The following is a 57004-nucleotide window of genomic DNA, read 5'->3' on the forward strand; positions in this document are numbered from 1 at the left end:
CGGCGCAGGCGGGTGAGGTCGATCTCCGCCTCGGCATCCCGGGGACCGACGAAGAATCTGGGCGTGTAGTCGTCGACGACGGTGGGATCGGCGCCGTCGTCAGTCGCCGTCCATTCGAGCACCCGGCCGTCGTCGCAAAAGTCGAAAGCGAACGGCATTGCGGTCAGCAGTCGCTCCTACCGGTGGGATCGTCGGGGACCGACTCGACAGTCGCTTCGAGCGTGTCGACTCGCGACTGGAGTCGCTCGATCGCGCGTTGCTGTTCGAGCGCGATACTCACCAGCACCGGATCCATGGGGTTCTGGTGGTTCAGCAGGCCGCTCGCGTCGGCGTGCTCGCGAGCGTGGGTGAACAGCCGGTCGAAGTGTGGCTGGTCGCGCCGGCGCAGCGCACGCCGATAGTCGTCCCACCGACGTTCGAGCGCCGTGAGCGTGTCGCGAAAGGTGGGGTTGGTACGGCCCATCGTCAGGGCCCCCGGCCGGGCTGGCCGGCCCACGTTGCCAGGAGCGGGGTATCGGGCTGGCGAGCGGGTGCAGTCGTGACCTGTCCCTCGGAGTCGTCGGTATCCATCGAGGGACTCGACGGGGTGGCGGGCTGGTGCCCGGTCCCCTCGGCGCGGGCGGCCAGCAGGTCCGCCCAGTAGGCGAGTGTCGTCTGGTAGGCGTCGCCACCGGCGACGGGGTACCACTGGGGTTCGAACTCCTCGCCGGTAATCCGCGGGCCCATCCGCGTCGACTCGCAGGTGTAGTGGTGAGTTGCGGCCGCTTCGATGGGGTCGGTGAGGGCGTCCCCTTCGGTTCGGGTGCAGAGGACGGGCACGTCGTAGGCGTCGGCGTATTGGCGGAGACGGGCGAGGCTACGTGCCAGGAGTCGGCGCACCTGTGCGTCACCGAGTGTGTCGTCGGCCCGATAGAGCGCGTCGACGGCGGGCGCGACGATCAGTGCCGGCGTCGGCTGGGTGTCCGTGTCGTCGGTCGCGTCGCGCTGGCCGAACGCGTCGGTCGTCGTCGCCGCTTTGACGTGGGCGTTGACGGCTCCGGACAAATCCGCGAGCGCGCTGAAATGCTGGTAGGCGGTGAATCCGCGGGCGACGTGGATACGGTCGAGCAGGCGCTGGCTGGGCGCGATCTGGGTCAGCGTCGCCGTCGTCGCGTAGCCTTGGGCGTCGATCCAGAAGGCGGGACCACTGGCGTCGAGCAGGTGGTCACAGACTACGGCGTGGACGACCGGCACCGACCGGTCGGTATCGGTGTCGAGCAGCGTCAGGCCGGGGTCGAGCGACGGGAGCAATCCGTCGACGTGTTGGTCCGGGTCGCCGGCGACGTGCGAGCGGTTGTGGTGTTGTTATTGATTATAACTCCTCCCACATCTGTCGAATTCTTTGCCCAGGATTTTTAATCAAGTTTCTAACTCTTCTTTTTACGAATGTTCTTGGCTCTCGTCGAAACTTCACAAAAACAGGTACGATATCATATTTCAATGTTTGCAAGGACGTGATAAGGAACCATCCCAATATGCATAAAACGAAGGCGGATCCGAGCAGTGCCTCCAGATAATTAAAAATTTCCATGTTAATATCCGCAACATAAGCATCGTAATATGCAAAGAGTGGAAAAGGAAGAAAGAAAGCTACTGCTAGTTTGCCCAACCTGCTTGCACGTTTGTCCCATTGGTTCTCTTCAAACTGCTCCTCTACTTCGGCTTTTGTCTGGCGGCGAATTTCCGCTGCCGTCTGAAGATCAATTTGCTCGAGGGTCGGAGCTGTCGTTGTGTCGGTGTAGTCTTCAGTCTGACCACGGATCTCTTTGATCAATTCATCTCGATCAATACCATTGAGTTCGCAGAGTCGTTCGACGACAATGGTTGTAGACGCGAGTGTCGTCCGGAGTTCGTCATCCGACAGGTCGTCGAACGCCATCTCAAACTGCCGGTCTGGATAGTCAGCGAGAAGCTGAAAGTCTAGCAGACCAGATCGAAACCGTTCTCGAATTCGTTGTTGATCTCGCCGTTTTTTCTCCTGATCAAGACCATCAAAATCATCCTTTATTCGGGTTCGCTGTGTTTTCGTGAGGAGTGATGCCGACTGGCCCGCCATATTGCGTGGATATAGGCCGTAGAGGATTATCCTTTACGATTGAGTGGTGTATTTGGAAAATCGGTGTATGCCTATATCGTCCGTAGAGCACGCTGCCACCATGGCCTCTGTGGTTTTAGTTCTGCAAACTAATTCTGCAGAATTTGGGCCTGTATGGTGATATAGCGACGATATCCGATACAACGGTCTGTCTCCTTTATCACCACCTACTAGAAAGGGATATCCGAATGAGCGTAAACGAACGCACGAATCAGGCAGCAGTCGCGGTTCAGGATGTCCGGAAAACATACCAGGTGGGAGAACCCGTCCATGCTCTCGACGGAGTGTCTCTCAAGTTGAAGCGTGGTTCATATACTGCCGTCATGGGTCCGAGCGGTTCAGGGAAGAGCACGCTGATGAATCTCATCGGGTGTTTGGACACTCCGACGGAGGGGCGAGTTATCGTCAACGGGAAGGACGTAACTCAACTCTCCAGTAGAGAACGAACACGGCTACGGGGTAGCGAGATTGGGTTTGTCTTTCAGACCTTCAACCTAATGCCTCGACTGACCGCCCAGGAGAACATCGTGCAGCCAATGGTCGCCCAGAAAGTTTCACGAAGTGAGCGAAATGAACGCGCGAAGCAACTCTTAGAACGTGTTGGACTCGGAGACCGCGCAGGTCATCGTCCAAACGAACTATCAGGGGGTCAGCGCCAGCGGGTCTCCATCGCTCGCGCCCTGGCCAACGACCCAGCACTGATTCTCACCGATGAACCGACGGGGAATCTGGACTCGAAAACTGGAGCCAATATCATGGAACTGTTCAGTGAACTCCACGAGGGTGGCAACACGATTCTTATGGTGACACATGATCGCGATATCGCCGAGCACGCCGATAAGATCATCCACCTACTGGACGGTGTCATCGAACGCGAAGAGACCGTTGACTCGCCTGTACGGCCAACAGTTGGGGGTGGTGAGTAATGGACCTCTTTGAGAGTCTACGGATGGCATGGCGGACGATTCGCGGGCACCGTCTCCGTTCGACGCTGACCACACTCGGCGTCGTCATCGGCATTGGAGCGGTTATCACGTTTGTCACATTAGGTGCGAGCCTTCAAGGCGCGATAATTAGCGACGTGGCTGCAGGTTCTTCGAATGACGCGGGGGAAGGTTCTTCGGAGATGACAGTTGTGAGTCAACTGCAAAGCGCCGATGGCGGACCGGGAGAGGGTGGCGGCGGTCCGGCCGTCTTCACCGAGCACGACATCCAACAACTCCAGGAGACAAAAGGCGTTGAAACGGTCGTTCCAGAGGGGAGCGTATCACTCTCAGGCGTCACATATAGCGGACAGTCGGTTGCACAATCAGCAATGACGGCGACGACGCCTGCCTACTTCAGCCAGACAGCGGGAAATTTCTCCGCTGGTGACCCCTTCTCACCCGGTGAACGGGAAGTCGTCCTGAACGAAGGTGCGGCGACTATCTTTGAGCAGAACGTCTCTGTTGGTGACTCCATCACAGTCATTCGGAGCGGTGGTGAGACGATTAACGCAACAGTCGTCGGCATTCTCGAAGGCTCCAGCAGTAGCAGTGAATTCGGTTCTTCGGATGATAGTCCACCAGCCGAGATCTACGGTCCGACGGACCCGTTCCACGACACCCGACTTGTAAGTCCAGCAACGGGAGAAAATCAGCGCGTCTACTCGCAACTGACTGTCGTAGCAGGTAATCACGACCAAGTTGACCCGGTCGCTAACCGTGTCACAGATTACTTCACTGCTGACTCGGATGCGCAGGGGCTTCTCCCATCGTCGTACGAGGTGAGTGTTCAGACAATCGACGAGTCCGTCAAGCAGATGCAGAGCCTGGTGAGCACCTTCACCAGCTTCGTCACGGGCATTGCGGTCATCTCGCTCATTGTCGGCGCGATCGGTATCGCTAACATCATGCTCGTGAGCGTCACCGAACGGACACGCGAGATAGGAATCATGAAAGCCGTTGGGTTCCAGAACCGTGATATCCTTCAGTTGTTCCTCGTTGAGGCAGTTATCCTGGGGCTGTTCGGATCCATGTTCGGAATCATCCTCGGAGTACTTGGTGGGTACGGTGCGACGACGTTCCTCGCTCTTCCGTTCACCTTCCCGATAGAATGGGCAGGGATTGCCGTCGCCGTCGGGGTGCTCGTCGGTGTCATCGCTGGCCTGTATCCCGCTTGGAACGGCGCTCGAATCGACCCTATCGAGGCTCTTCGTTACGAATAATATTCAAAAGCACCGTGTATTCAGAGTTTCTTACACCTGCAAGAACGCCTTACGGCCGTCACGGAAATATGCCGAAGTCTAGCCGAGCTGACGCGGTATCGAAGCTTTGCAACCACCGCACGGTCAGGTATCGGCATCGGTTAGGTGTATAGATGTTCGGACTCGATCTCAGAAAGGGAATTATCGCTTTTCTCATCATCATTGGAGTGTACGGAATATTATTTTCTTTCGCTGGGGTTGACCAGCTTAGTGCAGCGATCAAGAGTGCGGATCTGACACTCTTGTGTTCAGTGATCGGTGCCATCTTCGGTTGGTTGATCGCCTGTTCAATGGCGCTGCGAACGATTCTCAACGCACTTGATGTCGATATTTCACGAATGAGAGGATTCTTTGTGCTCGTTGGAGCGATATTTTTCAACAATATCACGCCATTCGGTCAGGCAGGTGGCGAGCCAGTCACTGCTCGTCTGATCTCTCAGTCAACCGATTCAGAGTACGAAACCGGCCTTGCAGCCATAACCAGTTTCGACACGTTGAATTTTATCCCATCAACATTTTTCGCGGTGTCTGGTGTCGGTTACCTCTTTTTGACATCTACGATACATGGGATACTGAGAATCGCAGCAATAGCGGTGGTTATACTTGCCGTTGCTGTGCCGTCATTCCTCTTCGTAGGGTGGCAAAGACGCGACAGATTTACGCAAATAATCGTCTACAGGCTCACTCCCGTGCTCAAGATTGCCTCCCGGAAACTACCATGGGTTTCGCCTATATCTGAATCAGGGATGAAAGGTCGGATTGAAAGGTTCGTCAAATCAATTGAGCGAGTTGCGACGGATCGCTATAGCTTGGGACTGTCATTGAGTTATTCTACTTTAGGATGGCTGCTTCTGATACTTGGGCTGTGGATTACATTTCGCGCCATTGGCCATGCTATCCCGATCTCTGTGGTCTTGTTCGCCGTTCCAATTGCGTCCATTGCTGGTGTGACACCGCTCCCAGGTGGCGCTGGGGCTATCGAAGGAGTGCTAATAGCATTATTGACAGTCCTATTGCCAACCCTCGGCGTTCAACTCATTACCACAGCCGTGATAATATTTCGTGGTCTCAGTTATTGGATTCCCGTCCTTCTGGGCGGTGCGGTGACGAGTCTCTACCTTCGATAGCTGGTCAAAATATCTCCTTCCCGCAGAAGCGTTGCGGAGTTCGGGGCTCGAAATCCACGGAAGCGGCGGCGAAAGCGTCTCGGTGGACGTGATGCATGACGCCTTCAAATAGGTCATGGACTACTCGTTGACTGGGACCTCGACATCGATGCCGAGGAAGTTTCCCTCGGTGATGTCAAGGAAGCGTGGATGCGGGAGATGAGTCCCTGCTTGGTCTTCGTTAAAGAGCTGAAAGTCTAGCAGATCAGAGCGAAACCGTTCTCGGCTTCGTTGTTGATCCCGGCGTTTTTTCACCTCTTCAGGCTCGTCGAATTTACCCCTAATTCTATTTCGCTAACTTTTCGTGAGTAGTGAAGATGATTTTCCCGCTATACTACGGAGATACCACACGTAGAGGGTTCTCCTTTCGATTGATGACCGTCTCTGAAATTTGGTGTATCTCCATATCAGACGTAGAAAGCATGCCTTGCCTAAAATCAGTGGCCTGGGAAGCAAGATCGTATTGTCCAGAATTCGGCGTTGTATAGCCATATCAAGCCTGTATTCGATACAACTGTCTCTATGGTTTATCTGCACCTGGGAGAAAGCGGCGACAAGATGATTGTGAGCGAAACGGGTGCCTTGACGAAGCAATATGGGAATAGCGTCACATCCCAAGAAGAGCTATCTCGATTGTATCGAACTCCTGCTGAGAAGAGCATATTGATTTCGGAGAGAAAATGAAACTAATCGGCCACCGCGGATTCGCAGATATCTTTCCTGGGAACTCAGAAATTGCATTCCAAAACATCCCCAAACACGCTAACATGGCTGAACTGGACCTCCGGCGATGTCAAAGCGGGGAGGTCGTAGTTCTCCATGATGGAATTGTAGATGCAACCGACTCCAGTGGTAGATTAGATGAATTTTCGGCCGATGAGTTGGCGAATCTTAACGTCCACGAATCCGGACAGGGAGTTCCGACACTCTCCCGCGTTCTTGAGATCATTCCATCGAATGTCGGTCTCAACCTTGATGTCAAGGAAGTTGGGTTAGCGGAGGATGTGGCAGAAGCTGTTCAGGATTGGGACGCTCAAGTTGTAATTTCGTCGGCCTACAAGGAGGTACTTCAAGAGGTAAGGAGCGTTGACCCGGACATCCCTACTGCGCTCATCTTCGCAATAAATCCAGAGAAAAACCTCAAAGAGGCTGAAAAATTGGGATGTACGCACGTTCAACCCCATTGGGTCATCAGTCTCTCCACGAACCTCATTGAGAAAGCACACGAGGATGATATGGGCGTCTTCATATGGACGGTGAATACGGATGTTGGTGCGCAAATTTGTCGAAAGTTGGGCGCAGATGGGATGATCTCTGATAGACCGATTTCTGTTGACCAACTCCCCTCACCATCTACACAAAGAGGGGAGATATTTGAGCAGGCCATATTCCGGAAGTTCGGAGTTTTACTCCTTCCAATTGCGCTCAGAAGCGTTATGTATCCGTTTGTCCGGATCGGCGCTTGTATCCCTACCTCCGTGGAAAAATTTGGAACGATACTAATCAATGACTTCGGTAGTCGGCGTACCGGTTATATTCTGACAAAGGGCATTTCAGCGGCAATTTTCAATCCAACGACTCTTCTGCGGACCGGGAAATCATGGACAATAGCGAATAACGGTCGGTGGAGGGAAGCATCGATTTTGAGACCTGTTCGACGGTTCCAATCCTGGATGCGAAAGCGAGGAACGCCTCCTGTCCAATATACAGACACTGAACTAGCTACCAAAGGGAACAAGATCTGGAATAGGATTCAGAATACTGTTTTATTAGCATATGAATCAGTGACCGATCGGCTCCACAATGATTCCCTGAGCAGGTCAACCACTACTGGTTGGTGGGAGCAATGAAGCTATTTTCTTCCACAGTAAGCCGAACGCAGAAGGTTGTAATTCTCAGTATAGCCGTTGCCGGTACTATCGCCCTATATCTGCTCTCGCATCAATTTCTCCCTAATTTATTAGATGTAACAACACTCCGTCAATGGATCGATAGTTTTGGCATCTTTGCCCCGGCCATTTTCGTTCTGCTCCAAACTACTCAAGTGATATTTGCACCAATCCCTGGCCAGTTGCTAGCTTTGTCTGGTGGGTACGTCTTCGGGCCGTTTTATGGCACGATTTATAGCTTACTCGGTGTGGCAATTGGGAGCGGTATCGCGTTCCTCCTCACAAAGCGACATGGTCGCCCCGTCGTCGAACGGGTCTTTCACGAGGATATGATAGCTCGCTTTGACGGGTTTGTTGATCGAGTTGGACTCGTTGGATTTACTGCCTTCATAATGCTCCCTGGACTACCAGACGATGCTGTTTGTTTCATTGCTGGACTCACCGAGTGGCGTCTCCGAACATTCATGGTAGCGATCATTATCGGTCGTTTCCCCGCATACGTTCTCACCGTCTACGCCGGGGGCGAATTTGCAAGTGGCAGATTTGTCGTAGGGGGAGCCCTTATCGGAGTATTGGTAGTGTTTTCAATTGTCGGGTATTTAAAACAAGATGCCATTCTAGATTGGATATCCCGCATAGAGAGGCGAATCCGACCCTGAAATGGAAATGAATGGGCCTTGTTTAGACGCGTGATTTCACGGTCATGAGTGGCTGACGCTGAGTTCGATGTTTCTGACAGCGCATCTCAGGACGAGTTCGCGGAACTGACCGAACCACGTTCGAGCCCGAACGATCTCGCCGTATTTGCGGCGCAGCGCGAAAATGTGGATTCGGCGTTCGAGCGTTGATGGTAGATCGTATCATCTTGCAACGAGTTGTTAGCGATGCCGTGCCAGCCGAATTCGCGGTGCTTGATCACGGGTTTAACGCCCTCTAAACGTAGTCTTTGGCGAAGGAGCCACCAATCGTAGCCTTTGTCAGCGGTGAGAATGTTCAGTTTGTCGAGATTGCGTTTGACCATCTGCCAGCCGATCTTCCAATTGTGCGATTATTTCATCGATAAATGTATAAAGAGTATCGAACCATTCTTGCAGTTCCTCAGAAGGGTCGTTTTCACCGCCTCGAACGTATAGTTCGTCCGTTTTGCGTAGTGTTGGCTGGCAGCTATCCGATCTATGCCAGTTGCGTCGATCGCTTGAACATCGCCGAATCGTGCAACTCCACCGACAACCGCAGTAGGACGCGCCAGATACGCATTTCGAGATCCTGCTTGCGCGTACACACGGTCGTGAAATCAGGCAGATCAGTCACCACTAGGTCGAGTTTGGCGACAATGCCGTGCATCTCGTGGAGCACGTCCAGCAACCGCCGATACGTATGATCAAGATACTCGTGGAGGCCATGAATCGCCACAATCACCCAATCTGCGTAGCCAGTTTCACCCTCTTCGAACGCTGGACCCGGTTCGCCGACGGCGGCTTTTTGAGCAAGCGACACAACCCGTTCGGTGAAGCGGCTGAGTTTGGTGGACACAAACTCGTCTTGCCGCTTCACTTCCTAGTAAGTTAGACATTTAGCCGCTCTTACTAGCGTCTAAACACGCCCGAATTCGAGTATTATCCATCAGAGAATGAAGGGCTGTACTGTTCAGACTGTGTCGAGTCCGGCGAGTGGCGCTCCACACCGTCGCTCAGTCGCGAAGAGAATCCACAGTGGAAGGGCGGGAAGCGAGTGCTCCCCTGTGACGTCTGCGGTGAGACGGTAGAGCGCTACCCGGGCAACGTGAACGATGTCGTCGTCCGCGGCGAAGCCTGTCGTCGTGAGTTTCTATCGGAATCAAATAATAAATAGACCGATCTGAGAACCCGCAATTTCGACTACCGCTTTGGGCGTAACTGTCCTCTTGGGAAGGCGCTGAGACAGCGAGATTTTTTCTCGCCCCCGGAGGGGTGCGGGCCCGCTTGAACTGTCCAATATCGACAATGAATCTCAATAATTCGAATGGTAGACGGCACAGAGTAGTATCGCAAACTCAGCGTTGGGCAGCTCGTTGTACCGAACGTCACGCTCGAAATCACTCCACGGGTGACAGCGGTGAGTGAAGCGACCTGCCCGACCTGTGACCGAGACTTCTCCTCAGAGCGAGGGATGTGGGTTCACCACAGTCAGGTCCATGACGAACCGCTCCCGAATCGAGAATGTAGTCACTGCGGAACCGAGTTCCACTCGGAGTACGAGAAGGTCTACTGTAGCGCCGACTGCAGAGATGCTGCAGTCTCGTTCGTCGGTGCTGACAATCCCAACTACGAGGGGAAACTGGAGACCACGACGTGTCGACGGTGCTCAACCGAGTTCGAATACTATCCGTCGGAGAAGGAAGGGACGTACTGTCCCGAATGCGTTGAGTCGGCCCAGTGGCAATCGACACCTGATGTCACTGCGGAGGCGAATGGACAGTGGGGCGGCGGCAAAGAACGCGTTCACTGTGCCGTCTGTGAGACGACGGTCGAACGGTGGCCGAGTGAAATTAGCGAGACGACGCTCTGTAGTGAAGCGTGCCGAAGAGAGTGGCTCTCTGAGGCGTTTCGCGGATCCGGTCATCCGAACTGGAAAGGCGGCGGCAACGTCAAGTACGGGCCGGGCTGGCGTTCGGTGCGCGAGGCGGCACTCGAACGCGACGAGTACACGTGCCAGGTCTGTGGCGCCACTCGCGATGAACTCGGCCGCAATCCTGATGTCCACCATATCACGCCGGTCCGGTGGTTCGAGAATTCCGACGACCACGAACTTACCGACGCTCACCAGCTCTCGAACGTGATTGCGCTCTGTAGTAGTTGCCACCGGAAGGCCGAGTTCAGCTCGATCGAGAAGGACGTACTTCGAGCTAAGCTCGCTGGTTCCGCCACCGAGTAGACTATGTCAGAAATATTTTGATCAAGGAGTGGTTTTGGGTTTCAACACCCATGCGGATGATTCTGGGCGTTTTAGAAGTGTGAAATTTTTAAAAGTCCGGGTGCGAGAATCGAACCCGCGTCTCAGCCTCCACAAGGCTGAAGGATAACCACTACCCCAACCCGGACACGCTTTCGCTGAGGCGTATCGGGATAACCGGGTAGAATTGAAATACGTTACGACTCCCGGGTCCGACTGGGAACGGTGGTCACGGTCGCGAGTCAGACCCCGGATTCGCGTGGAGGGGTGGCTGCCGGGCGTCGGCCGAACCTACCGAGTGGCTTCGACCGCGTGGTCCGACTGGATCCAGGCCTGCTCGTTCTCGGTGTCGTGGACGAGCGTCATCTGCTCGCCGCCGTCGCCGTACTGGGTCGTGATATAGCGCTGTTCGGTGTCGTCCGCCTGCGTTCGGCTGGCGTCGGTCTCGTACATCTTTCGACTGTAGGGACGACCTAGAGCGGCCTAAGGGTCGTCGCTATGTCTGTTGCATCCCCCCGTCGACCGACGCTATGAGTGTAGCCCCCCGGGCGGATCACGAGCGGCGCGGGTCCGGGCTTACCGAGCACGGATTCCCGCCCGCGAGCCCGGAGGGCGACGGCTCTCGACGTAACTGGGCCTTACCACACAGGCTTACCCGGTCGGGCGCTGTACTCGGCGATAGAAGTCGAATGTCTCCAGACGACCCCGGTCGGACGGGCGCCGAGAACGACGACCACTCGGGGAGCGACGCGGCCGCTGCCGACGAGCAGGTCGACGCCCTACGCGCACTGGGCAACGAGCACCGCCTTGCGATCCTGCTGGCGCTGGGCGACCGCGAGTCGGCGACGCGGACGAACGCTCTCGAACTCGCGTTCTCGGAGCTGTACGACGCCGTCCCCGTCGAGAGCACCTCGCAGTTCTTCTATCACCTCTCGCAGCTGGTCGGGCCGTTCGTCGCCGAGACCGACGAGGGGTATCACCTCACCTACGCCGGCGACAAGATCGTCCGTGCCGTCCGGTCGGGGCTGTACGAGACGACACCGTCGTTCGACCCGGTCGCGATGGCGGGCGCTTGCGTCGTCTGCGGCGCGAGCGACCTGGAGGGCGTACTCCGCGACGAGCGGTTCGTCGTCCGCTGTCGGGCCTGCGACCGCACCCTCCTCTCGGACTCGTTCCCCCGAAGTCAGGCGGCCGACCGCTCGCCCGCCGAGGTGATCGAAAGCTTCGGCTATCGGATCTGGAGCACGTACGTCCTGATCCGCGGCGACGTGTGCCCGGAGTGTTACGGTCGGGTCGACCGCCGCGTCGACGCCCACGACGGCCACGAGACCCCTGGCGACGCCGGGCAGTACACCTTCGCCGCGGTCTGTCGGACCTGCGATTTCACGATCCACCTCCCGGTCGAGGTCCCCGCGGTCTTTCACCCGCGTGCGATCGCCCTGCTGCACGAGCACGGCCTCGCGCCGCTCGACGCGCCCCTCTGGGAACTGTTCGAACTGTTCGTCTCCGAGGCGTGGACGACCGACGTGCGCTCGACCGACCCGCTCGACGCCCGCTTCGAACTCGACCTGGACGGCGATTCCCTCACGCTCGCGCTGGACGAATCGTTCGCCGTCACACCGGTCGTGGATCCGGAGCCGCCCTGACCGCCTCCACGATAATCCCAGCGTACGGCGTCGTCACGGGCCGATACCGCTCAAATATCCTTGAGTAAGCGATCCGTTATATGTAAATAATTCAATAATACTTATCGTACCCGGTCGTGCAGTAGTGGTGTGAACGGGACAACGAACGCGGGCGGCGCGGAGGGCGGTGGCTGATGGCGGCGATCGAACTGGACGGGCTGAGCAAGCGCTACGGCGACGTGCTGGCGGTCGACGGGCTCGACCTCGAAGTCGAGGAGGGCGAGATATTCGGCTTCCTCGGGCCGAACGGCGCAGGGAAATCGACGACGATCGATATCCTGCTGGATTTCGTCCGGCCGACCTCGGGGTCGGCGACGGTGCTGGGACTGGACGCCCAGGTCGACAGCCTGAGAGTTCGGGAACGGATCGGCGTCCTCCCGGACGCCTTCCACGTCTACGACCGCCTGACCGGGCGCCAACACCTCCAGTTCGTCGTCGACTCGAAGGGGCTCGGTACCGAGAGTGACATCGACGAGGTCATGGAACGAGTGTCGATCGCCGAGGCGGCCGACCGGAAGGCCGGCGGCTACTCGAAGGGGATGCGCCAGCGGCTCGTCCTCGCGATGGCGCTACTGGGCGACCCCGACCTGCTGATCCTCGACGAACCGTCGACCGGACTCGACCCCAACGGCGCCCGACAGATGCGGGAGATCATCCGGGCGGAGAACGACCGCGGGACGACGGTCTTTTTCTCCAGTCACATCATGGAGCAGGTCGAGGCCATCTGCGACCGCGTGGCGATCATCAACCGGGGCAGACTGGTCGCCGTCGACTCCATCGACGGCCTCCGCGGCCAGACCGAGACGGTCACCACGCTCGCCATCGACGTGGACGGCGCCGACGCCGCGGACGCCGCGGACGCCGAGGCGATCCGCAACCGCATCTACGTCACGAGCGCGACCCTGGAGGGCGACCGTCTGGAGGTGACGCTGACCCGCGACGGCTCGAAGTTCGCGGTCCTGAAGGCCCTCGACGAGCGCGGCGTCGAGATCCGCGACTTCTCGATCGACGAGTCCTCGCTGGAGGATCTGTTCGCCGAGTACACGACCGAGAAACAGGAGGTGCCACAGTGAGCGCCGCCCCGCGCTCGCGGGCGCTGGCAGTCGAGGGCCGGGCGGTGGGCCGATGAGCACGCTGGCCGTCGCGAAGAAGGACTTTCGCGACGCCGTCCAGTCACGGGCGCTCTGGGCGCTGCTGGCCGTCTTCGTCGTCCTCTCGACCCTTCTCACGTACTCCTACGTCGAGTTTCCGCAGCTGGTCAGTCCGGGGACCGAGACGTCGATCGGCGGCCTGGTCTTCTTCACGGCGGGGATCGTCAGCCTGTTCGTCTCGCTGACGGCCATGGTCGTCTGCTACAAGGCCATCGCCGGCGAGCGAGAGATCGGGTCCATCAAGCTCATGCTCGCGCTCCCTCACCGCCGACGGGACGTGCTCGCCGGCAAACTCCTCGGGCGGATGGCCGTCCTCTCGCTGGCGCTGGCGATCGGCCTGGCCGTCGGGTTCGGCTTCGCCTTCGCCATGTTGGGGTCGCTGGACGTGCTGACCGTCCTCCTGTTCCTGATCGCGACGCTGCTCTTTACCGCGGTGTACGTCTCCGTCGTCGTCGGCATCTCGGCGATGACGGGGTCGACCTCGCGGGCGACGACGCTTGCCATCGGCTTCTTCGTCGTCTTCGAGTTCCTCTGGGACGTGGTGCCGATCGCCGCCGTCTACGTCGCCAACGGCTTCGCGCTCCCACAGCAGATGCCCGACTGGACGTTCCTCGTCATGCAGGTGCCGCCGTCGACGGCCTACACCGCCGTCCTCACCTCGCTGCTGCCCCAGGTGGCCGCCTCGCTCCCGACGCAGACGTTCGCCGGTGCGGGCATCGACGCGTTCTACGCGGTCCCCGAGATCGGCTTCGCCGTCCTCGCGTTCTGGCTGGTCGTCCCGCTCGCGGTCGGCTACGTCCGCTTCAGTAACGCGGACCTGTGAGCCGCGACCGAACGCGGACACGTCGTCGTCTCGCGAGAGCGTGGCGAGAGTGGTCAACTGAGGCATCCTATCGCGGATCGGTCGTCGACTCCGTGTCAGCGGACCATCGACCGACATCTCTCGTCGCCGCGTATAGGTCACTCGACTGTCCGCTCGCGGCAATCGCTACCCAAAGATGATGTCGGTTGGCTGTGGAAACCGATCCTATGGGCAAGACAACCCCTGGTGACTGGAATCTCCGGCGGTTCAACGCGGTCATGGGGGCCTTACACTTCCTCCAGGGTGCGTTGATGCTGTATCTGAGTTCCTCGCGGGAGTGGACGATCACCGCGACGTATCTCGAGTTCGCCGCCGATACGCAGCGACTCGAACCCGTCATGGAGGCGATCGGGACGATCGAGTTGGCCTATCTGGCGGTCGCGTTCCTGTTTCTCTCCGCGATCGCCCACGCGCTGATCGCGACGATCCTATACGACCGCTACGTCGCCTACCTCGACCAGGGGATGAACCCCTACCGGTGGTACGAGTACGCGGTCAGCGCCTCGGTGATGATCGTCCTGATCGCGATGCTCGCGGGCGTCTGGGACCTTGGCACGCTGATCGCACTGTTCGGACTCGTGGCGGTGATGAACCTCTGTGGACTGGTGATGGAGCGGCACAATCGCCTGACCGAGGAAACCGACTGGAGTTCGTTCGTCGTCGGTTCGATCGCCGGCGCCGTCCCCTGGGTCGTCATCGCCATCTCGATCGTCGGCACGTTCGACGCTGGCGGGAGCCCACCGGACTTCGTGATCGTCATCTACGGCTCGCTGTTCGTTCTGTTCAACCTCTTCGCGATCAACATGCTGTTGCAGTATCGCGAGGTCTGGAAGTGGGAGGACTACCTGTACGGTGAGCGGGCGTACATCGTCTTGAGTCTCGTGGCGAAGTCGCTGCTGGCCTGGCAGGTCTACTTCGGCGCGCTGAACTCTCCGGTGTAGCGACCGCTCCTTCTGGAGAGTGAGGCGAGCGTCACCACCGCGAGCCGGCGCCGGACTCGAGAACTTTCACGGCGGGGTCCCCCGCTGACTGGCGACCACGCGACCGTCTCGCCAGCCGTCGCTCACCGTCCGAGACGCTTTTGACGCTCGGGGGCCTCTCTCGGAACAACCGTGGCCATCACGGACAAGATCTACATCAAGAACCACCAGCAGATCGCCTCCCAGCTAGAGACTTCCTTCCCGAAGGGGGCGTTCAAGGGGGCGACGCTGGACATCCTCTTCCAGGGGGAGAACCTCGCGAAGCTCGACGACGCGACCCAGGACCGCGTGCTCGACTTCGCCACCGACTTCATGGACTGCGACTGCGAGGCCAACCCCCACTGTGGCCACCCCGAGGAGAAGTTCGTCCGCTACCTCCTCGAACTCCGGGCACAGGGCCTGGGCCCCGACGCCGTCGTCGACGTGATGGGCGACGACTACATGCTCTACGCCTACCCCGGCGACGTGCTCTCCTTCCTCGACGGCGCCGTCCGCACGCTCGAAGCCGTCGAGACGCTCGCCGATGTCGACGGCCGCAGCGACGCCGCCAGCGACGCCCGGCAGAAACGCGAACAGCTCCTGTAGTCGATCATCCGACACCACGAATGTCTCACCTTAGGCGTCCAGCGCGTCGACGAGGTCGTAGAACGTCTCGATCGTCAGCGCCGGCTCCGGCCCGAACGTCTCCGGCGGGTCGCCCTTCCGGTCGACCCACACGCCCTGCATCCCGGCGTGGGTCGCGCCCATCACGTCGAACCACAGCGCCGTGACGTGGGCCAGCTCCCCGACCGGTTCCCCGACTCGCTCGGCGGCGTGGCGGTACAGGTCGGCGTGCGGTTTGAACAGTTCCACCTCGTCGGCGCTGATCGTCGCCTCGATCAGGTCGTCGACGTCGGCGTGGTCGACCAGCGAGTCGAGCATCTCGGGGTTCCCGTTCGAGAGGATGTAACAGTCGTATCCCGCACCGGTGAGTCGTTCCAGCCCGTCACGCACGTCGTCGAACACGTCGAGTTCGTGGTAGACGGCCAGTATCTCGTCGCGTTCGTCGGCCGAGAGGTCCGCGCCGGTCGCGTCGAGGGCGTACTGGAGCGCGTCGCGATTCATCTCGTAGAACGGCTGGTAGGCGTCGACGTGGTTGGCGACCATCGTGTACTCCAGCGACCGCGCCCGCCACAGCTCCGAGACGGGCTCGGGGTCGTCGACCCGTTCGGCGAGCGCCCGCTCGGCCGCCGCTACGTCCACGAGCGTGCTGTACGAGTCGAACAGGAGCGCCGACACGCGCTCGGCGTCGAACGACATACGATACCACACCACGCTCGCGAGTCATATAACGGCTCGGCCGACGAGTGTAGAACGCGACGGCGACGGGCCGAACGTGAAGAGAACGCGAGAAGCGGAGAGAGAACGGCGGCGCTAGATCGACTCTTCGAAGTTACCCAGGCGGTAGGAGGCTTCCTCGTCGTCCTCGCTGCCGTCCAGATCCTCGAGCTGGACCACGTCTTCCTTGTCCTGCTCGTCGAGCTGCTGGCGCAGTTTCGTCACGTAGCGCTTGTGCTCTTCGAGCTGTTCACGGAGGTGTTCGGCCTCGAGTTCGAGCCGCTCGTGCTCGCGGACGAAACTCTTCGGGACTTCGACCTTCGGCGGGAAGCTCTCGGTGTCGCTCGTCGACGCGCTGGACTCGTTGAGCTGGTGTTCCGGTACCACCTCCACCTGCCCGTCGTGGGCGACGAGCATGTCGACGTAGTCCCGAAACACCGCCGACAGCGAGAGGTCCCGCTCGTCGGCGATTTCGCGGAGCGTCTCGAACTTGTCCTCGCTCACACGAAAGGAAATCGTCTTGTTCTTACTCATTGGCCACCACTCGTTTCCCGGCCCACTTAATCGTTTGTCAGACGCTGGCACGAGCGGAACGGGGCGTGAAATAAATCGATCCGTACCCTCTCCGCACCGATATCGTCGCACATTCCGGAATCAATTCTGATACTCGGCCTGTTCGAGCGCGGGTTCTCCGGCACCTCTCGGCGGCTCACGCGGCCACTCGTGTTATCTCGAAAGAAAGACTGCCCGAAATCGCGACTGCGTGGCGCGGGTCAGGCGTCGGGCTCGGCCGCGACCGCTTCCTCGTCTTCGAGGCTCTCCAGCGCCTCGACGACCTGCCGCCGGTAGTCCTCGATCGGCAGGTCGTACTCTTGTTCGGCCATCGCGACGTACTCGTCGACGGCGGCGTCGCCGTCCCCGTCGGTTCCATCCGTGTAGCGGCCGATCCGGTCGAGCGTGCGTTCGGCGGTCTCGACGACCCAGCGGTCGCGGGTGGCCGCGTCGACTTCGGTGATCGACTCCGGCCGGACGGAGACGTTCACCTCGCCGTCGTCGGTCTCGTAGGTCCGGGGCTTGCCGACGACCGAGATGTACGCCGGCGGCTCCAGTTCCCGCAGCATCGAGGCCGCGTCGGGCTGGTACTGGCCCGCGTACATGTAGTAGCGGTCGCCGTTGGGGTCGATGACCTGCCCCTGCCAGTACTCGCTGTCGTCGCCCACGTCCTCGGTCTCCATGAGCGTCCCGACGAGGAACACGCGGTTGGCCCGCTCGCCCGTCGGCAACAGCAGGTAGACGGGCGCTCGCTCGTCGTCGCTCTCCTTGAACGTGTACGTCGCGTCGTTGAACTCGCCCGCGAACACGCGGCGGGCGACCTCGCGGGTGGGTGTCGTGGCCATCTATATCGACCTCGCTTTGATCAGCACGGCCTCTGCATCCGTCGGCTCGGAGAGTCGCTCGACCTCGTCGACCAGCACGTACCGACGGAAGGTCGGCCCGGTGACGCGGTAGTACTTCCCCAGGAGGTCGGCGCGCATCTCGTCGGCGACGACCGACGTATCGAGCGCGTCCATCGCCATCTCCTGGGCCTCCTCCAGCGTGATGCCGGTCAGGTCCTCGGTGGCCTCCTGGTTGAAGAGGATCTCGTGGACCTCCTCGCCGTCGTCGAGCACGCCCTTGATCCGGAGGTCGAACTCGCCCTCGACCTCGCCGTGCTCGTTACAGCGGCCGTTCTGGAGGACGCGCGTACAGTCCTCCTCCGGGCAGCGCTTGATCAGTCCGGACCCGGACTGGATGTCCACCAGTGCGCCCTCGACGCTCACGTCGTCGTCGCCGACCTCGATCTCCTCGTCGAGTTCCTCGATCACCGTGGTGCGGTTGAGCTTCACCGAGAACCGCCCCTCGTACTCGTCGGTCACGACGTTCCGGAGGTCGTAGACTTTGCCCTCCTCCAGCTCGGGGAGCTCGGACTTCGACCACTTGGTGAACTTGATCGTGCCCGTCTCGTCGCCGAACAGGCCGACCTGTGCCACGGCGTCGGAGTTGGCCTCCCACAGTTCCGTGACTTCGCCTTTGATGTCGACCCACTCCTCCGGGGCGTCGACATCGGCGACCTGAACGCGGTCGTTGCCGGAGCCGCCGCCGCCGAGTTCGTCGCGCTCCATCCCCGCCTCGTCGAGGTAGGTGTTGGTGACGCTCCGACGGGCCTCCGAGAGGGGAACCTTGTACTCGTTGACCAGCGTGTCGAGACGCTCTTCGACGTCGTCGACGGAAATCTCCAGCTGGTCCTCGAACTGTTCGTGTATCTCTGTCGCCTGTGTACGCAAATCCGTCATCTTGTCGTTCCTGTCTCCGCGTTGTTTTCGATGGGAGACATGCGTTGCTTGGTCGCCCCCGTATATAAACTCTCGGCCAGCGGGGTGAAAGTGGAAAGCGCAGGAATGGGCGGGTATATTGCGGATGTTGTCCGTGTGGACGGCTCTCGCTCCGTGAGTCTCCGGCGGTCGCTCGAACACCGCGGCCGCCGACGGGGCTAAGGGCTACCCGGACTAAGCCGCGACCAGATGGCAGACGACCGCATCGAGCGAGTCCTCCGGCAGAAGCTCCGGTCGGCGGGCCGCCAGATCGGCGAGGCCAAGCGCGCCTACAGACACGCCCGCCGCTCGGCCGAGGCGGACCTCCCCCACGGCGACGACGGCCGCGCGAGGATCGTCTGTCGGCGCTACGCCGAGCGCCGCGCGGTCGAACTCGACCCCGAACACCGCCCGGGCTGTTTCGACCCCCAATCCCAGGACTGCCAGGGCTGTATCGAGGACATCCGCTCGGGCGACGTCGAGACCTGGTGAGCGGCGTCTCTCGCCGGCGACGCGTTCGACGAGCATTTGAGACACCCGCCGGACCTGCGTGTATGGCCCTCCGCGCCGAATACCACCTCGGCTGTGACGCGCTCCCGCTGGTCGACGTGGCCGCGGCGGTGCCCGACGCCGCCCTCGAACTCTCGATCGGGCTGGGCGAGGGAGAGCGACCGCGCTTCACCGCGGTCGTGACCGCCGACCCGGAGACGACCGCGACCGTCGAGGACGCGTTCGAGTCGACGGCGTTCGTCGGCGAGTACCGCCTCGTCGTCCGCGACGGCGACACCAGCCGCTACACCATCGCGCCGGGCACGAGCATGGCCGAACAGCTCGGCGGCTCTCTCGACGACCTCGACGACCTGCGCGCGCTCTACGAGACCCCAGTCCAGATCGAGTTCATCCGCGCGACGCCGACGGGCTGGCTCCAGGCCGGTCGCTTCGCCGACCGCACCGCGTTCGACGAACTCCGGGAGTTCTGGCAGCGCAACACCACCTTCCGACTGCGCAAACTCACCCGCGTCGGCGACGGGGCCGACGCCGACGACCGGTTCGCCGCCGACCCGGACGGCGACGGCCTCACCGACGCCCAGCGGGAGGCGATCCGGACCGCCCACCGGATGGGCTACTTCGAGATCCCACGGACGGCGACACTCTCGGACGTGGCCGCGGAACTCGACATCTCGGCGTCGTCGTGCTCGGAGCGGCTCCGCCGCGCCCAGACCCACCTGGTCGAGACGCACGTCGACGACACCGGTCGGCAGCAGCGACCCCTACTTGAAGCACCGCACGACTGAGAGTCAGGCGTAGCCCCGCGAGCGCACAACCAGGAGTCACATGCCGACGACACAGTCCACGACGGCAGCGGACGGTATCGACGTCGAGTACGAACGCCACGGCGACGGCCAGCCCGTCGTCCTCCTCCACGGCGGGATGGCGCCCCGCGAGTACTGGCAGCCCGTGATCCCCCACTTCGAGGAGTACGCCCCAGTCGTCCCGCAGCGTCCGGGGTTCGGCACCTGCCTCGACGACCCCGAGGAGACCGGCCCCGAGGAGGTGCTCGACCGGGAAGTCGCGTACGTCCGCGCGCTCGTCGACGACCTCGACACCGACGGCGGGAGTGACCGGCGGCCCGTCCTGCTGGGTCACTCCTTCGGCGCGCTCACCGCTATCGAGACGGCGCGAGCGCTCGCCGAGGACGGCGAGGGAGACGCGATCGAGGCCGTCGTCGCCTACGAACCGGCGATCCTCCCTGAAGCGTTCGCCGAGCACGCCGACCTGGCCGACCGAATGGCGACCCGCCTCGACGACGGCGACCGCGAGGGCGCGATGAAGCTGTACGTCGAACAGGTCGTCCTCGCCGGCGAAGCCGAGGATCTGGACGCCTGGTTGGCCGAGTGGCCGATCTGGCCCGACTGCGTGGGTCTGGTCGAGGAAGTGATCCGGATGAACTACGCCGTCGAACGCTACGACCTCCCGGAGCGCCTCGGCGTCGACGCGCCGACGCTCGTCCTGAGCGGGACCGACGGTCCCAAGTTCCTCCGCGAAAGCGCCCGCGCCGTCCACGACGCGCTCCCGTCGAGCCGGTTCGTCGAGTTCGACGGCGTCAGCCACTCCGGTCCTTCGGAGGCGCCCCATCGAACCGTCGCCGAGATGTGCGCGTTCCTCGACGCGCACTGATCGACACGACCCGGTCACCGCCGCGCCCGCGCGGACCGGCGGCTATTTTTCCCGCCCGCCCGACCACCCGACCATGACCGACACGCTCGTCGCGGTCGTCCTCGCGGGCGGGACCGGAACCCGACTCTACCCCGCCAGTCGGAGCGACCGCCCGAAGCAGTTCCTCCCGCTCGGCGGCGACCGCTCGCTGCTGGCCGAGACCGTCGACCGCGCCGGCTTCGCCGACGAGGTGTACGTCCTCACGCGCCCGGATCTGGCCGACCAGGTCCGCGAACACGCCCCGAGCGCGGGCGTCCTCACCGAACCCGAGCCGAAGGACACGGGACCCGCACTCGCCTACGCGGCCCACCGCGTCCGCGAGCAGGTCGGCGACTGCACCCTCGTGTGCCTCCCCAGCGACCACCACATCGAGGGCGAGGGCGCGACCGACGGGAGCGGCCTCGGTACCAGCGAGCGGGCCTCGCCCGCGAGCAGCGACTTCGCCGGGACGATGACCGACGCCGCCGCGGTCGCCGCCGAGACCGACTCGCTCGTGACCGTCGGCGTCGAACCCACCCGCCCGGAGACCGGCTACGGCTACGTCAAGCCGGGCGACGAGCGGACCACCGACGGCGGCCGCACGTACCACCCCGTCGAGACGTTCACTGAGAAACCCGACCAGGGCGCGGCGATGCGGTATCGCCACCACGGTTACTACTGGAACGCCGGGATGTTCGCGTGGACGCCCGACGCCTTCCTCCGGGAGGCCGCCGACAGCGAACTCGCTCCACTGCTCGACGCGCTCGACGCGGGCGACCCCGACCGCGGGTTCGCGGCCGTCGACCCGGTGAGCGTCGACTACGCCGTCATGGAGGCGACCGACGACGCCGCCTTGGTCCCGGCGACCTTCGAGTGGGACGACCTGGGCGCGTGGGACGCCGTCGAGCGCGTCCTCGACGCCGACGACGACGGCAACGCGGTCCTCGGCGACGCGGTCACGATCGACGCCGAGAACACCGTCGTCGCCACCGACGGCCACGCCAGCGTCGTCGGCGTCGAAGATCTGGTCGTCGCTTCCTACGGCGACCGCACGCTCGTCGTCCCGAAGAACCAGGCCCAGCGGGTGCGCGAGGTCGTCGCCGAACTGGAGGACGAGGGGCTGTTCTGAGGGCGGGAGCGTCGGCCCGTCGGGGTCAGGCGGGCGCCAGCCCCTCGACCAACCGCCGGAACGCCTCGCCGTCGAGGTGTCGCGAGGCGCCGGCCACGACGGCGTAGGTGACGCCGCCCTCGGTCCAGACCGCCTCCCAGGCACCGAACTCCTCGGTCAGCGCCGCGTAGTGGACGCGCTCGTCGCGCAACTCGACCGTCTCCCGCGTTTCGGCCGGCTGGTCGGCCGGTTCGGGCGGCACGTCCGGCCCGAGGTCGCTGTCGGGCGCCGCCGCGGTGACCCACAGGTGGTCGCTCCCGTTGCCCGTGTGGCGATAGACCGCCTCGATGGCCCGGCTCTCGGGGAACGTCACCGCGGAGTCGAGCGCGTACGCCGCGCCGACAGCGTCGTCGTCGGGGGTCAGTAACCGGGGATCCGCGTCGCCGAGCGCCACCGGCGAACACGGCACGCTCTCGTCGTACGGCCGGGCGATCCCGTGGGCCCACAGCCCGTGGGGCACCCCCACCGCCTCGCACCGATAGCGGGCCCAGTAGTTCAGGCGATGAAAGGGGACCTGCCGGACGGGCGGCACCGCCGACGACCCGTCGGCTCCCGGATCGGACCCGGCCGCCGGCGCCAGCCCGTCGAGCAGTCCTTCGAGTTCGCCGTCGTCGAACGCTCCCTCCAGTACGGACACTTCGACCTGCGTGCGCGCCCGCTGGACGCAGGCGCCCCGGTTGCCCTTGTAGTCGGTCCCCAGGAAGCCGACGGCGTCGCCCGCCTCGACCGGCGTCGGGTCCTCGGTCCCCCACAGCGGCGCGACGCTGGCGGCCGGCGGCGCCCAGTCGTAGCAGAACTGCTTGATTCGCAGCGCGCGGCTCTCGCCCTCGACGAGGGTCCGGACCGCCGACGGGTTCCCCCCGCTGTGGGGCGTCTGTCCGATATCGGCGGCGTCCAGTCCCTCGGGCCGCCCCGGCGGCTGTTCGGGCCGGATCGTCGTCTCGGCCACTGCGCAGTCGTCGGGGAGCCACCCCAACTCGAACACGACGAAGTTCGCGCCCGCCTGTGCGTCCGCGGCCGTCGTCTCCCGCGGCGACTCGGCCGCGTTGGCGTCGGTCAGTCGAGCGTCGGGGCTCGCGGTACGCCAGTCGGTGCCGGCGGCCGGCCGCTCGCCGGTCGCTCGCTCGTCGGTCATACTCGATCCCGGTGGCGCCGTCCCCAAAACCGTTCGCTAAACCGCGTTTTTGTAAGGAAAGTGGACGATCCCGCCGTTCGTCGCGACCGCCGGAACGCTCATATTCCGCGGGTGGCAACCGGCTCCCAGTATGGACCCGGCGGTTCGCTTCTGGCTGCTGATCCTCGCGCTCGCGGGGACGGTCTCGGCGGCGATCCTGCTGGTCGTCTCGGCGTTTCTGCCGGGGTCGATCCTCGGGACCGCCGACTCGGTGGGCTACGTCGTCTCCGTGTTCGTCGCGCTGATCTCGCTGGGACTGCTCGTCTGGTCGCTGACCGCCGATACCGAACGCTCGGGCGGCGGGTCGCCGGGGGCACGGTGACGCTCGGTCACCGGTCCGCCTCCCCGCTCTAGCTCCGCATCGCGCCGCCGTCGATAGGCAGGGCGGTCCCCGACACGAAGCTCGCGCGCGGACTGGCGAGGAACGCCACCACGTCGCCGAGTTCCCCCGGGTCGCCGATCCGTCCGAGCGGGACCGACGACCCCTTGTCGGCCAGCCCCTCTTCGTAGCTGTCGTAGTCGCCGCGTTCGACGCCGTCCTCGATGAGTTCCTCGATGCGGGCGGTCTCGTGAGCGCCCGGCAGGACCGCGTTGACGCGCACGTCCGGCGCGAACTCCCGCGCCTGGGTCTTGACCATCCCGATGACCGCCCGCCGGACCGCGTTCGAGAGCACCAGATCGTCGATGACCTCCCGCACCGAGCGGGAGGTGATGGCGGTGATCGAGCCCTGCTCCGAATCTTCGAGGTAGGGGTAGGCGAAGCGGGTCGTCCACACCGCCGACATGACGAGCGTGTCGTAGGCGCCGTACCAGTCCTCGTCGTCCATCTCCAGGAACGCGCCGCTGGGCGGGCCGCCCGCGCTCATCACGACCTGGTCGATCCCGCCGAACTCGTCGGCGACCTGCTCGACGTAGGCCTCGACTTCCGCCCGGTCGGTCAGGTCGACCTCCACGGCGAGGACGTCGCCGTCGCCCAGCGATTCGAGTTCGTCCGCGGCCGATTCGAGGTGCGATTCGGTGCGGCCGCAGATCGCTACGTCCGCGCCCTCGCGGGCGAGGGCCTTCGCGCTCGCGAGACCGAGCCCGCTCGAACTGGCCGTCGTCAGTGCCGCGCTGCCGTCGAGTTGCAGATCCATGCGCGTGGGCTCGGACCGAGGCGTGAAAGAACCGGGCGGTTCCGGACCGCAGTCAGTCGGTCGCGAGGGCGGTACCCGACGGTTCGAACGAGCGAGACGGAACGGAGCTGCGGCGTCACGACTGTCCAGGCTGGAACGCCGGCCGCGGCGGGGGCTACGAGCCCCAGAAGTTGTCGCGGCTACCGAGGCGCTCGCGGTCGTCTTCGTCTTCCGTTTCGTCGGCCTCGTCGTCCGTCTCGTCGGCGTCTGACTCGGCTTCCTCGCCCTCCTCGTCGGGGTCGTCGGGGAGGCGTTCGATCTCGTCGGCCCGGGCGTGGTTCGAGCGGACCTTGGTGATCTTCACCTTCGCGCGGGCCGGCGGCAGGACGCCGTCGACCATGATGATGAAGCCGTCCTCGGTGCGGCCGACGCCGGCGCCGCTCTCGTGGATGTCCTCGACCTCGACCACGACCTCCTCGCCGGGCTTGACGGGTTGACTCTTGAGGTCCTCGATCGGCTGGTTGTAGTGATTGCACCACTCGGCGCCGCCGCGGTCGCCGTAGTGCGTACAGCCCATCCCCTCGATGCGCTCCTGGAAACTGGGGCACTCGTCCGCGAGTGGACAGTCGGGCATGACGCTCAGTTGCGCTGGGGCCAAGTAAACGCTTGCGCTCTCGCCGCCAGCGGCCGAAATCTCCGCGTCGATCCACCAGACGCCCGTTCGCGGCCCCTGGCGCCCGTCCGCCGACCGGGGGTCAACGGCGAGCTCCCGGCGATCGACCGGAGCCTCACCCGTCCGGCCGCACGTCCTCGCCCGCGCCCTCCGCCCCGTCGGGGTCGATCCCCAGCGCGTTCCCCGTTTCGACGTGGTCGATCCCGTCGACCTCGCAGACCGCGCCGACGCGCTCGTGGGCGACGGTCGTCTTCAGCGTCCGGAACTGCAGCTCTTCCTTGACGGTCGCGCCGGCCGCCTCGACGGCCGCGGCCACGTCGTCGACCGCCGCGTCGCCGTCGAGTTCCAGCAACAGCGTCACCGATTCGCCCTCGACCGGGTCGTCGCGGATCGTTCGCACCGCCGGCGAGACGTACATGGTCGGCCGTTCGACCGTCGGCGACGAAACGCTGACGGTCGGCGCGGCCCGGCTCCCCCCGCTCGCGTCGACGTGACCGAGTCCGGGGACTCTTCGGGGCCGAGTCCGAACGGACAGGTATGCCCGACGCCAACAGGCAGTTCCGCCTGGCGAAGCGACCCGAAGGGAAACCGGACCGCGACACGTTCGACCTCGTGGAGACCGACGTGCCCGAACCCGGGCCGGGCGAGGCGCTCGTCCGCACCCGCTATCTCTCGGTCGATCCGTACATGCGCGGCCGCATGAGCGCCGCCGAGTCCTACGCCGACCCCTGGGACGTGGGCGACCCGCTCCGGGCGGGCGCCGTCGGCGAAGTCGTCGAGTCCAACGGCGCCGGCTTCGAGGCGGGCGACATCGTCGTCGGCAACCTGGAGTGGGCCGACTACACGACGGCCCCGGGAACCGAACTCACCGCGGTCGACCCCGACGTGGCCCCCGTCTCGACGGCGCTCGGCGTGCTCGGCATGCCCGGCCGGACGGCCTACTTCGGCGTCCGCGAAGTGGCCGACGTGAAGCCCGGCGACACGTTCGTCGTCACGGGCGCGGCGGGCGCCGTCGGCTCCGTCGCCGGCCAGATCGCCAAGCTGGCCGGCGCCCGCGTCGTCGGCTTCGCCGGCTCCGACGAGAAGGTCGCGTTCCTCGAAGACGACCTGGGCTTCGACGCCGGGATCAACTACGAGGCGACCGACGACTACCGCGCGGCGCTGGACGAGGCGGCGCCCGACGGCGTCGACGCCTACTTCGACAACGTCGGCGGTCCGATCACCGACGCGGTCTTCGACCGCCTGAACGTCGACGCGCGGGTCGCCGTCTGCGGCCAGATAGCCCACTACAACGCCACCGAGCGCCCGACCGGCCCCCGCAAGCTCCCGGCGCTGATCAGCAAGCGCGCCCGCGTCGAGGGGTTCCTCGTCGGCGACTTCGCGCCCCGCTTCGAGCAGGCGACGACACAGCTCGGCGAGTGGGTCGCCACTGGGGAGATCAGCTACCGCGAGACCGTCACCGAGGAGCTGGAGTCGGCGCCCGACGCCTTCCTCGGGCTGTTCGAGGGCGAGAATATCGGGAAACAGCTCGTCGAAGTCGGCGAAGCGGACTCGTAACGCGAGGGATCGACCGCGTCCGGCCTCAGTCGTCGTGGGAGTGGTCGTGGTCGTGGGAGTGGCCGCCGTCCGAGGCGGCGTCGTTGGTCCCGGAGATGTCGCCGCCGGCGACCAAGGCGTCGTGGTCGCCCTCGATCATGTCCATGTTCTTGAGGTTGTCCCGCTCCTCGAAGCCCGCGACGGCGTCCATCAGGTCCTGCTGAGTGAGCGTGGTGCGCTCCTCGGTCAGGGCGTCGAGGACGGCCTCCCGCAGGACGAGCCGGAGGTCGGAACCGGTCAGTCCCTCGGTCTCGCGGGCGACGGCCATCGGGTCGAAGTCGTCGATCTCCATCTCCCGGGTGACCACCTGCAGGATGTCCGCCCGCATCTGGTCGTCGGGCTTGGGGAAGTTGACGATCTCGTCGAAGCGGCGCCAGGCGGCGGCGTCGAGCTGGTCGGGGTGGTTGGTCGCGCCGATGAGCAACACCTCGTGCTCGATGAGGCTCACCTCGTCGATGCTCTTGAGCAGGGTGTTGACGGCGCGTTTGATGGCCGCGTGCTCGTCGCTGGCGCGGGTCTTGGCGACGAAGTCGAACTCGTCCATGAAGAGGATACACGGCGAGAGGCGGGTGGCGACCTCGAACACCTTCTCGACGTTCTTGGCCGTCTCGCCGAGGTACTGCGAGGTGATCATGGAGAGTTTGACCTCGACGAACGGGAGGTCGAGCTCGCTGGCGAGCGCGCGGGCGACCGACGTTTTCCCGGTGCCCGGCGGGCCGACGAACAGGAGCTTGCCGATCTCCCGGAGGCCGATCTGGGCGAGGTAGTCGCGGTGTTCGATGGCCTTGACGATCTTGTGGATCTCCCCCTCCTGGTCGGCGGTGAGCACCAGGTCGTCCATGCTCATCTCGACCTCCTCGGGAGCGCGGATGTCGACGAGGTCGAGCATCTCCTGTTCGTCCTCGTCGTCCTCGTCGAAGTACTCCTCGAGGAGCTGGTCGATCCAGACCCGGTCGGCACGGACCGGCCGGTTCTCCGCGCGGGCGTGCTCGTAGTCGGCGCCCTCGACCTCGTCCTCGTAGACGCTCGCGAGGACTGGATTGTCGTTGAGGTGGTCGGCGTCGACCCGGTCGAGGAACCACTCCTCGGCCATGTCCTCGTCGGTGAAGGTGATCGTGCCCGAGAAGTCGTCCCGGTCGGTGAACATCAGCCCCGAGATGGCCTCCCAGGGCCGGTCCACGTCGGTCGCCTCTCGGGCCGTCGTCGTGGTGGCCGAGAGCGGGCGCTCGATCTCCCCGTCGCTCCAGAAGACCGCCCGGTAGGCGGGCGGCAGATCGTCGGCGTCGAGGTCGCGGTTGTCGCTGTAGGCCTGCGCCGTCAGCACGAACTCCACGACCGCAAGCTCCGGATCGCTCATTCCCACCGAGATTCGTCCCCCGACCGGATAAGTCTCGCGAACTGTCCCCGCCGTCCGAATATTGCCGGTGTCGGTGGTCGACGAGTTGATACGTCTCGACACGTTTATGTCCCCGGAGAAGCGACAGGCCGGACGAACCATGGACGAAGTCCTCGAAGTTGCGGAAGTCGCGGCCGACTTCGGACTAGGGGGCGTGTTCCGGGCGATACTCGGCCTCGTCGGGTTCCTGCTGGTCCTGGGCGGCCTGGGGCTGTGGCTGCTGACCGACATGGGCCTGCTCGTGCTCCCGGCGGTCCTGCTGGTCGTCGGCGCCCTGTTGATGGTCGCCCCGGTCGTACTGTTCGTCGTCGGCGACCTCTTGTAGAGAAACTCCGCGCGACGCGTCGCTCGTTTGTGAGGACTTAACACGTCGCGGCCCCTCTCGGGATCCATGAGCGACGCGACACCGGTCATCGTGCAGGCGCGGCGGACACCGCAAGGCAAGGAAGACGGCGCTTTCGCGGACGTGCGCAGCGAGGACCTGTCGGTCCCGCTGGTGAACGAGATGCTCGCCGACACGGGACTGGCGAGCGAACAGGTCGACGACCTGCTGTGGGGCTGTGCCCAGCAGCGCGACGAGCAGGGAAACAACATGGCCCGCGTGGTCGCCTTGCTCTCGGATCTTGGCGAGTCCGTACCGGCCGCGACCATCAACCGCTGGTGTGCCTCCTCGGCGGAGGCGATCATGCGCGGCGCCGACGCCATCGCGGCGGGCCAACGGGACTGCGTCATCGCCGGCGGCGTCGAGTCGATGAGTCGGGTCGAACTCGGGCAGAACACCCACAACGTCCACCCGCGGCTGGCCGAACTCTACAACATCGGCGAGCTCCAGATGGGCATGACCGCCGAGAAGGTCGCCGAGGAGTACGACGTGAGCCGCGAGGCTCAGGACGAGTTCGCGCTTCGCAGTCACGAGCGGGCGGCCGACGCGACGGATTCGGGTCGGTTCGACGACGAGATCGTCCCTGTCGAGACCGACGAGGGCGCCGTCGACGAAGACGAGGGGATCCGCCGGGACTCCTCGCTGGAGACGCTGGCGGGCCTGCCCACCGTCTTCAAGAGCGAGGGGACGATCACGCCGGGTAACGCCTCCCAGATCTCCGACGGCGCCTCGGGGACGATGATAACCTCCCGCGCCTTCGCCGACGACCACGGTCTGGACGTGCTCGCCGAGGTGGGCGACCACATGGTCGCGGGCGTCGACCCGACGATCATGGGCGTTGGTCCCGTCCCGGCGGTCCGGAAGCTCTGCGAGCGGACCGGCCGCGACACCGACGACTACGATCTGGTCGAACTCAACGAGGCGTTCGCGAGCCAGGCGCTGTACTGCCGGCGCGAACTCGGCTTCGACGACGAGATCTACAACGTCAACGGCGGCGCCATCGCCATCGGCCACCCGCTCGGCGCCTCCGGCGCGCGCCTGCCAGTCACGCTGATCCACGAGATGAACAAGCGCGACGCCGACCTGGGGCTCGCGACCGAGTGCGTCGGCTTCGGACAGGGCGCGGCCATCGAGTTCTCGCTGCCGTAGCGCGTTGACGCGCCCGCGATTCCCCGGTCGCGAGCGAGCGCAGCGAGCGAGTCGACCGGTTTTTTGCCCCATCTTTTTCGAGGAGTGGTGCCCGCAGCGAGCGCAGCGAGCGAGGACACCCGACGAGAAAAAGGTGGCAGCGGCGCGGCCATCGAGTTCTCGCTGCCGTAGCGCGTTGACGCGCCCGCGATTCCCCGGTCGCGAGCGAGCGCAGCGAGCGAGTCGACCGGTTTTTGCCCCATCTTTTTGGAGGAGTGGTGCTCGCAGCGAGCGCAGCGAGCGAGGACACCCGACGAGAAAAAGGTGGCAGCGGCGCGGCCATCGAGTTCTCGCTGCCGTAGGGCGCTAGCGCGTCCGCGGCGCGCGGCTTCCCGGTCGCGAGCGCGTCGGCGGGGGCTCCCGGCCGTCGACTGCCAGTTCGTTCACTAATTCGGGTTCGAAAAAGTTTTTACGTTGTCAGTGAGGCTACTGCTGGTGTGCTTTCGGCGCCGCTGGTCGGTGGGCCGGTACTGGGCGCCGTGGCCGCCGCGTTCGGGTGGTACGCGTGGCGGTTGCGGGGGGCGCGCGGTCGGCCGGGTGGGACCGGGCTGGTCGCGCTAGTGGCGTTGCTCGCGGTCGTGACGCTGGCGGAGGCCGCGGTGATCGCCGCCGGCTGGCCGTCCCCGCTGTTGCATCCGCTGACGCAGGTCGCGGTCTTCGGGGGGACGGTCTGCTGGGCGGCGTTCGTCGTCGCCTACACGGGACGCACGGGTTCCAGTCGGGTGATCCTCGGGCTGGTCGCGGTCGCCCCTGCGGTCGGCTGCCTCGGGGCGGTCCTCCGGGTGACGCAGGTGTTGCCGCTCGAACCCACGTTCGAGGGGATCGGCGCCGCGTATCTCCTCCTGCTCGGGACGCCGACGGTCGTGTCGTTCGGGCTGCTCGTCGGGCTCTCGATCCTGCTCGCGTGGGACGCGACCCGGTACGCGTCCTTCGAGCGGTCGCGGGGCGCCGCGTTAGCGCTGATCGGCGGGTCGCTCGCGGCGGCGCCGATGCTGACCTCGACGCTGGAGACCGGCGGGACCATCTCGGTGCCGACCGGCGCCGTCGTCGTCCAGTCGACGGTGCTGGCCGCGGTCGCGGTCGCCGTCGCGGTCGGGCGGCCCTACCGCTCGCTGCCCATCGCGGAGGCGATCGGCCGCGACGCGATCGTCTCGAACCTCAACGACGCGGTCGTGGTCGTCGACGGCGACGCGCGGATCGTCGACATGAACCGGTCGGCGGAGGCGCTGTTCGAGCGGTCGCTCGAGGAGGTGGTCCGCGAGCCGCTGTCGGCGCTGGTCGACGCCGACCTGCTGGGGTCCGAGGGGCTGCCGACCGAGTCGACGATCCCCTTCCAGGGGTCGGCGGGCAAGCGCTACTTCGACGTGTCGGTCTCGCGGGTGCGCCGCGACGCGAACGCCGAGGCGGGCTACGCGGTGGCGCTGCGGGACGTGACCGACGAGCGCATCCGCGGCCAGCGCCTGGAGGTCCTCCAGCGGGTGCTCCGACACAACGTCCGCAACGACATGACGGCGGTGTACGCGATGGCCGACGCGGTCGCCGAGTCGGGCGACGAACGGGTCGCCGAGCGGCTCCGCGAGACGGCCGACTCGCTGGTCGACGTGAGCGAGCGGGCCCGCGCCGTCGAGGAGAGCATGTGTCTCGACCCGGCGAGCGACGACGCGGCCGACGTGAGCGCGCTGGTGACCGAGGTCGCCGCCGTCCTCCGCGAGCAGGGTCACGACGTGTCGGTGACGACCGACGGCGACGCCGAGGTCCACCGCTCGGCGGAGCTGGTCGCGTCGATCTGCGAACACCTGCTGTCGTACGCGACCGGCAACGCCGACGCGCCGGTCGCCGTGACCGTCGAGCGCGACGGCTCCCACGTCGACGTGGCCGTCGAGAGCGACGGTCGATTCCTCCCCGAGCAGGACGCGGCGGCGGTGACCAACGGCGGGGAGACCCAGCTCGAACACGCCAACGACCTGGAGATCTGGGCGGTCTCGTGGGGCGCCGAGCGGCTCGGCGGCGAACTGGTGCCCGACTGCGAGCACGGTCGGCACGTCGGCGTCCGGATCCCGGTGGAGTGAGCGGACGGCGACGCGAGGAACCCGCGACCCCGACGGGACCGCTCAGTCCGGGTTGACGAGCTTCATTCCCTCGCGGACCGCCTCGCGCTGGCCCAGCAGCGTGACGTGGTCGCCGAGTTCGACGACGTAGTCCGGGCCGGGGACCTCCGCGGTGGTGTAGTCGCCCTTGCCGACCAGCGCGATGAGACAGGCGTCGGGGAGCATCGGCCCGACCTCCCGGACGGGCTTGCCGGCGATCTCCTCGCTGGTGACTTCGACCTCCTGGACGTCGCCCGACTGGCCGACGTCGGTCATCCAGTGGGCGATGGCGGGGCGTTCGATCTGGTTGTCGATCGCCCAGGCGGTGGCCATCGACGAGGAGATGGTGCGGACGCCCAGGTCCTCGAAGGCGTCGACGTTGTCGGGGTTGTTGGCCCGCGCGATGACGTTCTCGACGTCGAACTTCGAGCTCGACAGCTGCGCGACGAGGAGGTTCGCGTCGTCGTCGCCGGTCGCGGCGACGACCGTCTTGGCGTTGTCCGCGCCGGCCTCCCGGAGGAGTTCGGTGTCCGTCCCGTCGCCGATGATGGCGGTGAACCCGGCGTTGCGGACCGTCTGTGCGACCGACTCGTCCGTCTCGACGATGACGACGTTCTCGCCCCGGTTCTCCAGCCGTTCGGCGAGCGACCGGCCGACCCGGCCGCCGCCGACGATGATGACTCTCATGGGTATGACGTTCAGATAGCGCGCGAGGTGGCGCGCGAGGCCGCCCTCGAAGACGGCCGTCAGCAAGATCGCGAGAAAGACCGTCCCCAGAAGGATGTTCGCTTCCTCGACGAGTCCGGCCTCCTGGAACTGGACCGCAAAGAGCGTCGCGACCGAGGCCGGGATGATGCCCCGCGGCCCGACCAGGCTCATGAACGTCCGCTCCTGGCGGGTGAACCGGTCGCCGGCGGTCGACAGGAAGACCAGCGCCGGGCGGATCACGAGTGCGATCGCGGCCACGACGACCAGTCCGCCGACGCCGACTTCGACCAGTGCCGCGGGGTCGAGCAGCGCCGCGAGGCCGATGAAGACGAACGCCAGGACCAGCAGCGTCAGGTCGCCCTTGAACGCCTCGATCTCCGCCTCGTAGGGCACGTCGGCGTTCCCGAGCAGGAAGCCCGCGGTCGCGGCCGCGGCGACGCCCGCCTCGGTCGCCTCGAAGTTCGCGGCGGCGAACGCGACCAGAGCGCCCGCGAGCACCAGCAGGCGGGCGTTGCGCGGTGCGTCACCCGGCGAGAGGTCGACGTACCGAAGCAGGTAGTAGACGGCGCCCGCGACGACGACGCCGAACAGCAGGCCGACCCCGAGCCGGACGACGAACCCGCGGACGATGCCGTTGCCGGCCGTCTCCGGCAGGACCGTCTGGAAGAAGACGACCGCGAGGATCGCCGCGGTCACGTCGTTGACGATGCCCTCGAACTCCAGGGCGGTCGCCACCCGGTCGCGCACCGGGACGATGCTGAGGATCGGGGTAACGACCGTCGGGCCGGTCGCGACCAGCAGCGACCCGATCACCAGCGAGAGGTTCCAGCTCACGCCGAAGACCAGTCGCACGGCCACGGCGGTCCCGGCCAGCGCCAGGACCGCGCCGACGGTGACCAGCCGCAGCGCGGCCTGGGGCGCCGTCCGGATGCGCTCGACTTTCAGGTGGAAGGCGCCCTCGAAGACGATGATCGCGACGGCGAACCCGACGACCGTCGAGAGGGCGCCGCCGAACGTCTCCCGCGTGATGATCTCCAGCCCCGGCTGGCCCAGCACCAGCCCGGCGACGATGTAGAAGACGATGGCCGGCACCTGGAGGCGGTCGGCCAGGATCTGAGCCAGCACCCCGACAGCGATGATACCGGCGACCAGCAGGAGCAACGTACTCTCGGCCATTCGTCTCCGTTATCGATTGCCGCACACAAAAGCACACCCCACTGACGGCGGGATCGCGCCGACCGGGGCCGCCGCTCGGCGGTCGACGCGCCGCGGAGAGACAAACCTCTTTGGGCCTCCGTACTGGCGATGTGAGTAATGGCCGACACCGACCACGAGTCGCGGGCACACCGGGAGGACGCCGACGACGTCCCCGAGACCGGGGAGGTCGTGCCCGGTCGGTTCTCCTCGGACGAGGTGTTCCAGCGGATCGTCGCCGACGCCGACCACGAGATCACGTCCGGCTTCCGCGAGCTGTTCTTCAGCGGCGTGGCCGGCGGGTTCGCGATCACGATCACCTTCCTGCTGTACGCCTCGCTGTCGGCGTCGACGGAGTCGCCGGTCCTCGCCGTGTTGCTCTACCCCCTGGGGTTCGTCTACATCATCATCGGCGGCTACCAGCTCTACACCGAGAACACGCTCCCGCCGGTCGCGCTGACGCTGGAGCGACTGGCCAGCCTCCCGGCGCTGGTGCGCCACTGGCTGATCGTCCTCGCGGGGAACTTCGCCGGCGGCGCCGTCGGCGCGGTCGTGCTCGCCTACGGGGGCGTCTTCGAACCGGCCGCGGCGGAGTACGCGCTCGGGCTGGCACAGAACGGCGTCGAGACGCCGATCACCGCCCTCTTCTTCAAGGCCGCCTTCGCCGGGCTGATCGTCGCCGGCGTCGTCTGGATGGACTTCGCCGCCCGCGACACCATCTCCCGGATCGCCGTCGTCTACATGGCGTTCCTGGCGATCCCGCTGGGCAACCTCTTCCACGTCGTCGTCTCGTTCACCGAGGTAGTGTACACGATGCTGGCCGGCGACCTCGCGCTGACCGTCGGCCTCTTCGAGTTCGTGCTCCCCGTCCTGCTGGGCAACACCCTCGGCGGCATCCTGCTGGTCACCGTCGTCAACTACTACCAGACCAGCGAGCGCCGCCTGGAGATTGAGCAGTTCGAGAACGTCCGCCGGCTCTCGCTGCGTGAGATGCTGCTGGGCAACCTCGCCGGGCGGTCGTACGTCCCGCTGGTCGACACCTTAGAGGACTTCGTCCGCGACCCGGAGTCCTACCGCATCCTGGTTCCCATCGCGAACCCGCGGACCGAGACGGCGCTCGTCGAGTTCGCCTGCGCGCTGGCGAGCACCCGCGAGAAGGGGACCGTCCACGCCGTCCACATCGTCCAGGCGCCGACGAACCGCCCGCTCGACGACGGTGACCGCGCTCGGATAACCCGCGAGTCCGAGCGGCTCATGGGCGACCTGAAGCAGCAGGTCGGCCGCGAGGACGTGACCGTCGAAACCTCGACGATCGTCTCCTCGCGCTCGTTCGAAGAGGTGTTCGACCGGGCGCGGCGCACCCGACCGGACCTGGCGCTGATGGGCTGGGGGCAGGGCCGACTCTGGAACGCCGCCCGCGCCGAGCGGCCGCTCGACGAACTGACCAATCGCCTCCCCTGTGACTTCCTCGTCGTCAAGGACCGCGGACTCGACCCCTCGCGGGTCCTGCTACCCACCGCGGGTGGCCCGGACTCCGATCTCAGCGCCGAGGTCGCCCGCGCGCTCCGGACGGACGCCGGCGCCGAGGTGTCGCTGTTGCACGTCGTCGACGGCGCCGACGAGCGCGAGGCGGGCCAGCGGTTCCTCGCGGAGTGGAGCGAGGCGCACGACCTGGACGGGGCGGCCGCGATCGTCGACGACTCCGGCGACGTCGAGGCGGCGATCGAGTCGGCGGCCGACGACCACACCATGGTGTTGCTCGGGGCGACCGAGCGGGGGATGATCTCGCGGCTGGTCACCGACTCGCTGCACCTCGACGTGGTCAACGACGTCGACGCCTCCGTGCTGTTCGCCGAGCGACCCACCGACCGGCCGCTGGCCGAGCGGCTGTTCGGGAGCGGTCGCCGGGAGCAGAGCGGCGAAGGGTCCGACAGGTGACGCGACGGCCGGGGGCGGGGGAGAGGGCGGTCCCGCGCCCGCTCAGAACACGACGCGTTCGAGGAACCGCCGGACGAGCCCGGGCTGGCCCGACTCGTGGGAGTGGACGGAGATCTCCGTACACTCGACCGGGCCGTCGTCCTGTCGGTCGAGCACGGCGCCCCGGAGCCGGTGGTCGGCCCCTCGCCGGATCCGGAGGTCCGGCCGGGCGGTGCCGCTGTCGGTGCCCGGCTCGGAGGGCGTCCGAACCGGGACCGACAGCAGCTCGGCCAGCCGAGCGCGGTACTCATCGATGGTCTGTTCGCGCTGCTCGGGACCGTCGTCGGTCTCGGGGTAGCCGAGACACACCTCGCTGCCGTTCTGGCTGGCGATCGCTTCGGTGACGGCGACCTGGTCGGGGTTGAACGGCCCCCCGTCGCCGACGAGTTCGATCAGCTCGGGCCGGTCGTACCCCTGGTTGTCGACGAGCAGCACGTCGGTCGGGGCGTGGCGGACCACCCAGTCGATCGGGTCGCCGACGAGCCGCGAGCGGAGACGGAGCCGCTCGTGTTCGGTGAGGATCGTGTCGACCCGGCGGTGGTCGGCGAAGTTGACGATCGCGTGTTTCGTGTCGTGGCTGACGATCTCGCCCACGTCGACCTCGACGTCGAGGTCGACCGCCAGGTCGCCGGTCTGCTCCTCGAAGCGGACCTCGGCGGGCGACTGGGTCTCCGTGGCGGTCTCCAGGGGCGCCTGGTCGGGCACCTCCTCGAACCAGACGACGACGACCCGGCCGTCGTGGGGTCGCACGAGGTCGGCGGCCATGCGCAACAGCGCCGCCTCGCGCTCGCGGGTCACCTCGCTGGTGAGCGCGACCAGCACCTCGTAGGTCTCGCCCTCGATGGCGTCCTCCGTCTCGGTGAGGACGTTCTCGCCGACCTTGCGGCGGACCACGTCGGTCGCGGCGCCCTCGCGCTGGATGCGCGGTCGGGCGTAGACGAAGTACCAGACGATACTCGCGACCGTGATGACGGCCGCGCCGGCTATCGCGATCTGGCCCATCTGCGTGATGAGCACGAGCCCGCCGACGACGCCGAACGCCTGCGTCCAGGGGTACAGCGGCGACTCGAAACTTGGCTCGTACTCCATCTCCCCCTTGCGGAAGGCGACGATGGTGAGGTTGATCAGGATGAAGACGAGGATCTGGAAGGCGCTGGCGAGCTTGGCGATGTCGCGGATCGGCACGAACGCGATCAGCGCGAGCAACACGCCGCCGGTCAGCGTGATCGAGGCCGCGGGCGTCCCGAACCGGTCGCTGACGGCGGCCAGCGACTCCGGGACCAGCCCGTCGCGGGCCATCGCGAAGGGGTAGCGCGACGAGGAGAGGATCCCGGCGTTGGCCGTCGAGATCAGCGCCAGGACGGCGGCGACGACGACCGCGCCGACGCCGAGCGTGCCGACGGTGGCCCGTGCGGCGTCCGCGACGGGGACCGACGAGCCCGCGACCACGCCCGCGTCGGTGACGCCGACCATGATGGCGACGATCAGCACGTACAACAGGGTCGTGAACCCGAGCGACCCCAGGATACCGAGCGGGATGTTCCGGTCGGGGTTCTCGACCTCCTCGGCGATGCTCGCGACCTTCGTCACGCCGGCGTAGGAGACGAACACGAGGCCGGTCGCGGCCAGCAGTCCGCCCGGCCCGCCCGTGAGAAACGGCTCGAAGTTCGTCTGTTGGACGCTCGGCGCGCCCCCGACGACGAACCACGCCAGCGCCGCGAGCATGGCGGTGACGATTATCACCTGCAGGCGCCCGGTCTGTTTCGCCCCGAAGAGATTGACGAGGATGAGCACCGCCGCGAGCGCCAGCGCGACGGGCTTGACCGGCAGGTCGAAGGCGATGAGGAGATAGGGGACGCCGCCGACCAGGGCGAGCCCGCCCTTGAACGCCAGGGAGAACCACGTCCCGACGCCGGCGATCGTTCCGAGGAGCGGCCCCATCCCGCGTTCGATGTAGAGATACGTGCCGCCGGCCTCGGGCATCGCCGTCGCCATCTCCGACTTCGACAGCGCCGCCGGGAGCACGAGCACGCCCGCGAGCAGGTACGCGAGCACGACCGACGGACCGGCGGTCTCCAGCGCCAGCGCCGGGAGGATGAAGATGCCGCTCCCGATCATCGCGCCGATACTGATGGCGAGGACCGTCGGGAGTCCCAGGTCCCGCTCCAGGGACTTCATCTGACCGAGATCCCGCCCGAACGGTCTCGTCGTCGCAGTTCGCCCGCGGGCGACCGACTCGGCGGTCCGTCGGGTCCGCTCGCGGGGCGCCGACACCGGGGCCGGGAAGCGTCACAGATGGGACTGGTGGCGACAATCACTGTGTTCTCGCGTGGGTGGTAGGTGTCCGTCCCGATAAACGTACGGGTCGCCGTCCGCGCGCGAGACGCTCCGGCGAGCCGTCCGCGAGAGCGATGTCCCGGCGGGTCGCGCGTGCGAACTGCTCCCCGGCGGGCACCCCGTTCGCGTTACAGTCCGATCGACCAGACGTGGTCGCACTCCGGACAGGAGAACGTGACTTCGATGCCCGCGTCGGACCCGCGGCCCCTGGCGGTCCGCTCGCCCTCCGCCTCTCCGCAGTTCGGACAGAGCGCCTTCATCGACCGGTGACCGACCGGGGGTGGACAATTCCCGCCGTCATCGGGCGGGAACCGACGGATCTCGAGCCGATAGCGTCGTCGATGACCACGCGAGTAGTCAGTCCGACTGCGCCGTCGCGAGGGAGCGGACGGTCTCGACGCGGTTGGCCCCCGGGTCGTAGTCGAGCACGCCCAGGTCGTCCATCCGCGGCAGGTGGACGTGATGCAGCGAGACGGCGAGCCGTTCGGCCGCCTCCGCGGACGCTTCGTCGCCCTCGCGCGCCGCCACCGCCGTCACGAGCTCGTCGAGTCCGGTCGGTGTGGCGCCGCCCCGTTCGGTGAGGACGGCCAGCACCGTCCGCCGCCGCTCGGCCGCCAGGAGGTCGTAGCGCTTGTCCGCGTCGAGGTCGATAACGGTTCGGCCGTCGTCCGTGGTGTGCGTTGTAGTCTGGGACATTGGTGGTCTCCGTCGGACGTATCAGTACCGACTACCCCGACCCGGGTAAGGGATCGCTAGAAGTGATTAGGCCCATCGCTACGCCGGTACTGTAACTGTACCGCCACGTATGCTGTCCGTGTGGGTCCGTTCGATGGCGCGATACGTACCGGATACTGATCCGTCGCGATCGCTTGGTGACTCCGCCGGCGGAAGGTTGTAGTGGCGGCCGACCCTGGATGGGGGTAATGGAACCGCACGGGCTGACAGAGAGTCTCCGGGAGACGCTCGCGGTGTTCGACGGGGACGGTGAGCCGCGGACGACGAGCGAGGTGGCCGACCGGCTCGACCTCGGGCGCCGGAGCACGTACGACCGGCTGGACCGACTGGTCGACGGGGGGCACCTCCGGACGAAGAAGGTGGGAGCGAGCGCCCGCGTGTGGTGGCGCCCCCCGGACCCGGAGGTCGCCGACGACGCGGACCCCGATTGGCCGGCCGCGGCGGAGTCGCTCGTCGCGGACGTGCTGGGGACGGTCGACGTGGGCGTGCTCGTCATCGACGCCGACGACGAGGTGGCCTGGGTCAACGACGCCGTCGAGCGCTACTTCGGCGTCGACCGCGCGGCCGTGCTGGGCCTGGAGGAGTCCGCCCTGCTCGCCGACCGGCTCGCGCCGGCGGTCGACGACTCGGCGGCGTTCGCCGACCGGGTCCGGTCGACCTACGACGGCGAGGCCGGCGAGGAGCGCTTCGAATGTCGCGTCACGGCCGGCGACGACCGGGCCGACCGGTGGCTCGAACACCGGAGTCGGCCGATCGAGTCGGGCGCCTACGCGGGCGGTCGGGTGGAGCTGTACGTGGACGTGATCGAGCGCAAACGGGCGGAGCTGACCCAGCGCGACCAGCGCGACCAGTTCGAGTCACTGGTCGAGGCCGTCGAGGAGTACGCCATCTTCCGGCTCGACGCCGACGGCTGCGTGCAGACGTGGAACCCCGGAGCGGCGCGCCTGAAGGGGTACGAGGCCGACGACATCGTCGGCGAGCACTTCTCGGCGTTCTACACCGAGGCCGACCGCGAGGCGGGCGTCCCCGAGCGGAACCTCGCGGCGGCGGCCGAGGGGGGCTGGATCGAGGACGAGGGCTGGCGCGTCCGCGCCGACGGGACGCGCTTCTGGGCGAACGTGACGATCACGGCCATCTACGGCGACGACGGCGACCTCGACGGGTTCGCGAAGGTGACCCGCGACATGACCGAGCGCCGCGAGTTCGAGCAGCGCCTCCAGCGCGAGCGGGACCTGCTCGAACGCCTCTTCGACGCCATCCCGGTCGGGGTCGCGGTCCTCGACAGCGAGGGCGAGGCCGTCAGGATGAACGACCGCACCCGGCAATACCTCGGGATCGACGAGTCGGCCGACGGGGAGTCGGCCGACGAGGAGTCGACGAACCTCCCCGCCGGGACCGTCTTCGACGAGGACGGCGAGGAGGTCCCGCCGGGCGAACGGCCCTACGAGCGGCCGCTCCGGACGGGCGAACCGGTGAGGGACTGGGTCGGCCGGTTCGACCTCCCGGGGCTCGGCGAGCGGTGGCTCTCGATCGACGCCGTCCCGCTGACCGACGACGGGGCGGTCGAGCGCGTCGTCGTCTCCGCGGAGGACGTGACCCAGCTCAAAGAACAGGCCCAGCGGCTCGAACGGCGACGCGAGGACCTCGAACACGAACTGGACGAGGTGCTCGAACGCATCGACGACGGGTTCTTCGCGCTCGACGAGGACTGGCGGTTCAGCTACGTCAACGAGCGGGCGGCCGCGCTGCTCGACCGCGACCGCCACGAACTCGTCGGCCGGAGCGTCTGGGACGCCTTCCCCGCGGCCGGCGGCACGACGTTCCAGGAGCAGTACGAGCGCGCCCGGGAGACCGGCGAGTCAGTCTCCTTCGAGGCGTACTTCCCGCCGCTCTCGACCTGGTTCGAGGTGTCGGCCCACCCCTCCGAGAGCGGGATCTCCGTGTACTTCCGGGACGTGACCGATCGGAAGGCCCGCGAACGCGAGCTCGAACGCTACGAGCGGATCGTCGAGACCGTCGAGGACGGCATCTACGTGGTCGACGAGGGCGGCTACTTCACGCAGGTCAACGAGACCTACGCCGCGATGGTCGATCGCGACCCCGACGAACTGGTCGGCGAACACGTCTCGGCGGTCGTCGACGACGAAGCGGTCGCCGCGGCCCGGCGGCTCGAGGACGCCCTCGCGGTCGACGAGCGGGCGACGGCGACGCTGGAGGCGACGCTGGCCGGTCCCGACGGCGAGGAGTGGATCGGCGAGGCGACGTTCTCGCTGATGGACGCCGAGGCCGGGGCGGGCGACGAGGACGACGGCCACGAGCGCATCGCCGTCGTCCGGGACGTGACCGAGCGCAAGGAACGCAAGCGCGAGCTCGAACAGTACGAGCGGATCGTCGAGACGGTCGGCGACGGCATCTACGCGCTGGACGACGACAGCCGGTTCGTGCTCGTCAACGAGTCGTTCTGCGAGATGCTCGGCTACGACCGCGAGGAGCTACTGGGGATGGAACCGACCGACATCTACGACGAGGAGTACGCCCCCGTCGTCGAGGAGCGGGCGGCGGCGGTCGCCGCGGGCGAGCGCGAGGCGGCGACCATCGAGTTCGAACTCTTCCGGAAGGACGGCACCGCCGTCCCGGTCGAGACCCGCTACGAACCGTTCCCCTACGGCGACGGCACCGGTCGCTGCGGCGTCGTCCGCGACATCTCCGAGCGCCTCGAACGCGAGCGGGAACTCCAGCGGCGAGTCCGCCAGCAGGCGGTCGTCACCGAGCTCGGCCAGCGCGCCCTCGAAGAGCGCGACCTCGACGCCCTGATGGCCGAGGCGGCCGAGGAGGTGGCGACGACGCTCGGCAACGACTACTGCAAGGTGCTCGAACTGGACGAGGCCGGCGAACAACTGCTGCTCCGTCAGGGCGTCGGGTGGGACGACGACCTCGTCGGCGAGGCGACGATCTCCGCCGTCGCGGACGACTCCCAGGCGGCGTACACCCTCCGGTCGGGCGACCCGGTCGTCGTCGAGGACCTCCGAAGCGAGCACCGGTTCAGCGGCCCGGATCTGCTGCGCGACCACGCCGTTCGCTCGGGGATCAGCGTCGTCGTCGGGTCGCCGGAGAACCCGTGGGGGATCCTCGGGACCCACGACACGGAACCCGGGGAGGCCTCCCAGCAGGACGTGAACTTCGTCCAGTCGGTGGCGACGGTGCTGGCGACGGCGATCAACCGCCACCGCTACGAGAACCGGCTCGTCCGCCGGCGCGAGCAACTGGCGGCGCTCAACAGCCTCAACGAGGTCGTCAACGGGATCACCGACGCCGTCGTCGACCAGTCGACCTGCGCGGAGATCGAACGGACGGTGTGCGAACACCTCGCCGCCGCCGACTCCTACCGGTTCGCCTGGATCGGCGAGGTCGACACCGCCGACCAGACCGTCGAGCCCCGCGCGAAGGCCGGCACGGACGGGTATCTGGAGGGGATCACGATCTCCATCGACTCGGACGACGAGCGCAGCGGCGGCCCGACCGGGCGCGCGTTCCGCACGGGCGAGGCGCAGGTCACCCGGGACATCCAGGCCAGCGACGCCCACGACCCCTGGCGCGAGCGCGTCGACAGCTACGGCGTCCGGTCGTCGGCGGCCATCCCCATCGTCCACGAGGGGACGACCTACGGCGTTCTGAACGTCTACGCCGGCCGGCCCGACGCCTTCGAGGGCCAGGAGCGGACGGTCCTGGCCCAGCTCGGCGAGGTCGTCGGCCACGCCATCGCCGCCGCCGAGCGCAAGCAGGCGCTGCTCTCGGACGAGGTGGTCGAGCTGGAGTTCCAGATCACCGACCTCTTCGAGGCGCTCGACCTCCCGGAACAGCCCGAGGGGCAGTTCTCGTTCGACCACGTCGTCCCCGTCGGCGACGACGAGTTTCTCGTCTACGGGACGGCCTCGGCGGCGGCCGTCGACACCGTCGAACGGCTGGTCGAGCGGCTCCCCCACTGGGCCGAGGTATCGTTCGCCGACGAGGAGGGCGAGGGCGAGCGCGGGTTCGAACTCCGGATGGTCGAGCCGCCCGTGCTGTCGACGCTCGCCTCGCTCGGCGGCTCCGTCGAGGAGGTCGTCGTCGAGGACGGCGACTACCGGATGACGCTGCACGTCTCGCCGACGGCCGACGTGCGACAGGTCATCGAGGCCGTGACCGACGCCTACCCCCGGGCGACGATGCTGCGCCGCCAGCAAGTGACCAGAGAGGACGCCCGGGCCCGCTCGACCCGGTCGCTGCTGGAGGGGCTGACCGACCGCCAGCGGACCACGCTCGAGGCGGCCTACCACGCCGGCTTCTTCGAGTGGCCCCGCGACGCCTCCGGCGAGGACGTGGCCGAGTCGCTGCAGGTCTCCCCGCCCACCTTCCACCAGCACCTCCGCAAGGCCGAGGGCAAGGTGTTCGGCGGCCTCTTCGAGGGGAGCGCCGACTGACGTTAGCCGATCCCGACCGCGGCTACTCCCGCCGGTCCAGCGCCGCCAATACGCCGCGGACGTTCATCGCCACCTCCGCGTCGGCCTTCTCGGCGCCCCACACCGCCCGCTCGGCGTCCGCCTCGGCGACGAAGCGGTCGATCACCGCCGCGTCCTCGCCCGACTCGGCCCGCGCCTCGGCGACCGCCTCGACCCATGAATCGAGCACCTCGGCGTACCGGTCCAGTTTGTCACCCGCCTCGGCCGGCCCGAAGTGGGCGTAACACAGCACCTCGGGGTCGATCTCCCGCAGGGTGTCGATATCGTCCCGACACCCCTCCGGGTCGAAGTTCGGCGGCGGGCTCGTCGGGAACACCTCGTCGCGACTCGGCGCGTAGATGCCCGCCGCGTCGGCGGTGAAGACCGCGTCGTTCTCGGGGTCGTGGAAGACGACCTGATGGGGGGCGTGGCCCGGCGCGTGGGACACCTCCAGCGCGTGGTCGCCCAGGTCGATCGTATCGCCGCCTTCGATCTCGACGATCCGTTCCTCTGGGACGGGGTCGGGCTGGGTGTAGAACTCGATCTGGTCACCGACCGCCGACTTCGTGCCTTCCCAGAGCCGTCCGGGGTCGGCCACGTGGGGCGCGCCGACCGGGTGGACGTACACGTCGGCGTTGGGGCACGCCTCGACGAGCAAGCCCGCGCCGCCCGCGTGGTCGAGGTGGACGTGCGTGAGCGCGATCACCTCGACGTCCTCGGGCGCGAGGTCCGCCTCGCGCACCAGATCCAGGACGCGCTCGTAGTTCGTGCCGATGCCGGTGTCGACCAGCGCCGGCCGGTCGTCGTCGATCAGGTAGACCGCCCCGTACGCCTCGGTGTCGTACATCCCCGTGTCGACGTAGGACAGATCCGTGCAGTCGCCGACCGTCACCGCGGACACGTCGCCGATGGCCATACCCCCGAATCGAACGGCGCCGAGTTAACCGTTCGGCCGGTCGCTTCGAGGCCGCTCCGTTCGTGAGCGTCCCTCCGGCAAAGAGGCGGGTCACACGTGCCGCCGGTGTGAGCGGCCCGGAGCGGATTCGCGATCAGTCGTCGGTGGCGGGTTCGGCGTCGGTGTCGGGGGCGGGACCGACGCCGGGGGCGTCCGTGAGGGAGGCGTCGCGCCAGGTGCCCAGGCGGTACCAGGCGAAGGCGATGGCGGCGCCGGCGAGGTTGGAGACGGCGAACGCGAGCCAGATCCCCTCGTAGCCCATCTCGCCGGACGCGAACCAGGCGACGGGGAGCCGGACGAGGCCGAGCATGGAGATCGAGATGGCGGCGGCGGTCAGGGTCTTGCCGGCGCCGCGGAACCCGCCCTTGTAGGCGTGGAAGATACCGGTGAAGCCGAAGGTCGGGGCGACGTAGCGGAGGAACAGGCGGCCGATCTCGACCACCTCGGGGTCGTCGGAGAAGATGGCGACGATGTTGGGGGCGCCGAGCCACGTGAGCACGCCGACCGCGGCGAGGACGCCGAACATGGCCTTGGCGGCGAAGTTGGTGGCGCGGCCGGCTCGCTCCTGCTCGCCGGCGCCGATGTTCTGACCGGCCATCGTCTCGACGCCGCGGCCGACGGCGATGGCGGGGAGGAAGATGACCGAGAACATGCGGACGCCGACGGTGTAGGCGGCGATGACCGTCTCGCCGAACGGGGTGACGATGGTCAGCATGAGCACGACCGCGATGGAGTTGCCGGTGTTCTCGATCGAGGCGGGGACGCCGACCCGGAGGATCTTCCGCAGATAGCTCAGGTCCGGCCACATCTCCGAGAGGTGGATCTGGACGCCGCGGTTGCCGCGGAACATGATCGCCATGCCGATGACCGTGGCGAGCGCCCGCGAGAAGATGGTCGCGTAGGCGGCGCCCTCGATGCCGAGCTCGGGGAAGACCCACCAGCCGAAGATGAGGAACGGGTCCAGCACCATGTTGACGACGACGGTGACGAACATGACGAGCATCGGCGTGATCGTGTCGCCGTAGCCGCGCATCAGCGACATGAACACGAAGAAGGCGAACATGAACACCATCCCGAGCGAGATGATCTGCAGGTAGCCGGTCGCGCCGGCGACGACGTTCTCGGGGCCGCCGATGAGGTCGAGCAGCCGCCCGACGTTGAGGTAGCCGAACGCGCCCAGCAGCAGCGACGCGATGATCGCGAAGGTGACGGTCTGGGAGGCGGCGAACTCCGCCTGCTCCTCGTCGTCGGCGCCGATGTTCTGGGCGACGAGGATGCTCCCGGCGATCGATATCCCGAGACCCAGCGAGATGAGGAAGAAGACGAGCGGGAACGCCATCCCGATGGCCGCCAGCGCCGTCTCGCTGTACTGACCGAGCCAGATGGTGTCGACGAGGTTGTACGCCGTCTGCAGCAGGTTGGTGACGACGATCGGCAGCGAGAGATAGAACAGCGGGCGGGGGATGTCGCCCGACGTGAGGTCGAACTCCTCGCGGTCCTTGAACACCATGTTCACTCGCCTGCGGACGCCGGCGACGAGGCGGTCGAGCCCGGAGTCGGCCATCAGTCGTCGCCTCCCGCGGCCGCCCGGCCGTCGGCGGCTCCGGTCGCGTCGCCGTCGGTGTCACGGTCCGCATCGCTCCCCGGGTCGAGGTCGACCGCCACGTCGGCGCCGGGGGCGACGAGGTTCTCGCGGACGTACGCGAGGAAGGTGTTGCGGACGCTCCCGTCGGTCTCCCCGAGGGCGACCCGGCGGGTGTTCACGCCGTCGACGAGCGTCGCGACGAAGGCGGCGGTGTCGTCGGGGTCCACGTCGGCGCGGATCGTCCCCTCCTCGATCCCGTCGGCGACGATCGACCGGACGCGACCGCGGACGAACGCGTCGACCCGCTCCAGCTGCTCGCGATAGGCCTCGACGTAGGGCCCCTGGGCCTTGATCTCCAGCAGCGCCGTCTGGAACTCCTCGAACTCGTCCGTCCCGGCGCCGTCGTTCGGATCGTCGCCACCCGTCCCGTCGTCATCCGTCCCGTCGTCGCTCGGTCCGTCGGGGCTCGACTCCGCTCGCGGCTCGTCCGTCCGCTCGGCCGGGCAGAGCAACTCGTCGACGAACCGAACCAGCCGCTCGACGGCGTCGTCGCCGTCGGTCGTCCCGACGTCGTCGGTGAACGCGTCGTAGAGGTGGTCGAGGAAGGCCAGCAGTAGCTCCTCCTTGGTGTCGAAGTGGTAGTGCAACGAGGCCTTGCTCTTGTCCGATTCGTCCGCGATGTCCTGCATCGTCAGATCCGCGTAGCCGTGTTCGCACAGCGCCCGGTAGGTGGCCCCCATGATAGCTTCCGGGGTGGAGCCGCCGGCCGCGGCGCTGTCCGTCGTTCCGGTCATTACCGATCTTAACTGACCGGTCAGTCAAAAGCGTTCCGAACTGACTGACCGGTTAGTCAACGACTGTCACGGGGCTCCCGCCGACCGGGAATCGACACGGAGATTGAAACGGCTCGGCGCCGTCGGTTCGAGTGGAGGCAACCCGTGACACACCACCCGGACCACGAGGTCGAACTGTTCAAAGACGAGGGCGCCTACGAGGTGTACGCCGACCTGCCGGGGTACGGCAGCGCGGACGTCGACCTCCGCTGGCACGACGGCCGGCTCCACGTCACCGCCGAACACCGGACCGACGAGGGGGAGACCCGCGTGTTCAACCGCCACGTCTCGGTGCCGCGACGGGTCGACGCCGACGCGATCTCGGCGACCTACAGCGACGACGTGCTGAAGGTGCGACTCCCGGTTTCCGACGACGACGCCCGACCCGGCACGCGGATCGAGGTCGGCGAGTAGACGGCGACCGCCGACCGCCCGGTGACTCCGTCCCGCCGGCGGCCCCGCCGGGGCGCTCACACCCAGTCCAGCTCGGGGTCGATCCGGTCGGGAGGCGTCTCATCGGCCAGCGCCGCCCGGACGTTCGCTGCGACGGTCTCGTGGAGGTCCGCGCGGGCCTCTTCGGAGTACCACGCGGCGTGAGGGGTCAGGATCGCGTCGTCGCGATCGAACAGCGGCGACCCCTCGGGCGGCTCCTCGGCGAACACGTCCAGCCCGGCGGCCGCGACCTCGCCCGCTTCGAGCGCGTCGGCCAGCGCGGCCTCGTCGACGACGCCGCCGCGGCCGGTGTTGACGACGACCGCGTGGTCGACCAGCCGCTCGAACGCGGCGGCGTCGACCGCGTCACGGGTCTCCTCGGTCAGCGGCGCGTTCACAGAGAGGAGGTCGGTCCGGTCGAGTAGCTGGTCGAAATCGACCTTCTCCACCTCGTCGGCGGCCATCTCCTCGGCGTCGACGTAGGGATCGTAGGCGACGGCGTCGACGCCGAACCCCGCGACCAGTTCGCGAACGCGACGAGCGATCGGTCCGTAGGAGACGAACCCGAGCGTGAGCCCCGAGAGGCGGTGGATCTCGCCGCCGGCCCGCCAGTCCCAGCCGCCGGTTTTCACGTCGCGGTCGTACCGGCCCAGCGAACGGAGACAGGCGAGCAGCAGCGCCACGGTGTGAGTCGCCACCTCCTCGGTGCAGTACTCGGGGACGTTCGTCACGACCACGTCGCGCTCGGCCGCGGCGCCCACGTCGATGGTGTCGACGCCGACGCCCGCTCGCGCGACGATCCGCAGGTCCGGGCACGCGTCCAGCACCTCGGCGGTCACCGGCGTCGACACGTCCGCGACGAGCGCGTCGGCGTCGGCCGCGGCCTCGCGGACCGCGTCCACGGTGTCGGTCTCGGCGACGGTGACGGTCGCGTCCGGCCCCAGGCGCTCGCCCAGCAGTTCCGCGTCGATCATCGGGTCGTCGCTCGCGACGGCTTCCATACGCCGAGTCGGGACCGACCCGGCATAAAGGCGGCCGGCCGTTCCCGCTCGCCGGGGTCGCCCGCGCCGCCCACGGGGACAGTCGCCCGCGCCGCTCGCTTCCGCGTTGAGAGCGTTCAAGTACCGGCCGGGAGAACGCGGGAGCATGTCACGCGACCCCGCCGCTCTCGCCGAGGCGTACCTGCCCCGACTGCGGGAGAACCTCCGCGAGACGGTGATCGACTTCTGGTACCCCCGCGCCGTCGACACCGAACACGGCGGCTTCCGCACCAGCTACGACGCCGAGGGGGCGTTCGCCGGCAACGACCGCAAGATGATCGTCACCCAGGCGCGGATGCTCTGGTTCTCCGCGCGGCTCTACCGCGCCGGCTACGGCGACGAACTGCTCGACGCCGCCGAGCGCGGCTTCGACTTCCTCACCGGGGAGATGCGCGACGACGACCACGGCGGCTACTACTGGGAGGTCGAGCGCGACGGCGAGGTCGTCAAGCCGAACAAGCACATGTACGGCCAGTCGTTCGTCCTCTACGGCCTCGCCGAGTACTACCGCGCCAGCGACGACGAGGCCGCCCGCGAGGCCGCCGTCGACCTGTTCGAGCGCTTCGAGGACGAAGCCTACGACGAGGACAACGGCGGCTACGTCGAGTACTTCGAGCCCGACTGGACGCCGATCACCGACGGGGGCACCTACCTCGACAACATCGAACCCGACTGGTCGCCCAAGGAGGACGTCGACGCCGAACTCGACCCGACGACGAAACTGATGAACACCCACCTCCACCTCATGGAGGCCTTTACCACCTTCTACGAGGTCACCGGCCACGACCTGGCCGGCAAACGCCTCTCGGAACTGCTCACTATCAACACCAACACGGTCGTCCGGAAGAAGCTGGGCGCCTGCACCGACAAGTACGCCCCCGACTGGCAGCCCCTGCTGGACGACGAGAACTACCGGATCGTCTCCTACGGCCACGACGTGGAGAACGTCTGGCTGACGATGGACGCCGCCGACGCGCTGGACACCTCGCTGAACTACTACCGCGATCTCTACGAGACGCTCTGGGACTACTCGCTCGAATACGGCTACGACGACGACCACGGCGGCTTCTACTTCTACGGCCCCTTCGAGGAGCCCGCCACGAGCCGGATCAAGGCCTGGTGGGTCCAGGCCGAGGCGCTGACCAGCGCCCTGCGGATGTACGAACTCACCGGCGAGGACCGCTACGCCGACGTGTTCGCCGAGACGTACGACTTTATCGACGAGTACCACGTCGACCGCGAGGTGGGTGAGTGGCACTCCGGCGTCACCGAGGACCTCGAAGCCGTCGGCCGCAAGGGCGCGATGTACAAGGGCGCCTACCACAACGGCCGCGCGCTGATCGAGTGCATCGAGGCGCTGGAGCGGTTGCGGGACGCCTGAAGGCGGTCGTCGGCCGGGCCGGCGGTGCGTCCCGCCGATCCGAGGTGCTTCGAAACGGGAGGCTCATGTGCGAGCGTCCGATAGAGTCGCCCATCCCAGAGGGGAGGCTACTATGACACGCGAGGGACACTCATGACACGGCAGACGAGCGGGAGTCCGTACGCCCCGGGCGACGCGGCCGACACCGAAGCGATGCTGGACGCGGTCGGTGCCGACGGCGTCGAGGACCTGTTCGACATTCCCGAACCCGTCCGATTCGACGGTGAGTTCGGCATCGAGGCGCACAGCGAGCGCGACGCGCGCCGGCTGGTCGAGCGGACGCTGGGGCGCAACGACGAGTTGACGGAGTTCATGGGCCGGGGCCACTACGACCACTACGTCCCGGCGCTGGTCGAGGACCTGGCGAGCCGCCAGGAGTTTCTCACCTCCTACACGCAGTACCAGCCCGAGGTCGCCCAGGGCTTCCTCCAGGCGCTGTTCGAGTACCAGTCGATGCTCGTCGAGCTCACGGGGCTGGACGTGGCGAACTGCTCGATGTACGACGCCGCGACGGCGCTGGGGGAGGCCGCGACGCTCTCCCAGCGGGTCCGCTCGGTGTCGGGCGACCGGATCCTGGTGCCCGACCAGCTGCGCGAGGGCAAACGCGACGTGCTGGCCGCTTACGCCGACGGTCCCGACCTCTCGGTCGAGACGTACCCGACCGACGAGGGGACCGTCGATGTCGAGGGGCTGGCCGACGCGCTCGACGGCGACGTGGCGATGGTCTACGCCGAGAACCCGACGGTCTCCGGCGCCATCGAGCCCGAGCTGGGTGCGGTGGGCGACCTCGCAGACGAGCGCGACGCGCTGTTCGTCCTCGGGTCGGACCCGGTCGCGCTCGCGCTGCTGGAACGTCCCGCGGACGTGGGCGCCGACGTGGTCGTCGGGGAGGCCAGCGCGCTCGGCGCCGGCACCGCCTACGGGATGGGCGCGGGCCTGTTCGCCACGCGCGAGGCGTACCTCCGGCAGGTCCCGGGCCGCCTCGTGGGGGTCGGCGAGGACGCCACCGAGCGGCGGGCGTTCACGCTCACGCTCCAGACCCGCGAACAGCACATCCGGAAGGAGCGGGCGACGAGCAACATCTGCACGAACCAGGCGCTTTTGGCGCTGCGGACGGCGATCCACGTCGCGACGCTCGGACCGGACGGACTGGTCGACCTCGCGGAGGACTGCGTGGTCCTCGCGCGGGACCTCGCCGCCAGGCTGGACGAGGTCTCGGGCGTCCGCGCGCCGGTGAACGACCGCCACCACTTCCGGGAGTTCCAGGCCCGCACCGACCAGCCCGCCGCGGCGGTGGCGAGCGACCTCGAATCGGCGGGGTTCGCCGTCCACGTCGTCGGCGAACACCGGATCCAGGTCTGCGTGACCGACGCCAACGAGCCCGCCGTCGACCGGTTCGTCGACGCGGTGACGGAGGTGGCCTGAGATGAGCGACGAGACGCCCGACGACGCCGCTCCCGACGGCGGGGCGCCCGAGCCGGAGGCCGGCGGTGACGCCGAGGACCACGCCCCCGAGGCGGGGACGCTGTACGACCAGGCGCGCTGGACCGACGACGGCGAGTACGAACCCCTGCTGGCCGAGAAGGACTCCACCGAAGTCGAGATCGGCGACGACTCGCCGCTGCCCGACGACCTGACGCGGGACTCGCTGGAACTCCCGGCCCTCGCCGAACCCGAACTCGCCCGCCACTACACGCGGCTGTCGGGGATGAACTACGGGGTCGACAGCGGGCCGTTCCCGCTCGGTTCCTGTACCATGAAGTACAACCCCAAGTTCACCGAGCGGGCCGCGGCGCTGCCCGAGGCGGCGGTCCACCCCGACCGCTCGGCGGCGAGCGTCCAGGGCACGCTGGAACTGCAGGCCGAGCTACAGGACTACCTCGGACGGATCGGCGGGATGGACGCGGTGACGCTCCAGCCGCCCGCGGGCGCCGCGGGGGAGTTCACCGGCATCCGCATCGCCGCCGCCTACCACGAGGCCAACGGCGACGACCGGACGGAAGTGGTCATCCCGGACAGCGCCCACGGGACGAACTTCGCGACGGCGGCGATGGCCGGCTTCGACGTGGTCGAACTCCCCAGCGCCGAGGACGGCCGCGTCGACATCGACGCGCTGGAGGCGGCCGTGGGCGAGGACACCGCGGCGCTGATGCTCACCAACCCCAACACGCTCGGGCTGTTCGAGCGCGACATCGAGCGCGTCGCCGAGATCGTCCACGACGCGGGCGGGCTGCTGTACTACGACGGCGCGAACCTCAACGCCCTGCTCGGCCGGGCGCGGCCGGGCGACATGGGCTTCGACGTGATGCACTACAACGTCCACAAGACGTTCGCGACACCCCACGGCGGCGGCGGCCCCGGCGCCGGCCCCGTCGGCGTCACCGAGGAGCTCGCCGAGTTCCTGCCGACGCCGCACGTCAGAGAACAGGGGGACGACAGCGGCTACGAGCGCTACGAGCCCGACCGCTCGATCGGCAAGGTCCACGGCTTCTCGGGCAACTGGCTCGTCCTCGTGCGCGCGTTCGCCTACATCGCCCGCCTGGGCGACGCGGGGCTGGCCGACGCCAGCGCCCGGGCGGTGCTCAACGCCAACTACCTCGCCTCGCAGATCGACTACGAGGTGCCCTACGGGCCGTTCCACCACGAGTTCGTCGCGAGCGCGGGCGAGCAGGACGCCGCCGACGCCGCCAAGCGGATGCTCGACTACGGCGTCCACCCGCCGACGACGAAGTGGCCCGAGATCGTCGACGAGGCGCTGATGACCGAGCCCACCGAGGCCGAGTCCAGGGGCTCGCTCGACGACCTCGCGGCCGCGTTCGACGCGGTCGCCGCCGAGGACGACGCGACGCTCGAAGCCGCGCCCGAGCGGACCGCGGCCCGGCGGATCGACCAGGTGACCGCGGCGCGCGACCCGCGGCTCTCCTGGCACGCGCTCGAGGACTGACACGCCGTCGCGCCGCGCGGCGCAGTTCGTCACTGCGCGACCCGCTCCGGGCGCGTCCGCCGCTCGCGGCTCGCGCCTCAGTTTCGATAATCGGGGGGAAGCGGATATATGCGGGGCTTTCGTTGATTCGGGTCACGAATGGGAGCGAGGGTGCTGGCGGTCGGTCCGGAGCGCGACCGTCCCTGGGTCGACGACCTCGAGGCCGACGGGTGGGACGTAGTGTCGGCCGCGTCGACGCGGGCGGCGGTCTCGGCGCTCAGAACGGGAGACGTGGCCTGCGTCGTGATCGAACGGGCGGGCGACGCCGGAGCCGACGGCGGCGTCGACCCGCTGGACGCGCTCGCCGGCGTCCGCGAGTTCGGGTACGACCAGCCGGTGCTGGTGACCACTGCGGAACCGGACGGGGACCTCGCCGCGGGCGCGACCCGACTCGGCGTCACCGAGTACGTCCCGCGGTCGACGGTCGACGAGTCGCTGGCCGACCGCGTCCGGGCGCATCTGCCGGACCCCGACGCCGCGACCCGCCGAGCGACCGAACCCGACGGCGAGCCGAGCGAGGTGACCGGGGGTCCCCGGAGCGACGCGGCCCGGGGCACCTCGACGGCCGCCATCGAGGAGACGGCGGAGGCGCTCGACGCCGTCAGCGACGGGCTGTACGTCCTCGACCTCCAGGGCAACTTCGCCGTCGTCAACGAGTCGCTGGCGGCGATGGCCGGCCGCGACGCCGACGCGCTGGTCGGCGAGCACGTCTCGTCGATCACGACCGAAGCGGCCGCCGAGCGGGTCTTCCCGGCCGTCCGACGAGTGGTCCGCGGGGAGACGACCTCCGAGACCATCGAGACGACGGTCGTCCCCGACGACGGCGAGCCGTTCCCGGCGGAGGACAACCTGACGGCCGTCGAGGAGGGCGGTGAGGTGGTCGGCGTCGCGGGGGTGCTCCGGGACGTGACCGACAAGCGCGAGCGGACCCGCGAGCTCGAACGCTACGAGTCGATCATCGAGGCGGTCGACGACGGCGTCTACGCGCTCGACGACGAGGGCCGCTTCGAGGTGGTCAACGACGCGCTGGTCGAGTTGACCGGCTACGACCGCGAGGAGTTGCTGGGCGAACACACCGCGATCGTCAAAGACGACCAGACCGTCCAGCGCGCGGAGAACAAGCTCCGGGACCTGATCCACGGCAACGCCGTCGAGACGACCTTCGACCTGGACCTGGTCCGGGAGTCGGGGGAGCCGGTCGACGCGGAGGACCACATGGTGATGCTGTCCGACGAGGACGGCGAGTTCGCCGGGACCGCGGGCGTCATCCGCGACATCACCGACAGGAAAGAACGCGAACGCGAACTCCGCGCGGCCCGCGAGCAGTTCGCCGAGCTGCTCGACACGTCGCGAGCGTTGCTGGGCGCCCACAGCACCGAGCGCGTCGGCGAGATCGTCGTCGACGCCGTCGCACACACGCTGGGGTTCGACATGAACGTCGTCCGCATCTACGACGGCGAGCGCGACCGCCTCGTCCCGCTCGCGGCCTCTGACAGCGACGCCGTCGCGGTCGACGACCGGCCGGACTACGCGGTCGGCGAGGGCGGCCCGGGGCGGGCGTTCGAGACGGGCGAGATCCGACACGCGCCCGACGACCTGGCCATCGCTCCGCCGGAGATGCCCGGCGGGGCCGTCGAGGTGCTGTACGTCCCGCTGGGCGACCAGGGGGCCGTGAGCATCGGCGCGACCGAGCCCGGCGCCTTCGACGGGCGCGCGCGCGAGCTGGCGGAGATCCTCGCCGCGAACGCGGCGGTCGCGCTCGACCGCGTCGCCTACGAGTCGGAACTCGTCCGCTACCGGACGGTCATCGAGAACGTTCAGGACATGGTGTACGTCGCCGACGACGAGGGGCGCTTCTCGCTGGTGACCGACCCGCTGTCGACGTGGCTCGGCGTCGACCGCGCGGACCTGGTCGGCCGGCCGGTCGCCGCGGTGCTCGCCGACCCCACCGCCCTCGACGCGGCGGCCGACGCGGTGAGCGACGGGGCGGACAGCCGCGTGCTGGAGGTCGACTTCGAACGGGTCGACGGCGCGTCGCTCCCGGCGGAGATCGAGGTGTCGCCGCTCCCCGCCGAGGAGACCGCGGGCACCGTCGGCGTGGTCCGCGACCGGACCGAGCTCGTCGAGACCCGCGAGCGACTGGAGACCCAGCGCGACCGGTTCACCTACCTCTTCGACAACCTCCCGGACGCCGTCGTCGAGTCGGCCCACGTCGACGGCGAGCCGGTCGTCACCGCCGTCAACGACGCCTTCACCGACGTGTTCGGGTACGACGCGGCGACGATCACCGGCGAATCGCTCAACGAGTTCGTCCTCCCGGGAGACGAGTACGAGAGCGGCCGCGACCTCGACCGCCGGGCCGCCGAGGGCGAGACCGTCCAGAGCGAGGTCCGCCGCCGGACCGCCGACGGCTACCGCGACTTCCTCTTCCGGGGGATCCCCTACGACACCGGCGACGAGACGATCAACAGTTTCGGCATCTACACCGACATCACCGACCAGAAAGAGCGCGAGCGCCGACTGCAGGTGCTCAACCGCGTCCTCCGGCACAACCTCCGCAACGACATCAACGTCGTGCTGGGCTACGCGGAGATGATCGCCTCGCGGGTCGACGACGAGACCGTCGACGAGTGGGCCGAGACGCTCATCGACACCGCCTCCGAGGTGGCCTCGCTCGGCGACCGCGCGCGGTCGCTCGACCGCACGATGCGCGAGGGGGCGCTGCGTGACCACGAGGTCGGCGTCGGGTCCGTGGTCGACGCCGTCGTCTCCGAGTACCGTCGCGAACACGCCGAGGCCCGGATCGAGACCGACGTGGACGACGCCCGGGTCGTCGGCGACGGCCGGATCGAGCTCGCGCTGACGGAACTGATCGAGAACAGCGTCGAGTACGGCGGCGAGCGCGTCCACATCCGCGTCGAGACCGACCGGACGGAGGGGCGAGTCGACCTCCGCGTCGACGACGACGGCCCCGGGATCCCCGACTACGAGCGCACCGTCGTCGACGAGTCGTCGGAGATCACGCAGCTCGAACACGGCAGCGGACTCGGACTCTGGATCGTCCGCTGGGTCGTCGACTCCTGTGGCGGCCGCCTGCGATTCGAGGAGAGCGACCTCGGCGGGACCGCCGTCGTCCTCTCGCTGACGCCGGCCGAGTCGTCCGACGCGTGAGCGGGGCGGCGACCGTCGAAGCGCGGGGACGGCCGCGGCTCCAGGCGGCTCGTGGGCTCGAAAGAAACGACCGGACGGGCGGTCTACGCCGGCGTCTCGCTGGTGTCGACGGTGTGGTCGATGCGGACGAAGCCGTAGTCGCACTCCCAGCAGTGCCACTTGACCTTCTCGCCGATGTGGACTTTCATGCTGGCCGCCTGGTAGAACTCCTGCTCGCTCTCACAGACCGGACACTCGTGGGTGATGGTCTCGCTCATACCCCCGTGTTCTGGGCCGTGGTAATTTAACGTCCCGATTTTCACCCGGAACGACGCGGTCGGCGGCCGCCCAGGCGTCCCGGTCGGCTCTCGCCGGCCGAGGGGTCGGTCCCGCGGCCGTTCGGACACGGAGTTAAGACGCTGGCCCCCCGAGCGGGGCGTATGAAGATATACACGGGCCGCGGCGACGAGGGACAGACGGACCTGCGGGACATGTCCCGCGTCTCGAAGGCCAACCCGCGCATCGAGGCCTACGGCACCGTCGACGAGGTCAACGCGACGGTCGGGTCGGTCCGGCCGACCGGCCACGACGACGTAGACGACCTGCTGCGCGAGGTGCAGAACCACCTCCACGTCGCCCAGGCGGACTTCGCCAACCCCGACCCCGACGAGGACGACCCCCGCGTCCGCGAAGACCACGTCGCGGCGGTCGAGGACAGCATCGACGAGTTCGACGCGGAACTCGACCCGCTGGAGCACTTCGTCCTCCCCGGCGGCTCCGAGGCGGGTGCGCGACTCCACCGGGCGCGCGCCGTCTGCCGACGCGCCGAGCGCCGCGCGGTCGCGTTCGCCGACGCCGAGGACGGCGTCAACGAGCGCGCGCTCGTCTACCTCAACCGCCTCTCCGACCTCCTCTTCACGCTCGCCCGCGTCGTCAACCGGCGCGAGGGCGTCCCCGAGGAGCAGCCGACGTACTGATCCGTCCCGGCTCGATTCGAGCGCGGGTCAGTCCGTCCGCTCGTAGACGATGTCGCCGTCGCGCTCGCTCGCGGTCGCGCGGCCCGCGGCTTCGAGCACGTCGAGGTGGCCGACCGCCTCGCTCATCCCCGGGAACTGCTCGGTGACCGGCAGGTCGCCGAACAGCTCGTCCATGACTTCGACCGGCGTCGTGGGCTCGTCCAGCAGGCCGGCGACGCGCTCGGTGCGGTCGTCGTGTTCGGCGAGGATGTCGTCGATCCGTCCGGAGGGGTCGTCGATCCGACCGCGGTGACCGGGGTGGAGGCGGTCGTAGTCGGCGTCGCGCAGGTCGGCGAGACAGTCGTTGTACGCCGGGAGCACCCGCGGGCGGTCGGCGTCGGGCTCGGGCGGCGGCTGGAGGAACGGGTTGGGCGTGATCTCCGCGAGGACGGTGTCGCCGACGAGCGCCTCCCGACCCGCGGGACCGTCGAACGCGAACCCGACCTCGCCGACGGCGTGGCCCGCGAGTTCGACG

At 67.1% G+C, this 57004-nt stretch carries 52 protein-coding genes, 1 tRNA gene and 1 pseudogene (2 of these 54 running past the window's edge); 28 read left to right on the top strand and 26 right to left on the bottom strand.

What is annotated here, in order from left to right; translation table 11 throughout:
* From HZS55_RS21270 to HZS55_RS21285, 4 genes are all read right to left on the bottom strand, one after another.
* Positions 1–158, bottom strand: partial view of a type B DNA-directed DNA polymerase gene (locus tag HZS55_RS21270; RefSeq protein WP_179909534.1) — the start only. The gene continues 1996 nt to the left of window position 1, outside the view; the window shows 158 of its 2154 coding nt (coding positions 1–158); it begins with the start codon at positions 156–158; its stop codon lies off the left edge, out of view.
* A 5-nt stretch (positions 159–163) separates the two neighbouring features.
* Entirely contained in the window at positions 164–463 is a 300-nt protein-coding gene (locus HZS55_RS21275) for a hypothetical protein (RefSeq protein WP_179909535.1), read from the bottom strand.
* 2 nt (positions 464–465) lie between these two features.
* The gene (locus tag HZS55_RS21280; protein WP_179909536.1) at positions 466–1290 is read right to left on the bottom strand and encodes a hypothetical protein; all 825 of its coding nucleotides are present in this window, start codon (positions 1288–1290) and stop codon (positions 466–468) included.
* 61 nt (positions 1291–1351) lie between these two features.
* Entirely contained in the window at positions 1352–2095 is a 744-nt protein-coding gene (locus tag HZS55_RS21285; protein WP_179909537.1) for a hypothetical protein, read from the bottom strand.
* Positions 2096–2322: 227 nt separating this feature from the next.
* On the opposite strand from HZS55_RS21285, the gene HZS55_RS21290 reads away from it, so the two are divergent.
* From HZS55_RS21290 to HZS55_RS21310, 5 genes are all read left to right on the top strand, one after another.
* The gene (locus tag HZS55_RS21290; RefSeq protein ID WP_179909538.1) at positions 2323–3060 is read left to right on the top strand and encodes an ABC transporter ATP-binding protein; all 738 of its coding nucleotides are present in this window, start codon (positions 2323–2325) and stop codon (positions 3058–3060) included.
* Positions 3060–4340, top strand: coding sequence for an ABC transporter permease (locus HZS55_RS21295; RefSeq protein ID WP_179909539.1), 1281 nt, complete (start codon positions 3060–3062; stop codon positions 4338–4340). Before HZS55_RS21290 ends, HZS55_RS21295 begins: the two co-directional genes overlap by 1 nt.
* A gap of 152 nt (positions 4341–4492) precedes the next feature.
* Entirely contained in the window at positions 4493–5506 is a 1014-nt protein-coding gene (locus tag HZS55_RS21300) for a lysylphosphatidylglycerol synthase transmembrane domain-containing protein (protein WP_179909540.1), read from the top strand.
* Between the two features lie 719 nt (positions 5507–6225).
* A complete protein-coding gene (locus HZS55_RS21305) occupies positions 6226–7395 on the top strand; it encodes a glycerophosphodiester phosphodiesterase (RefSeq protein ID WP_179909541.1) in 1170 nt (389 codons plus the stop codon).
* Entirely contained in the window at positions 7392–8093 is a 702-nt protein-coding gene (locus HZS55_RS21310; RefSeq protein ID WP_179911947.1) for a TVP38/TMEM64 family protein, read from the top strand. Before HZS55_RS21305 ends, HZS55_RS21310 begins: the two co-directional genes overlap by 4 nt.
* Positions 8094–8135: 42 nt before the next feature.
* Here the strand turns inward: HZS55_RS21310 and HZS55_RS21315 are convergent.
* Positions 8136–8988 (bottom strand): annotated as a pseudogene (locus HZS55_RS21315) (IS5 family transposase).
* Positions 8989–9528: 540 nt separating this feature from the next.
* Here HZS55_RS21315 and HZS55_RS21320 point away from each other — a divergent pair.
* Complete coding sequence (locus tag HZS55_RS21320) at positions 9529–10347, top strand: HNH endonuclease (protein WP_179909542.1); 819 nt, start codon at positions 9529–9531, stop codon at positions 10345–10347.
* 94 nt (positions 10348–10441) lie between these two features.
* On the opposite strand, the gene HZS55_RS21325 is transcribed toward HZS55_RS21320, so the two are convergent.
* Positions 10442–10513, bottom strand: a tRNA-His gene (locus HZS55_RS21325).
* 143 nt (positions 10514–10656) lie between these two features.
* Complete coding sequence (locus tag HZS55_RS21330; protein WP_179909543.1) at positions 10657–10818, bottom strand: hypothetical protein; 162 nt, start codon at positions 10816–10818, stop codon at positions 10657–10659.
* Positions 10819–11054: 236 nt separating this feature from the next.
* Here HZS55_RS21330 and HZS55_RS21335 point away from each other — a divergent pair, with 236 nt between their 5' ends.
* The 5 genes from HZS55_RS21335 to HZS55_RS21355 all read left to right on the top strand — a co-directional run bounded on the left by HZS55_RS21335 (position 11055) and on the right by HZS55_RS21355 (position 15628).
* On the top strand, positions 11055–12011 hold the full coding sequence (locus HZS55_RS21335; RefSeq protein WP_218927252.1) for a helix-turn-helix domain-containing protein: 957 nt from the start codon (positions 11055–11057) through the stop codon (positions 12009–12011).
* Between the two features lie 173 nt (positions 12012–12184).
* Positions 12185–13123 (top strand): ABC transporter ATP-binding protein, encoded by a 939-nt coding sequence (locus tag HZS55_RS21340; protein WP_179909544.1) that lies wholly within the window; start codon positions 12185–12187, stop codon positions 13121–13123.
* Positions 13124–13175: 52 nt separating this feature from the next.
* A complete protein-coding gene (locus HZS55_RS21345) occupies positions 13176–14024 on the top strand; it encodes an ABC transporter permease subunit (RefSeq protein ID WP_179909545.1) in 849 nt (282 codons plus the stop codon).
* A 206-nt stretch (positions 14025–14230) separates the two neighbouring features.
* Complete coding sequence (heR, locus tag HZS55_RS21350; RefSeq protein ID WP_179909546.1) at positions 14231–15004, top strand: heliorhodopsin HeR; 774 nt, start codon at positions 14231–14233, stop codon at positions 15002–15004.
* 171 nt (positions 15005–15175) lie between these two features.
* Positions 15176–15628: a DUF5814 domain-containing protein gene (locus HZS55_RS21355; RefSeq protein ID WP_179909547.1), complete on the top strand. Its 453-nt coding sequence runs from the start codon at positions 15176–15178 to the stop codon at positions 15626–15628.
* Positions 15629–15658: 30 nt separating this feature from the next.
* Here the strand turns inward: HZS55_RS21355 and HZS55_RS21360 are convergent, their stop codons facing one another.
* The 4 genes from HZS55_RS21360 to HZS55_RS21375 all read right to left on the bottom strand — a co-directional run bounded on the left by HZS55_RS21360 (position 15659) and on the right by HZS55_RS21375 (position 18693).
* A complete protein-coding gene (locus HZS55_RS21360) occupies positions 15659–16342 on the bottom strand; it encodes a haloacid dehalogenase type II (RefSeq protein ID WP_179909548.1) in 684 nt (227 codons plus the stop codon).
* A 114-nt stretch (positions 16343–16456) separates the two neighbouring features.
* On the bottom strand, positions 16457–16894 hold the full coding sequence (locus tag HZS55_RS21365; protein WP_006882935.1) for a hypothetical protein: 438 nt from the start codon (positions 16892–16894) through the stop codon (positions 16457–16459).
* Between the two features lie 239 nt (positions 16895–17133).
* The gene (locus tag HZS55_RS21370) at positions 17134–17757 is read right to left on the bottom strand and encodes an RPA family protein (protein ID WP_179909549.1); all 624 of its coding nucleotides are present in this window, start codon (positions 17755–17757) and stop codon (positions 17134–17136) included.
* The gene (locus tag HZS55_RS21375; RefSeq protein ID WP_179909550.1) at positions 17758–18693 is read right to left on the bottom strand and encodes a replication factor A; all 936 of its coding nucleotides are present in this window, start codon (positions 18691–18693) and stop codon (positions 17758–17760) included.
* A gap of 228 nt (positions 18694–18921) precedes the next feature.
* Between HZS55_RS21375 and HZS55_RS21380 the strand changes: the two genes are divergently transcribed.
* From HZS55_RS21380 to HZS55_RS21395, 4 genes are all read left to right on the top strand, one after another.
* Complete coding sequence (locus tag HZS55_RS21380; protein WP_179909551.1) at positions 18922–19203, top strand: DUF7091 family protein; 282 nt, start codon at positions 18922–18924, stop codon at positions 19201–19203.
* Between the two features lie 62 nt (positions 19204–19265).
* Positions 19266–20006, top strand: a complete 741-nt coding sequence (locus HZS55_RS21385) for a helix-turn-helix domain-containing protein (RefSeq protein ID WP_179909552.1) — start codon at positions 19266–19268, stop codon at positions 20004–20006.
* A 40-nt stretch (positions 20007–20046) separates the two neighbouring features.
* Positions 20047–20889: an alpha/beta fold hydrolase gene (locus HZS55_RS21390; protein WP_179909553.1), complete on the top strand. Its 843-nt coding sequence runs from the start codon at positions 20047–20049 to the stop codon at positions 20887–20889.
* Between the two features lie 73 nt (positions 20890–20962).
* Positions 20963–22036 (top strand): mannose-1-phosphate guanylyltransferase, encoded by a 1074-nt coding sequence (locus HZS55_RS21395; RefSeq protein ID WP_179909554.1) that lies wholly within the window; start codon positions 20963–20965, stop codon positions 22034–22036.
* 25 nt (positions 22037–22061) lie between these two features.
* On the opposite strand, the gene HZS55_RS21400 is transcribed toward HZS55_RS21395, so the two are convergent.
* On the bottom strand, positions 22062–23210 hold the full coding sequence (locus HZS55_RS21400) for a hypothetical protein (RefSeq protein ID WP_179909555.1): 1149 nt from the start codon (positions 23208–23210) through the stop codon (positions 22062–22064).
* 130 nt (positions 23211–23340) lie between these two features.
* On the opposite strand from HZS55_RS21400, the gene HZS55_RS21405 reads away from it, so the two are divergent.
* Positions 23341–23571 (top strand): hypothetical protein, encoded by a 231-nt coding sequence (locus tag HZS55_RS21405; RefSeq protein ID WP_179909556.1) that lies wholly within the window; start codon positions 23341–23343, stop codon positions 23569–23571.
* 28 nt (positions 23572–23599) lie between these two features.
* On the opposite strand, the gene HZS55_RS21410 is transcribed toward HZS55_RS21405, so the two are convergent.
* From HZS55_RS21410 to HZS55_RS21420, 3 genes are all read right to left on the bottom strand, one after another.
* Positions 23600–24385, bottom strand: a complete 786-nt coding sequence (locus HZS55_RS21410; RefSeq protein ID WP_179909557.1) for an SDR family oxidoreductase — start codon at positions 24383–24385, stop codon at positions 23600–23602.
* A 154-nt stretch (positions 24386–24539) separates the two neighbouring features.
* On the bottom strand, positions 24540–24998 hold the full coding sequence (locus tag HZS55_RS21415; protein ID WP_179909558.1) for a TRAM domain-containing protein: 459 nt from the start codon (positions 24996–24998) through the stop codon (positions 24540–24542).
* Between the two features lie 154 nt (positions 24999–25152).
* Complete coding sequence (locus HZS55_RS21420) at positions 25153–25455, bottom strand: hypothetical protein (RefSeq protein WP_179909559.1); 303 nt, start codon at positions 25453–25455, stop codon at positions 25153–25155.
* A 119-nt stretch (positions 25456–25574) separates the two neighbouring features.
* On the opposite strand from HZS55_RS21420, the gene HZS55_RS21425 reads away from it, so the two are divergent.
* Complete coding sequence (locus tag HZS55_RS21425) at positions 25575–26594, top strand: NADP-dependent oxidoreductase (RefSeq protein WP_179909560.1); 1020 nt, start codon at positions 25575–25577, stop codon at positions 26592–26594.
* A 25-nt stretch (positions 26595–26619) separates the two neighbouring features.
* Here the strand turns inward: HZS55_RS21425 and HZS55_RS21430 are convergent, their stop codons facing one another.
* The gene (locus HZS55_RS21430; protein WP_179909561.1) at positions 26620–27990 is read right to left on the bottom strand and encodes an ATP-binding protein; all 1371 of its coding nucleotides are present in this window, start codon (positions 27988–27990) and stop codon (positions 26620–26622) included.
* A gap of 139 nt (positions 27991–28129) precedes the next feature.
* Here HZS55_RS21430 and HZS55_RS21435 point away from each other — a divergent pair, with 139 nt between their 5' ends.
* The 3 genes from HZS55_RS21435 to HZS55_RS21445 all read left to right on the top strand — a co-directional run bounded on the left by HZS55_RS21435 (position 28130) and on the right by HZS55_RS21445 (position 31668).
* Positions 28130–28354 carry a hypothetical protein gene (locus HZS55_RS21435; protein WP_179909562.1) on the top strand — a complete coding sequence of 75 codons (225 nt, stop codon included), beginning with the start codon at positions 28130–28132 and terminating at the stop codon, positions 28352–28354.
* A gap of 66 nt (positions 28355–28420) precedes the next feature.
* The gene (locus tag HZS55_RS21440) at positions 28421–29560 is read left to right on the top strand and encodes a thiolase family protein (RefSeq protein WP_179909563.1); all 1140 of its coding nucleotides are present in this window, start codon (positions 28421–28423) and stop codon (positions 29558–29560) included.
* 476 nt (positions 29561–30036) lie between these two features.
* On the top strand, positions 30037–31668 hold the full coding sequence (locus HZS55_RS21445) for a PAS domain-containing protein (protein WP_179909564.1): 1632 nt from the start codon (positions 30037–30039) through the stop codon (positions 31666–31668).
* A 42-nt stretch (positions 31669–31710) separates the two neighbouring features.
* Here HZS55_RS21445 and HZS55_RS21450 read toward each other — a convergent pair whose 3' ends face one another.
* Complete coding sequence (locus HZS55_RS21450; RefSeq protein ID WP_179909565.1) at positions 31711–33570, bottom strand: cation:proton antiporter domain-containing protein; 1860 nt, start codon at positions 33568–33570, stop codon at positions 31711–31713.
* Between the two features lie 138 nt (positions 33571–33708).
* On the opposite strand from HZS55_RS21450, the gene HZS55_RS21455 reads away from it, so the two are divergent.
* A complete protein-coding gene (locus HZS55_RS21455) occupies positions 33709–35526 on the top strand; it encodes a formate/nitrite transporter family protein (RefSeq protein ID WP_179909566.1) in 1818 nt (605 codons plus the stop codon).
* Between the two features lie 42 nt (positions 35527–35568).
* On the opposite strand, the gene HZS55_RS21460 is transcribed toward HZS55_RS21455, so the two are convergent.
* The 3 genes from HZS55_RS21460 to HZS55_RS21465 all read right to left on the bottom strand — a co-directional run bounded on the left by HZS55_RS21460 (position 35569) and on the right by HZS55_RS21465 (position 38598).
* The gene (locus tag HZS55_RS21460; protein WP_179909567.1) at positions 35569–37743 is read right to left on the bottom strand and encodes an amino acid permease; all 2175 of its coding nucleotides are present in this window, start codon (positions 37741–37743) and stop codon (positions 35569–35571) included.
* Positions 37744–38030: 287 nt separating this feature from the next.
* A complete protein-coding gene (locus HZS55_RS22910) occupies positions 38031–38162 on the bottom strand; it encodes a hypothetical protein (protein WP_281372789.1) in 132 nt (43 codons plus the stop codon).
* 97 nt (positions 38163–38259) lie between these two features.
* Positions 38260–38598, bottom strand: coding sequence for a DUF7344 domain-containing protein (locus HZS55_RS21465; protein WP_179909568.1), 339 nt, complete (start codon positions 38596–38598; stop codon positions 38260–38262).
* Between the two features lie 227 nt (positions 38599–38825).
* Between HZS55_RS21465 and HZS55_RS22490 the strand changes: the two genes are divergently transcribed.
* Entirely contained in the window at positions 38826–43097 is a 4272-nt protein-coding gene (locus tag HZS55_RS22490) for a PAS domain S-box protein (RefSeq protein ID WP_218927253.1), read from the top strand.
* A gap of 22 nt (positions 43098–43119) precedes the next feature.
* On the opposite strand, the gene HZS55_RS21485 is transcribed toward HZS55_RS22490, so the two are convergent.
* The 3 genes from HZS55_RS21485 to HZS55_RS21495 all read right to left on the bottom strand — a co-directional run bounded on the left by HZS55_RS21485 (position 43120) and on the right by HZS55_RS21495 (position 46449).
* A complete protein-coding gene (locus tag HZS55_RS21485; RefSeq protein WP_179909569.1) occupies positions 43120–44031 on the bottom strand; it encodes an MBL fold metallo-hydrolase in 912 nt (303 codons plus the stop codon).
* Between the two features lie 133 nt (positions 44032–44164).
* The gene (locus HZS55_RS21490; RefSeq protein ID WP_179909570.1) at positions 44165–45634 is read right to left on the bottom strand and encodes an MATE family efflux transporter; all 1470 of its coding nucleotides are present in this window, start codon (positions 45632–45634) and stop codon (positions 44165–44167) included.
* A complete protein-coding gene (locus tag HZS55_RS21495; RefSeq protein WP_179909571.1) occupies positions 45634–46449 on the bottom strand; it encodes a TetR/AcrR family transcriptional regulator in 816 nt (271 codons plus the stop codon). The genes HZS55_RS21490 and HZS55_RS21495 overlap by 1 nt, the downstream gene beginning before the upstream one ends.
* Before the next feature lie 144 nt (positions 46450–46593).
* Here HZS55_RS21495 and HZS55_RS21500 point away from each other — a divergent pair, with 144 nt between their 5' ends.
* Entirely contained in the window at positions 46594–46902 is a 309-nt protein-coding gene (locus tag HZS55_RS21500) for an Hsp20/alpha crystallin family protein (RefSeq protein WP_179909572.1), read from the top strand.
* 56 nt (positions 46903–46958) lie between these two features.
* Here the strand turns inward: HZS55_RS21500 and HZS55_RS21505 are convergent, their stop codons facing one another.
* Positions 46959–47921 carry a C-terminal binding protein gene (locus tag HZS55_RS21505; RefSeq protein ID WP_179909573.1) on the bottom strand — a complete coding sequence of 321 codons (963 nt, stop codon included), beginning with the start codon at positions 47919–47921 and terminating at the stop codon, positions 46959–46961.
* A 145-nt stretch (positions 47922–48066) separates the two neighbouring features.
* On the opposite strand from HZS55_RS21505, the gene HZS55_RS21510 reads away from it, so the two are divergent.
* The 4 genes from HZS55_RS21510 to HZS55_RS21525 all read left to right on the top strand — a co-directional run bounded on the left by HZS55_RS21510 (position 48067) and on the right by HZS55_RS21525 (position 55534).
* Positions 48067–49341: an AGE family epimerase/isomerase gene (locus HZS55_RS21510; RefSeq protein ID WP_179909574.1), complete on the top strand. Its 1275-nt coding sequence runs from the start codon at positions 48067–48069 to the stop codon at positions 49339–49341.
* Positions 49342–49473: 132 nt separating this feature from the next.
* Complete coding sequence (gcvPA, locus tag HZS55_RS21515) at positions 49474–50805, top strand: aminomethyl-transferring glycine dehydrogenase subunit GcvPA (RefSeq protein WP_179909575.1); 1332 nt, start codon at positions 49474–49476, stop codon at positions 50803–50805.
* Position 50806: 1 nt separating this feature from the next.
* Complete coding sequence (gcvPB, locus tag HZS55_RS21520) at positions 50807–52324, top strand: aminomethyl-transferring glycine dehydrogenase subunit GcvPB (RefSeq protein WP_246308322.1); 1518 nt, start codon at positions 50807–50809, stop codon at positions 52322–52324.
* 138 nt (positions 52325–52462) lie between these two features.
* Positions 52463–55534 carry a PAS domain S-box protein gene (locus HZS55_RS21525; RefSeq protein WP_179909576.1) on the top strand — a complete coding sequence of 1024 codons (3072 nt, stop codon included), beginning with the start codon at positions 52463–52465 and terminating at the stop codon, positions 55532–55534.
* Between the two features lie 83 nt (positions 55535–55617).
* On the opposite strand, the gene HZS55_RS21530 is transcribed toward HZS55_RS21525, so the two are convergent.
* Positions 55618–55791 (bottom strand): DUF7838 family putative zinc beta-ribbon protein, encoded by a 174-nt coding sequence (locus tag HZS55_RS21530; RefSeq protein ID WP_179909577.1) that lies wholly within the window; start codon positions 55789–55791, stop codon positions 55618–55620.
* 162 nt (positions 55792–55953) lie between these two features.
* On the opposite strand from HZS55_RS21530, the gene HZS55_RS21535 reads away from it, so the two are divergent.
* The gene (locus HZS55_RS21535; RefSeq protein WP_179909578.1) at positions 55954–56490 is read left to right on the top strand and encodes a cob(I)yrinic acid a,c-diamide adenosyltransferase; all 537 of its coding nucleotides are present in this window, start codon (positions 55954–55956) and stop codon (positions 56488–56490) included.
* 27 nt (positions 56491–56517) lie between these two features.
* Here the strand turns inward: HZS55_RS21535 and HZS55_RS21540 are convergent, their stop codons facing one another.
* Positions 56518–57004, bottom strand: the 3' portion of a protein-coding gene (locus HZS55_RS21540) for an MBL fold metallo-hydrolase (protein ID WP_179909579.1). Its footprint extends 464 nt past the window's final position; only the last 487 of its 951 coding nucleotides appear in the window; the start codon falls outside the window, past its right edge; its stop codon occupies positions 56518–56520.

Source organism: Halosimplex rubrum (assembly GCF_013415885.1).
GTDB classification, from domain to species: Archaea; Halobacteriota; Halobacteria; order Halobacteriales; family Haloarculaceae; genus Halosimplex; species Halosimplex rubrum.

Coding starts and splice junctions, on each gene's coding strand:
- HZS55_RS21370 (WP_179909549.1), bottom strand. CDS start 17,757: ATGGCCACGACACCCACCCGCGAGGTCGCCCGCCGCGTGTTCGCGGGC.
- HZS55_RS21335 (WP_218927252.1), top strand. CDS start 11,055: ATGTCTCCAGACGACCCCGGTCGGACGGGCGCCGAGAACGACGACCAC.
- HZS55_RS21535 (WP_179909578.1), top strand. CDS start 55,954: ATGAAGATATACACGGGCCGCGGCGACGAGGGACAGACGGACCTGCGG.
- HZS55_RS21285 (WP_179909537.1), bottom strand. CDS start 2,095: ATGGCGGGCCAGTCGGCATCACTCCTCACGAAAACACAGCGAACCCGA.
- HZS55_RS21380 (WP_179909551.1), top strand. CDS start 18,922: ATGGCAGACGACCGCATCGAGCGAGTCCTCCGGCAGAAGCTCCGGTCG.
- HZS55_RS21330 (WP_179909543.1), bottom strand. CDS start 10,818: ATGTACGAGACCGACGCCAGCCGAACGCAGGCGGACGACACCGAACAG.
- gcvPA (WP_179909575.1), top strand. CDS start 49,474: ATGACACGGCAGACGAGCGGGAGTCCGTACGCCCCGGGCGACGCGGCC.
- HZS55_RS21295 (WP_179909539.1), top strand. CDS start 3,060: ATGGACCTCTTTGAGAGTCTACGGATGGCATGGCGGACGATTCGCGGG.
- HZS55_RS21305 (WP_179909541.1), top strand. CDS start 6,226: ATGAAACTAATCGGCCACCGCGGATTCGCAGATATCTTTCCTGGGAAC.
- HZS55_RS21525 (WP_179909576.1), top strand. CDS start 52,463: ATGGGAGCGAGGGTGCTGGCGGTCGGTCCGGAGCGCGACCGTCCCTGG.
- HZS55_RS21450 (WP_179909565.1), bottom strand. CDS start 33,570: ATGGCCGAGAGTACGTTGCTCCTGCTGGTCGCCGGTATCATCGCTGTC.
- HZS55_RS21340 (WP_179909544.1), top strand. CDS start 12,185: ATGGCGGCGATCGAACTGGACGGGCTGAGCAAGCGCTACGGCGACGTG.
- HZS55_RS21420 (WP_179909559.1), bottom strand. CDS start 25,455: ATGTACGTCTCGCCGGCGGTGCGAACGATCCGCGACGACCCGGTCGAG.
- HZS55_RS21435 (WP_179909562.1), top strand. CDS start 28,130: ATGGACGAAGTCCTCGAAGTTGCGGAAGTCGCGGCCGACTTCGGACTA.
- HZS55_RS21410 (WP_179909557.1), bottom strand. CDS start 24,385: ATGGATCTGCAACTCGACGGCAGCGCGGCACTGACGACGGCCAGTTCG.
- HZS55_RS22910 (WP_281372789.1), bottom strand. CDS start 38,162: ATGAAGGCGCTCTGTCCGAACTGCGGAGAGGCGGAGGGCGAGCGGACC.
- HZS55_RS21455 (WP_179909566.1), top strand. CDS start 33,709: ATGGCCGACACCGACCACGAGTCGCGGGCACACCGGGAGGACGCCGAC.
- HZS55_RS21300 (WP_179909540.1), top strand. CDS start 4,493: ATGTTCGGACTCGATCTCAGAAAGGGAATTATCGCTTTTCTCATCATC.
- HZS55_RS21425 (WP_179909560.1), top strand. CDS start 25,575: ATGCCCGACGCCAACAGGCAGTTCCGCCTGGCGAAGCGACCCGAAGGG.
- HZS55_RS21465 (WP_179909568.1), bottom strand. CDS start 38,598: ATGTCCCAGACTACAACGCACACCACGGACGACGGCCGAACCGTTATC.
- HZS55_RS21440 (WP_179909563.1), top strand. CDS start 28,421: ATGAGCGACGCGACACCGGTCATCGTGCAGGCGCGGCGGACACCGCAA.
- HZS55_RS21495 (WP_179909571.1), bottom strand. CDS start 46,449: ATGACCGGAACGACGGACAGCGCCGCGGCCGGCGGCTCCACCCCGGAA.
- HZS55_RS21310 (WP_179911947.1), top strand. CDS start 7,392: ATGAAGCTATTTTCTTCCACAGTAAGCCGAACGCAGAAGGTTGTAATT.
- heR (WP_179909546.1), top strand. CDS start 14,231: ATGGGCAAGACAACCCCTGGTGACTGGAATCTCCGGCGGTTCAACGCG.
- gcvPB (WP_246308322.1), top strand. CDS start 50,807: ATGAGCGACGAGACGCCCGACGACGCCGCTCCCGACGGCGGGGCGCCC.
- HZS55_RS21385 (WP_179909552.1), top strand. CDS start 19,266: ATGGCCCTCCGCGCCGAATACCACCTCGGCTGTGACGCGCTCCCGCTG.
- HZS55_RS21365 (WP_006882935.1), bottom strand. CDS start 16,894: ATGAGTAAGAACAAGACGATTTCCTTTCGTGTGAGCGAGGACAAGTTC.
- HZS55_RS21375 (WP_179909550.1), bottom strand. CDS start 18,693: ATGACGGATTTGCGTACACAGGCGACAGAGATACACGAACAGTTCGAG.
- HZS55_RS21530 (WP_179909577.1), bottom strand. CDS start 55,791: ATGAGCGAGACCATCACCCACGAGTGTCCGGTCTGTGAGAGCGAGCAG.
- HZS55_RS21395 (WP_179909554.1), top strand. CDS start 20,963: ATGACCGACACGCTCGTCGCGGTCGTCCTCGCGGGCGGGACCGGAACC.
- HZS55_RS21290 (WP_179909538.1), top strand. CDS start 2,323: ATGAGCGTAAACGAACGCACGAATCAGGCAGCAGTCGCGGTTCAGGAT.
- HZS55_RS21400 (WP_179909555.1), bottom strand. CDS start 23,210: ATGACCGACGAGCGAGCGACCGGCGAGCGGCCGGCCGCCGGCACCGAC.
- HZS55_RS21415 (WP_179909558.1), bottom strand. CDS start 24,998: ATGCCCGACTGTCCACTCGCGGACGAGTGCCCCAGTTTCCAGGAGCGC.
- HZS55_RS21360 (WP_179909548.1), bottom strand. CDS start 16,342: ATGTCGTTCGACGCCGAGCGCGTGTCGGCGCTCCTGTTCGACTCGTAC.
- HZS55_RS21505 (WP_179909573.1), bottom strand. CDS start 47,921: ATGGAAGCCGTCGCGAGCGACGACCCGATGATCGACGCGGAACTGCTG.
- HZS55_RS21485 (WP_179909569.1), bottom strand. CDS start 44,031: ATGGCCATCGGCGACGTGTCCGCGGTGACGGTCGGCGACTGCACGGAT.
- HZS55_RS21490 (WP_179909570.1), bottom strand. CDS start 45,634: ATGGCCGACTCCGGGCTCGACCGCCTCGTCGCCGGCGTCCGCAGGCGA.
- HZS55_RS21405 (WP_179909556.1), top strand. CDS start 23,341: ATGGACCCGGCGGTTCGCTTCTGGCTGCTGATCCTCGCGCTCGCGGGG.
- HZS55_RS21275 (WP_179909535.1), bottom strand. CDS start 463: ATGGGCCGTACCAACCCCACCTTTCGCGACACGCTCACGGCGCTCGAA.
- HZS55_RS21345 (WP_179909545.1), top strand. CDS start 13,176: ATGAGCACGCTGGCCGTCGCGAAGAAGGACTTTCGCGACGCCGTCCAG.
- HZS55_RS21430 (WP_179909561.1), bottom strand. CDS start 27,990: ATGAGCGATCCGGAGCTTGCGGTCGTGGAGTTCGTGCTGACGGCGCAG.
- HZS55_RS21460 (WP_179909567.1), bottom strand. CDS start 37,743: ATGAAGTCCCTGGAGCGGGACCTGGGACTCCCGACGGTCCTCGCCATC.
- HZS55_RS21510 (WP_179909574.1), top strand. CDS start 48,067: ATGTCACGCGACCCCGCCGCTCTCGCCGAGGCGTACCTGCCCCGACTG.
- HZS55_RS21390 (WP_179909553.1), top strand. CDS start 20,047: ATGCCGACGACACAGTCCACGACGGCAGCGGACGGTATCGACGTCGAG.
- HZS55_RS22490 (WP_218927253.1), top strand. CDS start 38,826: ATGGAACCGCACGGGCTGACAGAGAGTCTCCGGGAGACGCTCGCGGTG.